General features: G+C 60.8%; 58 protein-coding genes, 1 tRNA gene and 1 pseudogene. 26 read left to right on the top strand and 34 right to left on the bottom strand.

The window, feature by feature from the left end:
* Positions 1-14 precede the first annotated feature (14 nt).
* On the bottom strand, positions 15-773 hold the full coding sequence (locus OP495_RS00300) for a Nif3-like dinuclear metal center hexameric protein (RefSeq protein ID WP_280566446.1): 759 nt from the start codon (positions 771-773) through the stop codon (positions 15-17).
* A gap of 102 nt (positions 774-875) precedes the next feature.
* Here OP495_RS00300 and OP495_RS00295 point away from each other — a divergent pair, with 102 nt between their 5' ends.
* Positions 876-2,093, top strand: a complete 1,218-nt coding sequence (locus OP495_RS00295; RefSeq protein WP_280562325.1) for a Do family serine endopeptidase — start codon at positions 876-878, stop codon at positions 2,091-2,093.
* 72 nt (positions 2,094-2,165) lie between these two features.
* Here the strand turns inward: OP495_RS00295 and hisD are convergent, their stop codons facing one another.
* From hisD to OP495_RS00250, 9 genes are all read right to left on the bottom strand, one after another.
* Positions 2,166-3,482 (bottom strand): histidinol dehydrogenase, encoded by a 1,317-nt coding sequence (gene hisD, locus OP495_RS00290; protein WP_280566443.1) that lies wholly within the window; start codon positions 3,480-3,482, stop codon positions 2,166-2,168.
* Between the two features lie 17 nt (positions 3,483-3,499).
* Positions 3,500-4,153 carry an ATP phosphoribosyltransferase gene (gene hisG, locus OP495_RS00285; RefSeq protein WP_280562327.1) on the bottom strand — a complete coding sequence of 218 codons (654 nt, stop codon included), beginning with the start codon at positions 4,151-4,153 and terminating at the stop codon, positions 3,500-3,502.
* A 67-nt stretch (positions 4,154-4,220) separates the two neighbouring features.
* Positions 4,221-5,483 (bottom strand): UDP-N-acetylglucosamine 1-carboxyvinyltransferase, encoded by a 1,263-nt coding sequence (gene murA / locus OP495_RS00280; protein ID WP_280566441.1) that lies wholly within the window; start codon positions 5,481-5,483, stop codon positions 4,221-4,223.
* Between the two features lie 12 nt (positions 5,484-5,495).
* Positions 5,496-5,750 carry a BolA family protein gene (locus OP495_RS00275; protein WP_280562329.1) on the bottom strand — a complete coding sequence of 85 codons (255 nt, stop codon included), beginning with the start codon at positions 5,748-5,750 and terminating at the stop codon, positions 5,496-5,498.
* Between the two features lie 152 nt (positions 5,751-5,902).
* A complete protein-coding gene (locus OP495_RS00270; protein WP_280562330.1) occupies positions 5,903-6,256 on the bottom strand; it encodes an STAS domain-containing protein in 354 nt (117 codons plus the stop codon).
* The gene (locus OP495_RS00265) at positions 6,253-6,918 is read right to left on the bottom strand and encodes an ABC transporter substrate-binding protein (protein WP_280562331.1); all 666 of its coding nucleotides are present in this window, start codon (positions 6,916-6,918) and stop codon (positions 6,253-6,255) included. The genes OP495_RS00270 and OP495_RS00265 overlap by 4 nt, the downstream gene beginning before the upstream one ends.
* Before the next feature lie 15 nt (positions 6,919-6,933).
* Complete coding sequence (gene mlaD, locus OP495_RS00260; protein ID WP_280562332.1) at positions 6,934-7,398, bottom strand: outer membrane lipid asymmetry maintenance protein MlaD; 465 nt, start codon at positions 7,396-7,398, stop codon at positions 6,934-6,936.
* Positions 7,395-8,177, bottom strand: a complete 783-nt coding sequence (mlaE, locus tag OP495_RS00255) for a lipid asymmetry maintenance ABC transporter permease subunit MlaE (protein WP_280562333.1) — start codon at positions 8,175-8,177, stop codon at positions 7,395-7,397. Before mlaE ends, mlaD begins: the two co-directional genes overlap by 4 nt.
* Entirely contained in the window at positions 8,174-8,989 is an 816-nt protein-coding gene (locus OP495_RS00250) for an ATP-binding cassette domain-containing protein (RefSeq protein ID WP_280562334.1), read from the bottom strand. The genes mlaE and OP495_RS00250 overlap by 4 nt, the downstream gene beginning before the upstream one ends.
* Positions 8,990-9,169: 180 nt before the next feature.
* Between OP495_RS00250 and OP495_RS00245 the strand changes: the two genes are divergently transcribed.
* The 11 genes from OP495_RS00245 (at position 9,170) to mgtE (ending at position 17,705) form a co-directional block, all read left to right on the top strand.
* Positions 9,170-10,150 (top strand): KpsF/GutQ family sugar-phosphate isomerase, encoded by a 981-nt coding sequence (locus OP495_RS00245; RefSeq protein ID WP_280566439.1) that lies wholly within the window; start codon positions 9,170-9,172, stop codon positions 10,148-10,150.
* Positions 10,151-10,158: 8 nt separating this feature from the next.
* Positions 10,159-10,701 (top strand): HAD hydrolase family protein, encoded by a 543-nt coding sequence (locus OP495_RS00240; RefSeq protein WP_280566437.1) that lies wholly within the window; start codon positions 10,159-10,161, stop codon positions 10,699-10,701.
* A gap of 8 nt (positions 10,702-10,709) precedes the next feature.
* Complete coding sequence (gene lptC, locus OP495_RS00235; protein ID WP_280562337.1) at positions 10,710-11,297, top strand: LPS export ABC transporter periplasmic protein LptC; 588 nt, start codon at positions 10,710-10,712, stop codon at positions 11,295-11,297.
* Complete coding sequence (gene lptA / locus OP495_RS00230) at positions 11,294-11,821, top strand: lipopolysaccharide transport periplasmic protein LptA (protein ID WP_280562338.1); 528 nt, start codon at positions 11,294-11,296, stop codon at positions 11,819-11,821. The genes lptC and lptA overlap by 4 nt, the downstream gene beginning before the upstream one ends.
* 46 nt (positions 11,822-11,867) lie before the next feature.
* Positions 11,868-12,593: an LPS export ABC transporter ATP-binding protein gene (gene lptB / locus OP495_RS00225; RefSeq protein WP_280562339.1), complete on the top strand. Its 726-nt coding sequence runs from the start codon at positions 11,868-11,870 to the stop codon at positions 12,591-12,593.
* Between the two features lie 124 nt (positions 12,594-12,717).
* Positions 12,718-14,148 (top strand): RNA polymerase factor sigma-54, encoded by a 1,431-nt coding sequence (locus tag OP495_RS00220; RefSeq protein ID WP_280562340.1) that lies wholly within the window; start codon positions 12,718-12,720, stop codon positions 14,146-14,148.
* Positions 14,149-14,284: 136 nt separating this feature from the next.
* Positions 14,285-14,593, top strand: a complete 309-nt coding sequence (gene raiA, locus OP495_RS00215) for a ribosome-associated translation inhibitor RaiA (RefSeq protein ID WP_280566434.1) — start codon at positions 14,285-14,287, stop codon at positions 14,591-14,593.
* Positions 14,594-14,599: 6 nt separating this feature from the next.
* The gene (ptsN, locus tag OP495_RS00210) at positions 14,600-15,076 is read left to right on the top strand and encodes a PTS IIA-like nitrogen regulatory protein PtsN (protein WP_280562341.1); all 477 of its coding nucleotides are present in this window, start codon (positions 14,600-14,602) and stop codon (positions 15,074-15,076) included.
* Positions 15,077-15,117: 41 nt separating this feature from the next.
* Complete coding sequence (rapZ, locus tag OP495_RS00205) at positions 15,118-16,014, top strand: RNase adapter RapZ (protein ID WP_280562342.1); 897 nt, start codon at positions 15,118-15,120, stop codon at positions 16,012-16,014.
* Complete coding sequence (locus OP495_RS00200) at positions 16,001-16,270, top strand: HPr family phosphocarrier protein (RefSeq protein WP_280562343.1); 270 nt, start codon at positions 16,001-16,003, stop codon at positions 16,268-16,270. The genes rapZ and OP495_RS00200 overlap by 14 nt, the downstream gene beginning before the upstream one ends.
* 82 nt (positions 16,271-16,352) lie before the next feature.
* Complete coding sequence (gene mgtE, locus OP495_RS00195; RefSeq protein ID WP_280562344.1) at positions 16,353-17,705, top strand: magnesium transporter; 1,353 nt, start codon at positions 16,353-16,355, stop codon at positions 17,703-17,705.
* A gap of 34 nt (positions 17,706-17,739) precedes the next feature.
* Here the strand turns inward: mgtE and pmbA are convergent, their stop codons facing one another.
* The gene (pmbA, locus tag OP495_RS00190) at positions 17,740-19,080 is read right to left on the bottom strand and encodes a metalloprotease PmbA (protein ID WP_280562345.1); all 1,341 of its coding nucleotides are present in this window, start codon (positions 19,078-19,080) and stop codon (positions 17,740-17,742) included.
* Positions 19,081-19,189: 109 nt separating this feature from the next.
* On the opposite strand from pmbA, the gene yjgA reads away from it, so the two are divergent.
* Entirely contained in the window at positions 19,190-19,708 is a 519-nt protein-coding gene (gene yjgA, locus OP495_RS00185; RefSeq protein ID WP_280566431.1) for a ribosome biogenesis factor YjgA, read from the top strand.
* Positions 19,709-19,838: 130 nt separating this feature from the next.
* Here yjgA and tldD read toward each other — a convergent pair whose 3' ends face one another.
* The 7 genes from tldD to OP495_RS00150 all read right to left on the bottom strand — a co-directional run bounded on the left by tldD (position 19,839) and on the right by OP495_RS00150 (position 29,900).
* Complete coding sequence (tldD, locus tag OP495_RS00180) at positions 19,839-21,293, bottom strand: metalloprotease TldD (protein WP_280562347.1); 1,455 nt, start codon at positions 21,291-21,293, stop codon at positions 19,839-19,841.
* The gene (locus OP495_RS00175) at positions 21,290-25,180 is read right to left on the bottom strand and encodes an AsmA-like C-terminal region-containing protein (RefSeq protein ID WP_280566429.1); all 3,891 of its coding nucleotides are present in this window, start codon (positions 25,178-25,180) and stop codon (positions 21,290-21,292) included. Before OP495_RS00175 ends, tldD begins: the two co-directional genes overlap by 4 nt.
* Positions 25,181-25,184: 4 nt before the next feature.
* Positions 25,185-26,648, bottom strand: a complete 1,464-nt coding sequence (rng, locus tag OP495_RS00170) for a ribonuclease G (RefSeq protein WP_280562349.1) — start codon at positions 26,646-26,648, stop codon at positions 25,185-25,187.
* Between the two features lie 31 nt (positions 26,649-26,679).
* The gene (locus tag OP495_RS00165) at positions 26,680-27,282 is read right to left on the bottom strand and encodes a Maf family protein (protein WP_280566427.1); all 603 of its coding nucleotides are present in this window, start codon (positions 27,280-27,282) and stop codon (positions 26,680-26,682) included.
* A 54-nt stretch (positions 27,283-27,336) separates the two neighbouring features.
* Complete coding sequence (gene mreD / locus OP495_RS00160; protein WP_280562351.1) at positions 27,337-27,819, bottom strand: rod shape-determining protein MreD; 483 nt, start codon at positions 27,817-27,819, stop codon at positions 27,337-27,339.
* Positions 27,816-28,739, bottom strand: coding sequence for a rod shape-determining protein MreC (mreC, locus tag OP495_RS00155; RefSeq protein WP_280562390.1), 924 nt, complete (start codon positions 28,737-28,739; stop codon positions 27,816-27,818). Before mreC ends, mreD begins: the two co-directional genes overlap by 4 nt.
* Positions 28,740-28,862: 123 nt before the next feature.
* Positions 28,863-29,900 carry a rod shape-determining protein gene (locus OP495_RS00150; protein WP_280562352.1) on the bottom strand — a complete coding sequence of 346 codons (1,038 nt, stop codon included), beginning with the start codon at positions 29,898-29,900 and terminating at the stop codon, positions 28,863-28,865.
* A 196-nt stretch (positions 29,901-30,096) separates the two neighbouring features.
* On the opposite strand from OP495_RS00150, the gene gatC reads away from it, so the two are divergent.
* From gatC to gatB, 3 genes are read left to right on the top strand one after another with little or no spacing between them, the layout of a single operon-like run.
* Positions 30,097-30,384, top strand: a complete 288-nt coding sequence (gene gatC / locus OP495_RS00145) for an Asp-tRNA(Asn)/Glu-tRNA(Gln) amidotransferase subunit GatC (protein WP_280562353.1) — start codon at positions 30,097-30,099, stop codon at positions 30,382-30,384.
* A gap of 41 nt (positions 30,385-30,425) precedes the next feature.
* Positions 30,426-31,886, top strand: coding sequence for an Asp-tRNA(Asn)/Glu-tRNA(Gln) amidotransferase subunit GatA (gene gatA / locus OP495_RS00140; protein ID WP_280566424.1), 1,461 nt, complete (start codon positions 30,426-30,428; stop codon positions 31,884-31,886).
* Positions 31,886-33,337, top strand: coding sequence for an Asp-tRNA(Asn)/Glu-tRNA(Gln) amidotransferase subunit GatB (gatB, locus tag OP495_RS00135; protein WP_280562391.1), 1,452 nt, complete (start codon positions 31,886-31,888; stop codon positions 33,335-33,337). Before gatA ends, gatB begins: the two co-directional genes overlap by 1 nt.
* A 25-nt stretch (positions 33,338-33,362) precedes the next feature.
* On the opposite strand, the gene OP495_RS00130 is transcribed toward gatB, so the two are convergent.
* Positions 33,363-35,084 (bottom strand): bifunctional protein-serine/threonine kinase/phosphatase, encoded by a 1,722-nt coding sequence (locus tag OP495_RS00130; RefSeq protein WP_280562355.1) that lies wholly within the window; start codon positions 35,082-35,084, stop codon positions 33,363-33,365.
* 187 nt (positions 35,085-35,271) lie between these two features.
* Between OP495_RS00130 and ppa the strand changes: the two genes are divergently transcribed.
* The gene (gene ppa, locus OP495_RS00125; protein WP_280562356.1) at positions 35,272-35,802 is read left to right on the top strand and encodes an inorganic diphosphatase; all 531 of its coding nucleotides are present in this window, start codon (positions 35,272-35,274) and stop codon (positions 35,800-35,802) included.
* Between the two features lie 63 nt (positions 35,803-35,865).
* On the opposite strand, the gene OP495_RS00120 is transcribed toward ppa, so the two are convergent.
* Positions 35,866-36,876: a DUF2333 family protein gene (locus tag OP495_RS00120; RefSeq protein WP_280562357.1), complete on the bottom strand. Its 1,011-nt coding sequence runs from the start codon at positions 36,874-36,876 to the stop codon at positions 35,866-35,868.
* A 215-nt stretch (positions 36,877-37,091) separates the two neighbouring features.
* Between OP495_RS00120 and aroQ the strand changes: the two genes are divergently transcribed.
* From aroQ to purH, 7 genes are all read left to right on the top strand, one after another.
* Entirely contained in the window at positions 37,092-37,529 is a 438-nt protein-coding gene (gene aroQ, locus OP495_RS00115; RefSeq protein WP_280562358.1) for a type II 3-dehydroquinate dehydratase, read from the top strand.
* A gap of 61 nt (positions 37,530-37,590) precedes the next feature.
* Entirely contained in the window at positions 37,591-38,055 is a 465-nt protein-coding gene (accB, locus tag OP495_RS00110) for an acetyl-CoA carboxylase biotin carboxyl carrier protein (RefSeq protein ID WP_280562359.1), read from the top strand.
* Positions 38,056-38,125: 70 nt separating this feature from the next.
* Entirely contained in the window at positions 38,126-39,472 is a 1,347-nt protein-coding gene (accC, locus tag OP495_RS00105; protein WP_280566423.1) for an acetyl-CoA carboxylase biotin carboxylase subunit, read from the top strand.
* 68 nt (positions 39,473-39,540) lie between these two features.
* A complete protein-coding gene (gene prmA, locus OP495_RS00100) occupies positions 39,541-40,440 on the top strand; it encodes a 50S ribosomal protein L11 methyltransferase (protein WP_280566420.1) in 900 nt (299 codons plus the stop codon).
* Positions 40,441-40,537: 97 nt separating this feature from the next.
* A complete protein-coding gene (gene dusB, locus OP495_RS00095; RefSeq protein ID WP_280562363.1) occupies positions 40,538-41,569 on the top strand; it encodes a tRNA dihydrouridine synthase DusB in 1,032 nt (343 codons plus the stop codon).
* Entirely contained in the window at positions 41,566-41,865 is a 300-nt protein-coding gene (fis, locus tag OP495_RS00090; RefSeq protein WP_040241893.1) for a DNA-binding transcriptional regulator Fis, read from the top strand. The genes dusB and fis overlap by 4 nt, the downstream gene beginning before the upstream one ends.
* Before the next feature lie 100 nt (positions 41,866-41,965).
* Complete coding sequence (gene purH / locus OP495_RS00085) at positions 41,966-43,555, top strand: bifunctional phosphoribosylaminoimidazolecarboxamide formyltransferase/IMP cyclohydrolase (protein ID WP_280562364.1); 1,590 nt, start codon at positions 41,966-41,968, stop codon at positions 43,553-43,555.
* A gap of 125 nt (positions 43,556-43,680) precedes the next feature.
* On the opposite strand, the gene OP495_RS00080 is transcribed toward purH, so the two are convergent.
* The 6 genes from OP495_RS00080 to OP495_RS00055 form a co-directional block, all read right to left on the bottom strand.
* Positions 43,681-45,138 (bottom strand): NAD-dependent succinate-semialdehyde dehydrogenase, encoded by a 1,458-nt coding sequence (locus tag OP495_RS00080; protein WP_280566417.1) that lies wholly within the window; start codon positions 45,136-45,138, stop codon positions 43,681-43,683.
* A gap of 105 nt (positions 45,139-45,243) precedes the next feature.
* Positions 45,244-45,696 carry a hypothetical protein gene (locus OP495_RS00075; protein WP_280562366.1) on the bottom strand — a complete coding sequence of 151 codons (453 nt, stop codon included), beginning with the start codon at positions 45,694-45,696 and terminating at the stop codon, positions 45,244-45,246.
* Between the two features lie 43 nt (positions 45,697-45,739).
* Positions 45,740-46,138 carry a dihydroneopterin triphosphate 2'-epimerase gene (gene folX, locus OP495_RS00070; RefSeq protein WP_280562367.1) on the bottom strand — a complete coding sequence of 133 codons (399 nt, stop codon included), beginning with the start codon at positions 46,136-46,138 and terminating at the stop codon, positions 45,740-45,742.
* Positions 46,139-46,195: 57 nt separating this feature from the next.
* Positions 46,196-46,750, bottom strand: a complete 555-nt coding sequence (gene folE / locus OP495_RS00065; protein ID WP_280562368.1) for a GTP cyclohydrolase I FolE — start codon at positions 46,748-46,750, stop codon at positions 46,196-46,198.
* Positions 46,751-46,921: 171 nt separating this feature from the next.
* Positions 46,922-47,905: a serine/threonine protein kinase gene (locus OP495_RS00060; RefSeq protein ID WP_280566415.1), complete on the bottom strand. Its 984-nt coding sequence runs from the start codon at positions 47,903-47,905 to the stop codon at positions 46,922-46,924.
* A gap of 33 nt (positions 47,906-47,938) precedes the next feature.
* Positions 47,939-48,637, bottom strand: a complete 699-nt coding sequence (locus tag OP495_RS00055) for a ComF family protein (protein ID WP_280566412.1) — start codon at positions 48,635-48,637, stop codon at positions 47,939-47,941.
* A gap of 245 nt (positions 48,638-48,882) precedes the next feature.
* On the opposite strand from OP495_RS00055, the gene OP495_RS00050 reads away from it, so the two are divergent.
* A tRNA-Leu gene (locus OP495_RS00050) sits at positions 48,883-48,967 on the top strand.
* A 684-nt stretch (positions 48,968-49,651) separates the two neighbouring features.
* Here the strand turns inward: OP495_RS00050 and OP495_RS00045 are convergent.
* The 3 genes from OP495_RS00045 to OP495_RS00035 form a co-directional block, all read right to left on the bottom strand.
* Positions 49,652-50,017, bottom strand: coding sequence for a Rap1a/Tai family immunity protein (locus OP495_RS00045; protein ID WP_280564027.1), 366 nt, complete (start codon positions 50,015-50,017; stop codon positions 49,652-49,654).
* A gap of 368 nt (positions 50,018-50,385) precedes the next feature.
* Positions 50,386-51,906, bottom strand: a complete 1,521-nt coding sequence (locus OP495_RS00040; protein ID WP_280566409.1) for a sodium:solute symporter family protein — start codon at positions 51,904-51,906, stop codon at positions 50,386-50,388.
* A complete protein-coding gene (locus tag OP495_RS00035; protein WP_280564025.1) occupies positions 51,896-52,126 on the bottom strand; it encodes a hypothetical protein in 231 nt (76 codons plus the stop codon). The genes OP495_RS00040 and OP495_RS00035 overlap by 11 nt, the downstream gene beginning before the upstream one ends.
* A 220-nt stretch (positions 52,127-52,346) precedes the next feature.
* Here OP495_RS00035 and OP495_RS00030 point away from each other — a divergent pair, with 220 nt between their 5' ends.
* Entirely contained in the window at positions 52,347-53,168 is an 822-nt protein-coding gene (locus OP495_RS00030; protein WP_280564023.1) for a DUF1206 domain-containing protein, read from the top strand.
* 13 nt (positions 53,169-53,181) lie between these two features.
* Here the strand turns inward: OP495_RS00030 and OP495_RS00025 are convergent, their stop codons facing one another.
* The 5 genes and pseudogenes from OP495_RS00025 to ureC form a co-directional block, all read right to left on the bottom strand.
* On the bottom strand, positions 53,182-53,787 hold the full coding sequence (locus OP495_RS00025) for a HupE/UreJ family protein (protein WP_280566407.1): 606 nt from the start codon (positions 53,785-53,787) through the stop codon (positions 53,182-53,184).
* Positions 53,788-53,843: 56 nt separating this feature from the next.
* Positions 53,844-54,503, bottom strand: a complete 660-nt coding sequence (ureG, locus tag OP495_RS00020; RefSeq protein WP_280566403.1) for an urease accessory protein UreG — start codon at positions 54,501-54,503, stop codon at positions 53,844-53,846.
* Positions 54,504-54,670: 167 nt separating this feature from the next.
* Positions 54,671-55,363, bottom strand: a complete 693-nt coding sequence (locus OP495_RS00015; RefSeq protein WP_280566401.1) for an urease accessory UreF family protein — start codon at positions 55,361-55,363, stop codon at positions 54,671-54,673.
* Positions 55,353-55,847 (bottom strand): urease accessory protein UreE, encoded by a 495-nt coding sequence (gene ureE / locus OP495_RS00010; RefSeq protein WP_280564018.1) that lies wholly within the window; start codon positions 55,845-55,847, stop codon positions 55,353-55,355. Before ureE ends, OP495_RS00015 begins: the two co-directional genes overlap by 11 nt.
* A 121-nt stretch (positions 55,848-55,968) precedes the next feature.
* Positions 55,969-56,363 (bottom strand): annotated as a pseudogene (ureC, locus tag OP495_RS00005) (urease subunit alpha); the annotation flags it as partial.

Below are 56,363 nucleotides of genomic sequence, written 5' to 3'. Positions count from 1 at the left end.
TGTTTCGGAATCACTCAGGCCGGATTGTCGATATCAACGAAACGATGCGCGATGCCGAAACGTGACGCCAGCCAATCCCCCAGCGCCCTGACGCCATCGCGCTCGGTGGCATGATGACCGGCCGCCACATAGGTCACGCCCATTTCACGTGCCATGTGCGTGGTGCGTTCGGAAATTTCTCCCGAGATAAAGGCATCGACACCCGCCTCAGCCGCCAGCGGCAGCATATCCTGGGCTCCGCCTGTGCACCACGCGACACGCTCGATCGGTCGAGCGTGTCCCGCTATGACTAAGGGCGCACGCCCCAGTTGCCGCTCGACATGCGCCGCGAATGCAGCATGATCCATCGCCGATGACATTTCCCCATGCCACAAGAGGCCACGCCCAAGCGCGCCGTCGAGACAGCCTGACGGCGTGAGGTCGAGCCGCTTGGCGAGCTGCATGTTATTGCCCAACGTCGCATGCGCATCCAACGGCAGGTGATACGCCAACAGATTGATATCATGCGTCATCAACGTGGCCAGGCGCCGACGCTTCATCCCCGTGACCGCCACCGGTTCATTCTTCCAGAAATAGCCGTGATGGACGAGCACCAGATCTGCCTTCCAGGCCACCGCTTCATCGAGCAGCGCCTGGTTAGCGGTGACGCCGCTCATCACGCGCGTCACCGTCTCGCGCCCTTCCACTTGCAGGCCATTGAGGGTGTAGTCCTTGAAGTCGCCGCACTGCAATTCGGACTCAATCGCGGCGATCAATTCTTGTCGAGCACTCATGGGCGGCTCCAGACAGTTTAAGGATGCAATGTTACACTCGGCGCCATTGTAACGGCTGCCTCACGGGGCAGCGACTGCCCGCTCGACGACAAGGAACCGTACATGCGTCGCTCACTGATGTCGCTCGTCTGGCCCATCATCAGTGGCATCCTGCTCGCCATCGTGCTGCTCAATGCTTTCCCCCAGTTGATGGGCGAGCGCAGTACCGGCGATGCCGCCACGCCAGTACCCGATACCAGCGCCGTGCGCGCCATCGCCGAACGTACCGACACCGCCGAGCGCGCACCGGAAGTCGTCGAGGCCGCCCCCCTGAACAGGTCTCAAGGCCCCGCGAGCTATGCCAGTGCCGTGAATAAGGCGGCCCCTGCCGTCGTCAATATCTATTCGTCACGTATGGTCGAGCGTAGCGAGCACCCGTTGATGTCCGATCCTTTTTTCCAGCAGTTCTTCGGCAAGGACATGCCGCAACGTCAGCGCATGCTCTCTAGCCTGGGCTCGGGCGTCATCGTCAGCGCCGAAGGGTACGTACTGACCAACAATCATGTCATACGCGATGCCGATGAGATTCAGGTCGCCCTCCGCGACGGCCGTGAGACACTTGCCAAGGTCGTGGGCACCGACCCCGAGAGCGACCTGGCGGTGCTCAAGATTCCCAGCGAAGATCTTCCCGTCATCCAGCTCAGTGACTCCGAGCAAGTCGCCATAGGCGATGTAAGCCTCGCCATCGGCAATCCCTTTGGCGTCGGCCAAACCGTCACCATGGGCATCATCAGTGCCACGGGGCGTAACCATCTCGGTTTGAACGCTTACGAAGACTTCATCCAGACCGATGCTGCCATCAACCCCGGCAACTCCGGCGGGGCACTGGTCAATGCGGAGGGCGCACTGGTAGGAATCAATACCGCGATCTTTTCACGCTCTGGAGGCTCACAAGGCATCGGCTTCGCCATACCCGCCAACCTGGCGCACCAGGTACTCGATCAGATCGTCGCTCATGGCCGCGTCATCCGTGGCTGGCTGGGTATCGATGTCCAGGCGATGACACCCGACCTGGCCTCGTCATTCGGCCTCAAGACCCTGACCGGCGTGGTCATCGCCAGCGTCGTACCCGACGGCCCAGGCGACAAGGCTGACCTGCAACCGGGTGACGTGCTCATGTCCATCGACGGCGAGCCTATCGTCGATGCCCGCGAGGCCATGGCCGATATCGCCGAGATTTCTCCCGGCACACAGCTCCCCATTACCATCGTGCGTGATGGTAAAAAACGTGAGATTACACTGACGGCCGGCGAACGCCCCGAAGCCTCAGAAGTGCAGTAATCAAAAGCAGCATGCCCCCACCGGCGCATCAGTAAGGGCATGAGAAGACTGATCGGAGGGCGCTAATCGTTGTCAGGTATCGCCGAGACGATTCTCCGCCGAACGCGCATGCGCCGTCAGCGACTCCCCTCGCGCCAGCACCGAGGCAGTACGCCCCAGAGTGGCCGCACCTTCCGGCGAGCAATGGATCAGCGACGAGCGTTTCTGGAAATCGTAAACGCCCAGGGGCGAGGAGAAGCGCGCAGTACCCGAGGTCGGCAACACGTGATTGGGGCCGGCACAGTAATCGCCCAGCGCTTCCGCCGTGTAACGTCCCATGAAGATAGCTCCGGCGTGACGTACGCCTTCCGCCATCGCTTCAGGGTCGCCAACCGACAGCTCAAGGTGCTCGGGCGCAATGCGGTTGATGATCGTCAGCGCCTCATCGCGATCACGGGACTGGATCAAGGCACCGCGTGACGCCAGCGACTCGCGGATGATCGCCTCGCGCTCCATGGTAGGCAACAAACGTTCGATGGCGGCGTGAACCGCATCGAGATGGGCCGCGTCCCAGCTCACTAGAATTGCCTGAGCATCTTCATCGTGCTCGGCCTGCGAGAACAGGTCCATCGCCAGCCATTCAGGATCGGTCTCACCATCGGTCACGATCAAAATCTCGGAAGGCCCCGCGATCATGTCGATCCCTACCTGTCCGAACACCGCGCGCTTGGCCGTGGCCACGTAGATATTGCCCGGCCCGACGACCTTGTCCACGCGTGGAATGCTCTGAGTACCATATGCTAGGGCCGCCACGGCCTGGGCGCCCCCCACGGTGAAGACATAATCGACACCCGCCAGATGCGCGGCCGCCAGCACGAGGTCATTGAGCACGCCATCAGGCGTAGGCACCACCATGACGATGTCGCGCACCCCGGCAACATGCGCGGGAATGACATTCATCAGTACCGAGGACGGGTACGCGGCCTTGCCGCCCGGCACATAGATGCCCGCGCGGTCCAGTGGCGTGACCTTCTGGCCCAGCACACTCCCATCGGCCTCGGTATACTGCCAGGATTCAGGCTTTTGATGCTGATGATACACACGAATGCGTTCGGCAGCGTGCGCCAGTGCCCCACGCTGTGTCTCCGGCAAGCTCTCATAAGCCTCGCGCAGCCGCTCCGCCCCCAGCGTGAGCTCACTCATACCACACACCTGCATGCGATCCAGGCGGTTGGTGTACTCGATCACTGCGGCGTCGCCGCGCGAACGTACGGCATCGATGATCTCCTCGACGCTTTCGGCCACCTGCTTGTCGGAGACACCTTCCCACGCCAGCAACGCTGTCAGACGTGTCTCGAAATCGTCTTGTGTGGTGCTCAGACGCGCCACATTCATGACATTGTCAGTCATCTCGCCCTCTCGTGTTCTTACGCCTGCGTCTCACCGCGCCGCGATTCGACCGCGCGCCCCAGACGCTCGATCAGCGGCTTGAGCCGATCATGTTTCATCGTCATCGAGGCCTTGTTGACCACCAGTCGCGAACTAACCTCGTCGATCAATTCACGCGGCTCCATACCATTGGCGCGCAAGGTGTTACCGGTATCGACGATGTCGACGATTTCATCGGCCAGATTCATCAAAGGCGCCAACTCCATGGCACCGTAGAGCTTGATCACCTCGGCCTGAACCCCCTGCCGGGCATAGTAACGACGCGCCACATTGACGAACTTGGTGGCCACCCGCCGCCGCGCATGAGTCGGCTCCGCTCCGACCACGCCGGCCGTCATCAACTTGCAGCGCGATATTTCCAGATCCAGAGGCTCATACAGCCCTTCGGCCCCGTGCTCGAGCAAGGTATCCTTGCCCGCCACACCGACATCGGCGGCACCGAGTTGCACGTACGTCGGCACATCGACGGCGCGAATCACGACCAATTTGACATCGGGAAGATTGGTATCGAACAGCAACTTGCGACTCTTGCCGAAATCTTCCGCCGGCTCTACGCCCGCATCAGCCAACAGCGGGAGCGTTTCTTCCAGTATGCGCCCTTTGGACAGGGCCAGAATCAGTTGCTTTGACATGATGTTGGCACATCTATTGAACTTGGCGTTCCGCCACCATGGCGGAACGCGAGAATGAAACCGCCGATCAACCGGGGACGCGGCGAATCTTGGCACCGAGCAATTGCAGCTTCTCCTCGATGCATTCGTAACCGCGGTCGATATGATAGATGCGATCCACCTGCGTTTCGCCTTCCGCCATCATGCCCGCAATGACCAGGCTCGCCGACGCCCGCAAGTCAGTGGCCATCACCGGCGCACCGGAGAGATTTTCGACGCCTGTGATCACCGCGGCATTACCTTCCAGTGCAATCCGCGCGCCCATGCGGTTGAGCTCCTGCACATGCATGAAGCGGTTTTCAAAGATCGTCTCGACGACGGTGCCCGACCCTTCGGCGACACAATTGAGCGCGACGAATTGGGCCTGCATGTCGGTGGGAAACGCGGGGTAAGGCGCAGTGCGCACATTGACCGCCTGTGGACGCCGCCCACGCATGTCGAGCTCCAGCCAGCCGTCACCCACCTCAACGTGGGCCCCGGCTTCATCGAGCTTGGCGAGCACGGCCTCAAGCGTATCGGCGCGAGTGTTACGCACCCGGACGCGACCACTGGTCACTGCGGCCGCCACCAGGAAGGTGCCCGTTTCGATGCGATCCGGCATGACATCGTAATGACAACCATGTAGATACGGCACGCCCTCGACCACAATCGTATCCGTGCCGTGGCCACGAATCCGAGCGCCCATGGCGATCAGGCACTCGGCGAGATCTACCACTTCCGGCTCGCGCGCAGCGTTCTCGAGTACCGTCGTCCCCTCGGCCAAGGTGGCGGCCATCAGCAAGTTTTCGGTGCCGGTCACGGTCACGGTGTCGAAGAAGATCGTGGCGCCCTTGAGGCGACCGGCGCATCGCGCCTGCACGTAGCCGCCATCGACATGGATCTCCGCACCCATGGCCTCGAGACCGCGCAGATGCAAATCGACGGGGCGCGACCCGATCGCGCAGCCGCCCGGCAAGGACACATCGGCCGTGCCGAAGTGCGCCAGCAAGGGGCCGAGCACGAGAATCGACGCACGCATTTTCTTGACCAGTTCATAGGGCGCATGGCACTGCGTTACCTGGGAACCATCAAGCTGAATACTCATCTTGTCGCCCATCACCGGCTCGACGCCCATGCGTCCCAGCAGCTCCAGCGTGGTGGTGATATCCTGCAGATGTGGCAGGTTGCCGATAGTCACCGGCTCATCAGCCAACAGGGTCGCTGCCAGGATCGGCAAGGCGGAATTCTTGGCTCCACTCGCCCATACTTCCCCGTCGAGCGGCCCGTTACCGGTAATGATCAATTTGTCCATGAAATTCCGTGCTTAGACGCCCGCGTTTTCAGGGGCTTGCTCCCACTGAGACGGGGTGTAGGTCTTGATACTGATGGCATGTAGGGCGCCACTGGCGATCTCATCTGACAACGCCGAATAAATCAGTTGCTGACGCTTGACCGGCAATAACCCCTCAAAAACGTCACCGACGGCGACCACCTGGAAATTGCAGCCTTCACCTTGAATATGAAACTGGCAATCGTCGATACGCGATTCGAGTAGGGCCTTGACGTCGCTGGGTTGCATAAGGAGTTGGCTCCTGTTCTACGGCACGGCGCGCGTGACACGCACGAGTGCGGTAATTGAGTCGGGATTTCAAACAGGCATGATAAAGAAAACGGGCGCCGTTGGCGACGCCCGCTTGCACGCAGAATACCGGGAGGCGACGCTCCGTGTTGTCATAACGTTTCCGAAGCCACCCGTGTCTCGTCACTGGGAAGCAAGGGATCCAATCCCGCCATGGCCGTCAACCGTGCCAAGGGCCGTGATAGGGCCACATGAACGATATGCACGCCATGCGCCTGCGCGCAACGCAGCCATTCGAGCAGGACACTGAGCACGGCACTGCTGGCACAGCTCACGCCGGTCAGATCGAACTCGACCTCGGCATCGCGCGGCAAGCTTTGCAACCACTCCTGCCCCTTGGCCGCCAGCGAGGCGGCGCTGTCGAAATCCGCCTCGCCGTCGACCCTCAGAATACGCTCGTCGCTTACTTCGAGCCGGGCATCGTCACGCTCGAGCAAGACATTCATTGGTTGTCGTCGCCGCCTTTTTCGAGCTCATCGGTAGCGACGTCCGGCGCCCAACCATCGATGACCGCATCGATATCGCGATTGTTGTCGCGCATGGCCTGATCGAACTGGTTGCGAAACGTCAGTCCAAGATTGATGCCGTTGACGATGACATTGATCACGCGCCACTCGCCGTCACGCTGGTGCAACGTATACACCACGGGATAGACATCACCATTGGTGGAGACTACTTCCATATCGACGCTAGCCTGATCCTCGTAGCGCCGCTCGCTATCATGATCGAGCACCCGAATGTCACGGTAATCGAATGTCACCAGCCCTTTGGCATACGTCTCGATCAGCGTCTTGCGAAACGTTTTAACAAAACGCGAGCGCTGCTCCGGCGAGGCATTACTGAAATATCGGCCCATGACGCTGGCACCGATATAGCGAAAATCGGCCACATCATCGAGGCTGTCATCGACCAGCGACTCGAGCTCGCCTTCATGCGAGGCGTAATAATCCTTGCGCCCATCCAGTTTTTGCATCAACGCGGCCACGTTGTCTTCGATCAACTGCTGGGGGGCTTGCTGGGCCTGCGCCGTCAATGCCACGCACCATAGGACCGACAGCAGTAGTGCGCAAAGACTGGAGCGCCGGGGAGTGAATTGCCTTGATGTCATGGGAACCTCCTTGGCTCATTCGCTTGTCATGTTCGACACGAACTGCTGAATCAATTGTTCCAGCACCAGCGCTTGCTGTGTATCGCGGATGGTGTCGCCTTCTTCGAGCATCTCAGGATCGCCCCCCACGCTCAGGCCGACATATTGCTCACCCAATAACCCCGAGGTGAGAATCGACGCCGTACTGTCGCGTGAGATCTTGCCCTCGAGATCCTCGTCCAGCTCCATGGTCACGCGGGCATCGAGCCATTCGGTATCGAGCTCGACGTCGCTGACGCGCCCGATGGTCACGCCTGCCATGGCAACCCTGGAGCCTGACTTGAGTCCGCCAATATTGGCGAAATTGGCCTGCAGCGTGAATGTATCCTGCGGTACGCCAAGGCTGATGCCACTGACTCGCAAGCCAAGAAACACCATGCCCAGAATCCCGGCCAGGACGAACAGCCCCACGCCGAACTCCATCATCTTGCTGCGCTTCATCCAAGTTCTCCAAACATCAGCGCGGTCAGCACGAAATCCAATCCGAGCACCGCCAGGGACGAATAGACTACCGTGCGGGTCGTCGCCCGCGAGATGCCTTCCGACGTCGGGATCAGGTCATATCCCTGAAACACCGCAATCCATGTAACGACGAGACCGAACACCACGCTCTTGAGCATGCCGTTGAGAATGTCGTCGACGAACGCGACACTGCTTTGCATATTGCTCCAGTAGGAGCCATCGAACACGCCCAGCCACTGCACGCCGACCAGATAGCCGCCCCAGATGCCAACCACGCTGAAGCCCACGGTCAGCAACGGCATCGAGATAAACCCTGCCCAGAGGCGTGGTGCCACGATTCGCCGCAGCGGGTCGACCCCGATCATTTCCATGCTGGTCAGCTGTTCGGTCGCTTTCATGAGCCCGATCTCGGCCGTCAGCGCCGACCCTGCGCGCCCCGCGAACAGTAACGCCGCCACCACCGGCGCGAGTTCACGCAGCAGCGACAGCGCCACCATCTGCCCCAACGCATCCTCGGCGCCAAAATCGACCAGGATGGTGTAGCCCTGCAGACCCAGCACCATGCCAATGAAGAGTCCCGATACCAGCACGATCGCCAACGACATGACACCGATGAAATGCATCTGACGCAGCCATAGGTGCCATCCTTCTCGAGAAGGAATGCCCAACACCGATTGCGCCAGGAACATCGCCGCCCGGCCCAAGGCACTCAGCGCATCGAGCGTCCCCCGACCCAGCGACGCGATAGGACGAATCATGGACGCTCCCCCTTGGTGGCCAGGATATCGCGATAAAAATCGGGCGCCGGGTAATGAAATGGTACTGGGCCATCGGGCTCGCCATGAACGAACTGCTTGACGCGCGCATCGCGATTGACATCCAGCGTTTGCGGCGTGCCATGGGCCATGACCTGGCCGTCGGCGATGATATACACGTAATCGGCGATGGAAAGCGTCTCCTTGATATCGTGCGAGACGATGACCGCAGTAAGCCCCAACGCCTGATTGACCGTCTTGATCAGTTGCACCAGAACGCCCATTGAAATCGGGTCCTGGCCGACGAAAGGCTCGTCGTAAAGCACCAGTTCGGGATCGAGCGCCACCGCGCGCGCTAGCGCCACGCGCCGGGCCATGCCGCCGGACAGCTCCGCCGGCGGCAAGTCGTGCGCACCGCGCAAGCCCACCGCCTGAAGCTTCATCAGCACGATATCGCGTACCATGGCTTCCGGCAGGTCGGTATGCACGCGCAGTGGGAAGGCCACGTTCTCGAAAACGCTCAGGTCCGAAAACAGCGCGCCGCTCTGGAACAGCATGCCCATGCGCCGCCGCATCCGAAACAACGCACGGCGAGACAAGCCATGCACATCCTCTCCATCGATGCACACACGTCCCGCATCCGGCACTAGCTGACCACCGATCAACTTGAGCAACGTCGTCTTGCCCGTACCGCTAGGGCCCATGACCGCAGTAATCTTGCCTTTGGGAATACGCAGATCGACGCCACGAAAGATGTCATTCTCGCCCCGCGAGAAATGCAACCCCTCGACGTCGACCAGGGTCGTGTCAGTCACGTAACGCTCATCCACGTCGCGATAATTATCGAACATTGTATCCTAACTCTAGCGATCACCTCCAGCCTCGCCTTGCAACAATCTCGGCGAGTGCGTTTAATGAGCGCCTCAATTCGCTCGTCGCTCCCCGGAAGTCGGCGAGGCTTGAGCCCAAGGCCGCGAAGGGCAACAATCACCACCATGAACACTGTTACCGAGCAAGATTACCGCGCTAGCGCGCGACGCACGCTGACACTCGAATCGCAGGCCATCGCCGCTTTGATCGAACGCCTTGACGAGGCCTTCGACCACGCCTGTCGCCTGCTTCTAGCCTGCGAAGGACGTGTCGTCGTCACCGGCATGGGCAAATCCGGGCACGTCGCCCGCAAGATCGCGGCGACACTGGCTAGCACCGGCACACCCGCCTTCTTCGTCCACCCCGGCGAGGCCAGCCACGGCGACATGGGCATGATCACACCCCGTGACGTCGTCCTGGCCCTCTCCAACTCGGGCGAGACGGCCGAGATCACGGCGCTATTGCCACTTCTCAAACGCATGGGCGCCCCACTGGTCAGCATGACCGGGCGTCCCGGCTCGACCCTATCGCGTCACGCCGAAGCACATCTGGATACCGCCGTTGCCCGTGAGGCTTGCCCGCTCGACCTCGCGCCGACCACCTCGACGACCGCTGCGCTGGCCATGGGCGACGCCCTCGCGGTGGCCCTGCTCGAGGCACGCGGATTCACCGCCGAAGACTTCGCCCTGTCACACCCCGGCGGTAGCCTAGGACGACGCCTGCTGCTCAAGGTCGAAGATCTCATGCATCATGGCGAGCGCCTGCCACGTGTCGCACTGGGTAGCCCGCTACGCGACGCTCTGCTGGAAATTACCCGCCAGGGCCTGGGCTTTACCTGCGTGGTCGATAACGCCGGTCATCTAGCCGGCATTTATACTGATGGCGACCTGCGGCGCACGCTCGACCAACACGACGACCTTCGCCGTCTGCGCGTCGATGACGTCATGACCCATGGCGGCAAGACAATCCGGCCGGATCTACTCGCCGCCGAGGCCGTCAAGGTCATGGAAGACAATCGTATCACGGCACTTGCCGTGGTCGACGGCGACGGACGACCGATCGGCGCGCTGCACATGCACGACTTATTGGTCAGCGGCGTCATTTGAGGAGCCCCATGACATATTCCGACGATTGGCGCGACAAGGCACGCCGCATCCGACTCCTGGCCCTGGATGTGGACGGCGTACTCACCGACGGCACGCTACACTTGCAAAGCGATGGCCAGGAAACCAAGAGCTTCAACATTCTCGACGGTCTCGGCATCAAGCTGCTGCAGCAAAGCGGCATCGCAGTGGCATTGATCACCGGGCGTGAGTCGCCCATGGTCAGCCGGCGTGCCGAGGCGCTTGGCATCGCACACGTCGTACAAGGTCGCGAGGATAAGCTAGCAGCGCTCGACACCCTGTGCGAACAGCTCGGCCTACCACTGGACGCGAGCGCCTATTGTGGCGACGACTTGCCCGACCTGGCCGCGATTCGCGCCGCAGGACTCGGTCTGAGCGTGAACAATGCGCCGGATTACGTCCGTGCGCACGCCGACTGGATTCCCACGCGCTCGGGCGGCCAAGGTGCGGTGCGTGAAATCTGCGATGCCTTGCTGAGCTGCCAGGGACGGTGGGACGTTTGCCTCGCACCCTATCTCGATGGCCAAGGATGAAGCGCGTCATGCCGACTTTTCTGTCTTCTCGCAAATGGGCACGGCTGGGGCTATTGCTGATACTAGTGGTCCTTGGTATCGGCCTGGCCATCGTCGAACAACGCGATGCTTCTTCTCCTGGCCCGGTCCCCAGCGATGACGCAGGCGAGCCCGATTACTACTTAGAAGGCGTCACCATGACGCGCTTCAACGCGCAAGGCACCCCCCACCAGACGCTTGAATCGCCGCGCCTCGTGCATACCCCTGTCGACGATGTCATTCGCGCCGACTCACCGAAGGCCAAGGTGCGTGACGAGGCGGGACGTAAGTGGGACATCTCCGGCGACAAGGGAAGCCTGGGGCCGCAACGCGATCTACTCACCCTGACCGGGAATGCCCGGCTCGTACAACCCGAGCAGGGCTGGCGTCTCGACACCGACGTGCTGTACTACAAGTCCAGCGAGGGCCACGCCTGGAGTGACACCGAGGCCGTGTTGCGGCAGCATGAACAGCGCGTGCGCGGCAATCGCTTCGACGCCTGGATCGACACCAATCAAGCGCGTCTGAGCGGTGATGTGCGAGGCCACCATCCACAGCTTGCCGAGGACGAATCATGATGACACGACCATTGACGATGGCACTGGCATGCGCCGCGCTGGGACTCGCCAGCCACACGGCGCTAGCGCTGGATAGCGATGCCAGCCAGCCTATCGAGATCGTCGCCGATCAGCTAGATCTCGACGACAACGCCGGCACCGCGGTCTATACCGGCGATGTCGATATGCAGCAAGGTAGTATGCAACTGACGGCCGCGCGCGTGAAGATCGAACGCAACGCGCAGGGCGAAGTCTCCACGGTCACCGCCCATGGCGGGGGTGGCGAACGCGCCTATCTCGAGCAAAAGCCAGCGCCGGACGAGCCGGTGGCCAAGGGCTGGGGCGATACGGTGATCTATCATGCCGCCCAGCGTCGCGTGGAACTCATCGACAATGCCGAGCTGCACCAGGCCCGGGATACCTTCAATGGCGCCTATGTCGAATACTTCCTCGACCGCCGCCAGGTACAGGCTCGCTCCGACGATGACGGCGATGGCGACCAGCGCGTTCGCATGACGCTGACGCCCCGCGATAGCGAGCAGTGACGTGTTTCGTGATTCACTCACCCCAGTTAGGTAGGACCCGACGCCCATGAAGACCCTGAGTGCCGCCAACCTCGCCAAGAGCTACAAGGGCCGCCGCGTGGTGCATGACATCAGCCTGACCATACGTCAGGGCAGCATTGTCGGACTTCTCGGCCCTAATGGCGCCGGCAAGACTACCTCGTTCTACATGATTGTCGGATTGGTGGGCGCCGATGCCGGCAGCGTGCACATCGACGAGCGCAACCTGTCACATGCGGCCATGCACGAACGCGCCCGCGCCGGTATCGGTTATCTTCCCCAGGAAGCGTCGATCTTTCGCAAACTCTCGGTCGCCGACAACATCATGGCAATTCTCGAGACGCGCCGCGATCTCGACAAGGCCGCGCGCAAGGCACAGCTCGAGCGCCTCCTGGAGGAGTTTCACGTCACCCACATTCGTGACAACCCTGGCATGAGCCTGTCCGGGGGCGAACGTCGTCGCGTCGAGATCGCCCGCGCCCTGGCCACCGAGCCCGCCTTCATCCTTCTCGACGAGCCCTTCGCCGGGGTCGACCCGATCTCCGTTGGCGAGATAAAGAGCATCATCCGCCAATTGCGTGATCGTGATATCGGTGTCTTGATCACCGACCACAACGTACGCGAAACCCTGGATATCTGTGACAACGCCTATATCGTCGGCGACGGTCAGATCATCGCCGAAGGACATGCAGAGGCCATTCTCGCCAACCAGAAAGTGCGTGACGTCTACCTCGGCCATGAGTTCAGATTGTAAACGCAAACTGCTGGAACCGCTGCACGCTTATATAAATGGCATGATTGTTGCTTTCATTCTTGCAAGTAGCGTCGTCGCGAGATAACGTACGAGAACCGTTTCAGGAAGCGACGATCGATTCTCCATGTCCATGAAACCTACCTTGCAGCTTCGCGTCGGCACGCAGCTGACGATGACGCCCCAGTTACAGCAGGCCATTCAGCTCTTGCAGCTTTCAACGCTGGATTTGCGACAGGAGATTCAGCAAGCGCTGGACTCCAATCCTATGCTGGAGCTCGAGGAGGACTTCGAAGAACGCGAGGTCAGCGAAACGCAGCAGGAAGATGATTGGGCAAGCGACATCCCCGAGAACCTGTCGCTGGATAGCGAATGGAGTGATACCTACCAGGATTCAGGCCCCTCACTGACGGGGGGTGGCGGTAGCGAGGAAGGCCCCGATATAGAGCGCAATACCGCGCATACCAGTCTTCACGACCATCTGGCCTGGCAACTCGCCATGGCCGACATGACGCCGCGCGAACATGATATTGCCGAAGGCCTGATCGATGCCATGGGGGCCGACGGTTATCTCACCCTGCCCCTGGACGAGCTTGTTGACGGTTTGCGCGGCCAAGGCCTTTCGGGGCTCAAGGTGGGCGATGTCGAACACGTCATGATGCGCGTACAACAGTTCGATCCCACTGGGGTAGGCGCCCGCGACCTACGCGAGTGTCTGTTGCTGCAACTCGGCGCCCTCCCTGAAGACATGCCGCTGATAACCCAGGCCAAGCGGCTGGTACGCCAGTTCCTCGCAGCTCTCGCAGGCAACGACCGCAAGTTGCTCAAGCGACGCTTGCGCCTCGACGATGAAGAGCTCGACCACGTCATCGCCCTCATTCGGTCCCTCGACCCGCGCCCCGGCCTCGCCTTCGAGGACAGCAGCAACGATTATGTCATTCCCGACCTCATCGCGCGGCGCATCCGACAGGATTGGCGCATCGAGCTCAATCCCGAGGCCCTGCCCCGCGTACGTATCCAACCGGATTACGCTGCACTCATCAAGCGCGCCGACAAGAGCGACGACAACACCTTCCTCAAGCAGCATCTACAAGAAGCCAAATGGCTGCTCAAGAGCCTTTCGAGCCGTAACGACACCTTGCTGCGCGTGGGCCAAGAGATCATGGCACGCCAATTCGACTTCCTCGAACGCGGCGAGGAAGCCATGAAACCGTTGATCCTGGCAGATATCGCCGACGCGGTAGACATGCACGAGTCGACCATCTCCCGCGTGACCACGCAGAAATTCATTCATACGCCTCGCGGCGTCTTTGAGCTCAAGTATTTCTTTTCCAGCCACGTCGGGGGGCAAGGCGAAACCGACGCCCATTCCAGCACGGCAATTCGTGCACGCTTGAAGAAATTGATTGGCGACGAGCCACCACGCAAGCCTCTATCCGACAGCAAGCTCGTCGACCTCCTGGCTCAGGACAGCATTCCGGTCGCACGACGCACCGTCGCCAAGTACCGTGAAGCGATGGGTATACCTTCCTCCAGCGAGCGCAAGCGACTCGCCTGAACGCGGGCAGTTTGCACGTATCGGCCACGCTGCGTAGACTCGCTGCGGTCTTCGTTAGCCAGCCTTGATCCAGGGCTATGCAGCGCTCTAAAAAGGGTTACAATCGAAGTGCCAACCGATGGAATAGGAGCGTGCCATGCAAGCCAATATCACCGGTCACCACATCGAATTGACCGATGCTCTACGCGACTACGTCAATGAAAAGCTCGCGCGTCTGGAACGCCACTACGACAACATCACTACCGTCCAGGTCACGTTATCCATCGAGAAGGAACGCCACCTGGCTGCATGCACGCTTCATGCCGCAGGCGCGGACCTGCACGCCGATACACAAAGCGACGACATGTACGCCGCTATCGACGCCCTAACCGACAAGCTCGACCGTCAGCTCGTCAAACACAAGGAAAAGTTGCAGGCACGCGCTCAGGGCGCCGGTGCCCGTTAATTCGCCATGATATTGGAAAGCATCCTACCCCCCGAACGCGCACTCTTCGGCGTTGCCGGGGGGAGCAAGAAGCGTGTGCTGGAATTTTTCAGCACCTTCATCGCGCAGAACACACCCAGCCTCGATAGCCAGGAAGTGTTCGGACGTCTCATCGGCCGCGAACGATTGGGCAGCACCGGTATCGGTAATGGTGTCGCTATCCCGCATTCGCGCAATCCGCATTGCAAGGAGCCGATTGCCGGTTTTCTACGCCTGCAGGAGCCCATCGACTTCGATGCCACCGATGGCGACCCCGTCGACCTGATCTTCGTTCTGCTGGTTCCAGAAGAAGCCGACGATGCCCATCTGTCGTTGCTTGCCCAGGTTGCCGCCATCATGAACGATAGCGCCATTCGCACCAAACTACGCCAGGCACAGACTCAACGACAGCTCTACGACACTCTGATCGAGGCCATCCGCCAGCACGACACCAGCGCAAACTGACATCCGCGCATACTGATACTCGCGCAACACAAGGGGCGCTCATGCAGCTCGTGATCATCAGCGGCCGTTCCGGCTCCGGCAAATCGATTGCCCTCCAAGCACTCGAGGATCTCGGCTACTACGCGATCGACAACCTGCCGGCCAGTCTCATGGCACCCCTGATCGATGAGCTACGTGAAGGCCCGCCGTCACGCACGCATATCGCGGTCAGTATCGACGCACGCAATCTTCCCGATGCCCTGAGACGCTTCCCGGTGCTGCTCGAAGAGATCCGCGCCCGAGGCATTCAGTGCCAGGTCGTTTATTTGACCGCCGACTCGCGCATACTACTGGAACGCTACTCGGCGACGCGCCGTCGTCATCCGCTGACGCGAACCAGTGAAATGACGCTCGCCGAGGCCATCGAACAGGAACAAGCCTACCTTTCGTCGATTCGCGATATCGCCGATCTGGTCATCGACACCTCCAACCTGTCGGTACACGAACTGCGTGGCCGCATCGCCGAGCAGGTGGCACGCCATAGCGGCCGACACCTGACCTTGACGTTCGAGTCATTCGGCTACAAACGCGGCGTCCCGCTGGATGCCGACATGGTGTTCGATGCGCGCTGCCTGCCCAACCCTTACTGGGACCCTCAGCTACGCGGTTTCGACGGTCGCGATTCTCAAATCGTCACGTTTCTCGAAGCCTACCCCGACGTTCACGCCATGGCCGACGATATACGTCAGTGGTTGGAACGCTGGCTCCCCGCCTATGTTGCCAGCAATCGTAGTTATTTGACCGTCGCGATCGGCTGCACCGGTGGCCAGCACCGCTCGGTATACCTGATCGAAGGGCTGGCTCGGTATTTTGCGACACAAATGAGTGGAGTGCGCCTACGCCATCGCGAATTGGGCGTGCAAGCCGCACTGCCGGAGGATGGCGATGCCGCGTCGTAGGCTGCAACTCACCAACAAGCGCGGCCTCCACGCACGTGCCGCGACCAAGCTCGTGCAATGCTGCCAACCTTATGCGGCGCGCGTCTGTGTGTTCCATGGTCAGCGTGAAGCGGATGCCACCAACATCATGTCACTGCTCATGCTGGCAGCCCCCTGCGGGACCGAACTCGACATTCAAGCCGAGGGCGACGACGCCGACGAGGTACTCAAGGCCCTCACCACCTTGTTCGAGTCACGCTTCGAGGAAGATGCTTGATTAGCGAACAGCGTTCGCGCCTGCCCGAAGCGATGTTAGAATTACGCTTCGCCCAAGAATCGACAAAGGATGCCGATTCCCCATGAGCCCCAATCACAAGCAATTACAGCCTCGGCTGGACCGCCTCAGCGAGGCCTTGGAAAGCGGTGCGCTGGACCAGGCGCGGCGCATGCTCAATCGTGGCCTGGCCCCGGTCGATGTCGCCCATCTGCTTGAATCAACGCCGCCGCGTGAGCGCAATGTGCTGTGGGAACTGGTCGACCCCGAATTGCAGGGCGATGTGCTGCAATACCTGGGTGACGACATCCAGAGCGAATTCCTGAGCCGCATGGACGCCGAACAGCTCGTCTCGGCGACCGAAGGACTCGACGTCGACGACCTCGCCGACTTGCTGCAACGCTTGCCCAACACGGTCATTCACGAAGTACTGCAAGCCATGGAGGCGCAAGAACGCCAGCGGATCGAGACCGTGCTGTCCTACCCCGAGGACACCGCAGGCGGCTTGATGAACACCGACACCATCACCATTCGCCCGGATATCACCCTGGACGTGGTGCTGCGTTATCTGCGCCGACACGAAAAGTTGCCCGACTCCACCGATACGCTGCTCGTCGTCACCCGCCGCGACGAACTGATCGGCACGCTACCGCTCAATTTGCTGTTGGTATCCGACCCTTCGATCCTGGTCCGCGAGGTCATGAACACCGATTTTGCTTCGGTGCAAGCCACGGCCGCGGACACCGAGGTCGCCAGCCTGTTCGAGAAATTCGATCTCATTTCGGCACCGGTGGTGAGCACCGACGGCGCCCTGCTGGGCCGAATCACCATCGACGACGTGGTCGACGTCATTCGCGAGGATGCCGAGCACCAGGTCATGAGCATGGCCGGCCTCGACGAGGACGAGGACACCTTCGCGCCAGCGTGGCGTACCGGGCGTCGACGCGCCGTATGGCTAGGCATCAACCTGATTGCGGCGACCATCGTATCGTTTGCCATCGGCATCTTCGAATCGACCATTCAGCAAATCACTGCGCTGGCCGTGTTGATGCCCATCGTCTCCAGCATGGGCGGTATCGCCGGGTCGCAGACGCTGACGGTGCTGATTCGCGGGATCGCCCTCGGACACGTCGGCGGCGCCAACGTGCAGTGGCTGCTGGTCCGCGAAATGCTCTCGGGGATGATGAACGGTGTGCTATGGGCCGTGATCGTGGCCCTGGTCGCCATCGTGCGCTTCGACGACTACAAACTCGGCGGCATCATCGCCTTGTCGATGGTCATCAACCTGACCGTCGCCGCACTGGCCGGCACCGTGATTCCCGTGCTGCTCAAGCGCCTGAAGATTGACCCAGCGCTCTCGGGAGGCGTGCTCTTGACGACGATTACTGATGTGGTCGGCTTCGTCGCGTTTCTGGGACTGGCCACAGCGTTTTATTGAGACGCGGCGCTGAGGCACCGCGTCACCGAGCTTTTTACTCGCCCGCCACCATCATGTCGCCGATCAACCAGCTCCCGGTATGCACACTGCCGCGCGTATCGGTATCGCTGCCTACGCCTTGGATATTGGCGAACATATCGCGCAAGTTGCCGGCAATGGTGAATTCCTCGACGGGATGCTGAATCTTGCCATCCTCGACCCAGAAGCCCGACGCACCGCGTGAATAATCGCCGGTCACGCCATTGACCCCTTGCCCCATCAATTCGGTAACGAGTACGCCACGCCCCATCCGCGCGAGCAATTCATCCCGCGAAACTAGAGGCGCCTCGATACGCAGATTGCGCGCGCCACCGGCATTGCCGGTCGTGGTCATTTCCAAGCGCCGCGCACTGTATGCCGAAAGCATGTAACTCGCCAAGCGTCCCTGGTCGATGAACACGTTGTCGCGCGTGGCGACGCCATCATTATCGAAGGCCGTACTCGCCATGGCGCCATATTCACGAGGCCGTTCACACAGCGTGAACCACTCGGGGAAGATAGTCTCACCCAACTGACCACACAGGAAGGATGCCTCGCGATACAAGGCGCCTCCGGCGATGGCGCCCATGAAACTACCCACCAAACCGCTGGCAAGCTCGGGCGCAAAGAGCACCGGCATTCGACCTGTCGCTGGTGAGGCTGCCCCCAAACGGGCCAACGTCTTCTCGGCAGCACGTCGACCCACCGCCTCGGGCGACTCCAAGTCCGCTGGATTGCGTACCGAGGTATAGTCGTAATCGCGCTGCATGTCCGCTCCCTGACCGGCGATGAGCATGCACGACAGCGAGTGGTGGCTTCCGCGCTGGCTCCCCAGAAATCCATGGCTATTGCCATAAACGCGCACGCCTTCACCACTGGATAGGCTCGCCCCCTCGGAGTTGGCGATACCCTCGACCCCGCGACCGGCGGACTCGCAAGCAAGTGCCAGTTCGATGGCATCGTCGGTGCTCAACGGCCAAGGATAATGGACGCCGAGATCCGGCAATTCCGTCGCCATCAGTGAAGCATCGGCCAAGCCCGAGGCCGGGTCTTCCGCTGTATAGCGCGCAATATCCAACGCTTTCTCGACCACCGCACGCAAGGATTCATCGCTCGCGTCGGATGTCGACACGCTGCCCTTGCGCTGCCCCACGTACACGGTCACCGCGATCCCTTGATCGCGGGATAGCTCGACGTTTTCCACGTCGCCCAGGCGTACACCGACCTCGATTCCCTGGTCCACGCTGGCGCCCACTTCACACGCATCGGCGCCCAATCGCTTGGCCCATTCCAAGGCCTGCGCGACGCGTGCCTCCAAGCGTGCTTGCTGCTCTACGGCATCGAAGGCCTGGCTCATGGTCTACTCCTGTACTCATAAGGCCCGAGACACTGCTCAAGGGCTCGGTAGGATTGTCGAGGAAGCCTGATATACTGCACGGTCATCCCCGAAGCATGATGGTAATGCAATGTCGATCGATCTCCCCGACCCGCACGATGAAGAGGCGGGACGCCCCAGCAAGACCCAGCGCAAGCACGAGATGAAAGCCCTGCAAGCGCTGGGTGAACGCATCATCGCCATGAGCGATGCCCAGCGCGCACGCCTGCCGCTTTCCGACGACATGCGTGTCGCGGTCGAGGACACCTCGCGCATCCGCTCCCACGAAGGCCGTCGTCGCCACATGCAGTATGTAGGCAAGGTCATGCGCCGCGAAGACCTTACGGCCATTCAGGCAACGTTCGACGCCATCGAACAGGAAAAGTTACAGCGCGATAACGCCTTCCATCGTCTCGAGCATTGGCGCAACCGGCTCATCGAGGACGACAGCGCCGACGCGCTGGCGGCCTTCATCGCCGAATACCCCGAGGTCGACCGACAGACGCTGCGGCAACTCACTCGCAATGCTAGAAGCGAGCGCCAGCGCGAAAAACCGCCGAAGAATACCCGCAAACTGTTCAAACTGATTCGCGAAACCGCCGAAATGTAAGATTGGCACTCCGTGCCTCAAAGAAGGAAGACCGGCGCTTCGCGCCTGGAAGATGAAAGGAAACCACATATCCTGGCTTGCTCCTCGTTCTTCCTTCTTCCCTCTTATTGCTTACTTCTTCTCCCTTACCTCAGGACTGCGTCCCGCCGACGGTGAGTTCGTCGATCTTGAGTGTCGGCTGGCCCACGCCGACCGGCACCCCCTGACCTTCCTTGCCGCAGACACCGATACCGGTATCCAGATCGAGATCGTGCCCGATCATCGACACCTGCTGCATGACCTCTGGCCCGTTGCCGATCAAGGTCGCACCCTTGACCGGTGCGGTGATCTTGCCGTCCTCGATCAAATAAGCCTCGGAGGCGGAGAACACGAAACGTCCCGAGGTGATATCGACCTGGCCGCCGCCGAAGCTCACCGCATAGATGCCCCGCTTGACGCTTTTGACGATGTCCTCGGGATCATCTTGGCCGGCCATCATGCAAGTATTGGTCATGCGCGGCATGGTGGCGTGTGCATAGGACTCGCGACGCGCATTACCAGTGGGCGCCATGCCCATCAAGCGTGCGTTGAGCTTGTCCTGCATATAGCCCTTGAGGATACCGTCCTCGATCAGCGTGTTGCGTTGCGTCGGCGTCCCTTCATCGTCGACGGAAAGCGATCCGCGCCGGTCGGATAGCGTCCCGTCGTCGACGACCGTGACACCGGGCGCGGCCACACGTTCACCAATACGCCCCGCGAAAGCCGAGCTGCCCTTGCGGTTGAAGTCTCCCTCGAGGCCATGCCCCACCGCCTCGTGCAGCAGAATGCCGGGCCAGCCGTTGCCCAACACCACCGGCATTTGGCCGGCCGGGGCATCGACCGCCTCCAGATTGACCTTCGCCTGACGCACCGCCTCCTTGGCAAAGCGTTCTGCGACGTTTTCGTCGCGCAAGCGCGCCATCGAGTAACGACCGCCACCGCCTGCGCTACCCCGCTCACGACGCCCGTCACGCACGGCGATGACGCTGACGTTGAAGCGTACCAAGGGGCGAATATCGGCTGCTAGCGTGCCATCGCTGGCGCGCACCATCACCACTTCATAGACGCCCGACAGAGAGGCACTGACTTGCGTGATACACGGATCGGCGGCACGGGCCACACGATCCGCCGTCTTGAGCATGGCGATTTTATCCTCGGCGGACAGCCCCGCCAGCGGATCGACATCGGCGTAGCGGCGCGTAGGCGTGGCAGCCTGAACCGCCTGAGGCGGCAAGCGTTGGCCGCTTCGCGCGATACCCGCTGCAATACGCCCGGTATCGGCCAGCGCATCGGGACTGATCTGATTGGAGTAGGCAAAACCGGTCTTTTCCCCGGTCAGGGTGCGTACGCCGACGCCACCGTCGATGCTGTAGCCGGCCTCCTTGACGTCGCCGTCCTCGAGGATCCAGCTTTCTTGCCAGGTACGCTGAAAATACAAGTCGGCATAATCGATACCCGGCCCCATGGCGTGGCCCAGGCCGGTATCTAGCGCCGCCAGGTCGAGCCCCCCCGGCGCGAGGAGCAATGAGGTCGCCTGATTCAAGGCGCTGTCGTTGAGTGCGTTCATCGGGCGCTTTCCAGTGTCAGTTGCGGCGACGACCATGGGCCGTGCACGCGGTAATGTATCTGCGTTGCCTTATCGAGCCAGCCGCCGAAAAGCTTGTGGGCGAGGTACAATCCCACGCCTACTTGCGGCGCGCCAACGAGCACGGCCGCCAGCGGCAAATTCTGGCTCACCGGCACGGTGATACCCAGTCGCTGATTCAGTGTACGCTGCACGAGATCGACTTCGCCTTGCAAGGTAAAGTGGGTGGCCGAACCGTCGATTTCAACCGGGCCTCGGGTTATGAGCTTGCCGTCGAATAGCGTCGCCTCGCCATTCACGCTATTGAAAGCCGTCCCCTCCTGGGTAATATCGGAGAAGTCCAACGTCAGCCGACGGAAGATGTTATCCAGATTGAGCAGTCCCACCAGCTTGGCCGGGCCCGATTCGACCTCCCGGAAACGGCCATTGGTCAATGCCAGTGATGCACTGCCCTGCGAGCGTTCAACGGCAAATTGCCATGGCGCCCCGGGCCATGCCAAGCGCGCATCCAGATCGACGCTTTCGCTATTGACCACTTCGGGTTGCCCTAGGCGAACCAGGGCGTCGCCGAGATTGCTCCCCTTCAGGGTCATCCGCGCGCGCGTCAGGCTATCTCTTCGCCCTGTGGCTTCCCAGGCCAGTTCGCCGCTCGCCGTCACGCCGTTGACCACCAACGACAACGGCTTGATATCCAGACGCTGTAACGAGGTCTGCCAGTCGGCATCGAGCGGACCGATGGTCTGCCCGTCATGACGCAGCTCGTCGACATGCAAACGCCCATCGGGCCAGCCTTCCACGCCATCCGGAAGCGCTACGGGATCTGGCGGCGTGGCGATTTCATCGCTGAGTTTCACCTTACCGTCGCCTTGGCTAGCACCCTCGGCAGGCCACAGGGTGTCAAGATCTAGACGCGTGAGGTTAATATCCAGCGAGCGCGGCGCCTCTGGCCGCCACTGCGCTTCTCCCGCCGCCACGGGACCGGCCAGCGCCAATTGCCATCCATCCTCGAGCGGGGTGATATCGGCTTGCAACGCGCCCCGGCATTGTCCATCGAGAACGACACAAGGCGACGAGACGGCGATACGCTGCAAACCACTCGAGAGGTCCTCGCCCGTGCCGCTCGAGGCGTCGTCCGGCACGCCCTTGGGTTGCGTGGTGACTTGTCGGTTGAGATCGCGTTCACGCAGCAGCGATATCCATTGTTGTGGGTCCAACCGAGGCGGCTGCCAGTTCACGCTCCAGCCATCCTGCTGTGGCCACTGGGGCGCTTCCGGCCAGTTTTCCAACCATGCCTGGCCCTGTAAACGTTCGTCTCGCACACGCCAGCGTAATCGCCCCCAATCCGATACGCTGACCCGGCCGCTACCCGAGGCCACATCCGCGTTGACTTTCAGCGGCGCCGTGTCGTCGACGGCCTTGCCAAAGGGGGCTGGTAGGTGCAGAGCCAGGCCTTCGAGGTCGCTGGTAACGCGCACGCTCGCGTTGTCCTCATCGTCGAAAGTGACCCGGGCGCGATACGGTAGCGTACCCTCGGCAAGCGCTGGCTGCGGCGCCAGGCGCGCCCAGCTCAATAATCCCTCGGCGCTGGCACGGCCCGTGAAGGTAAAGCCATCACCGCCCATGTCCAGCGTGCCATTCATATTTCCCCCCAGCGCCCGCGCACTCACGTCACCGGTCAGCAGGTCCTGATCCTTGAGGTGTCGATAACGCAGATCGCCCTGAACATCTTCGAGCGGAAGGCGCAACATGCCGAGATACAGTCGCGAGGCCTCGACACGCCCCTTGATATCGGCCTTCATCGCTTCAGGAATCGCCAGCGGAATCGTCATGTCGAGATCGGCCTCGACCTGGCCTTCACTCTGCCAATCGGCAAAGGTCTCGCTAAGATCTTCCAGCGGCGCTGCGGCGAGATAATCCAGCAAGGCTTGGCTGGATCCCGTGACAGGCCCACGCACACCCAACGTATTGCCGATCATCAAGACGCGGGCATCGCGCGTTTCCAGGCCCATGCTAAAGGCGTGGTCCACCTGCGCGACCAGGGTCTGATTGTCGATATCCAAATGGCCGGCAACGTTTTCCAGCGCTGGCCATTCGGGGTCATAGGGTAGCCGGCCCTGCTCGACATCCAGCGCCAGCTGCAGGCGATCATCGGGATTGACGAACAACTGGCCCTCGGGTGCCTCACGTTCGGTCAGCGTCTGCGACAATGACAGACTGCCTTGGGGAACGCGGCCGCTGACCTGCGATAGCCAATCGAGCAATTCGTCGTCCATGGCTTGGGTGGGCAGCCAGTCGAGCAGCGGCGTATCGATCGCATCAGCATCGGAAAACGCCAGATCGAGATCGAGATGCCCGGGCCTGTCCTCTGCCATCGGTATGTGCGTCGCGAACGTACCGTTGACATCGGCCCCACGCCAATTGGCTTGCAGTGCCTTGCCCTCGATGTCGAAAGCATTACCGTCACGTTGCCAGTCGACATGTCCGGTCGCGGCATCCACCGCAATCGGCTGGGCATAGACATCGGGGAACGCAAGCACCATGCCCGGCTCATCACGAAAATGCACGCTGCCCGAGGCGTTGTCGGTGGTCACCCAGGCGCTGAACGGCCCGCCGCCGGGGATGCCGTCCCAAGCCGACACGCGTGCGCCCGTCAATGCCGTGCGTGTGAACCAACGGTCGTCATGACGCCCGACTTCGAGGCCGGCGACTCGCCCCTGCGGCGCCATCTGCTCGAGCATTCGTGCGTGCTCATCGGATAACGGCAGCATGCGGCCCCAGGCGGCCATCGCATTCAGGGAAAAACCACTGCTGCGCAACCACCAGTCGGCGCCATCAATACGCGCCTGTAATCGCTCGGGCAAGGGAGAGCCTTTGCGGTCGTCGCCATCGCACTTGGCAACCAGGTCATTGGCCCAGATATCCCAGCCGCCATCGTCATCCCGCAACGCCTGGGCACGCACGCCGATATCCTCGAATGCCAGCGGCGAGCCACCTCGCCTGGTGATCTCCAGCCTGGGTAGCGACAAGCGCAGACGCACATCCTCGAGACGGGCATCCTGCCAGCGGGCCCATAGCCGGGCGTCGCCTTCTACCGTGTTCAGAGTGTAGCGTTGCTGAGCAGTCAACACCTGGCCCAGGGCACGCAGCCCCTGGGCGTTGACGTCGACTTGCAGGGCGGCATTGAAGGCACCCAGTCCATGACGCCCGGGTAGCACCTCGAGAACCGCACTCAAGGCGGCATCCGGTTGGCCGTCGACATGCATCTGGCCCTCGAGGTGGGCCTGTGAGTCGCCGCCCGCCATCAGCATGCGCGGTGCTACGAGCGTGACCTCGTCCTGCCGCCCATGCAGCACCACGCGCACGTCATGAATGGCGACACGCTGACGCACAAGAACACCGACCCAACGGTCGATATCGGCGAGGCGGAAGCGACCCGGTGCCTGAACCTCATCGGGCACTTCCGCCGAAGGCCAGCCCCATCCTCCTTCATCACGCTGATAAAGATGAAGCGTCGCCTGTTCGACCTCGGCCTTTTCGAAAACGGGATACCCCGCGCGCAGCGACGCCAGGGTATCGAGACGCGCATGCGCACTCTCGAGGCTCAGCAAAGGCGGCGCTTGAGGCGCTTTGGCACGCAAGGTCATTCCCGAAAGGGTCGCCGACGGATCCCATCCATGCCAATCGGCGCCGATATGCTCAAGCTCGGCATCGGCGCTGAAACGTTCGGAAAGTTGGGCTTCGATATCGTCGCGAAACGCATCAGCCTGTGTCGCCAGACCGCGAGCCGCCAGCAGCACCAGCACGATGACGCTCAGTACCACTGCCACGACCGTGAGCGCCCAACGCCACGCTCCTCGCAACGCATTCATGGGCTCACATCAGCACGATGTCGTACTGCTCCTGAGAATAGTGGGCTTCGACCTGGAAGCGAATCGTCTTGCCGATGAAGGCTTCCAGATCCGCCACCGCCGTGGACTCCTCGTCGAGCAGGCGATCGACCACTCCCTGAGAAGCCAGCACCATATAGGTTTCCGGGCTGTAGGCGCGCTCCTCGCGCAGGATTTCCCGAAATATCTCGTAGCACACGGTCTCCGGTGTCTTGAGCGTTCCGCGTCCCTGGCAGGTCAAGCAAGGTTCACATAGGGTCTGCTCGAGGCTTTCGCGGGTGCGCTTACGCGTCACCTGCACCAAGCCGAGTTCGGTCACGCCGGTCAACTTGTTCTTGGCATGGTCGCGTTCCAGCGCCTTTTCGAGAACACGCAGGACTTGGCGCTGGTGCTCGAGCTCTTCCATATCGATGAAATCGATGATGATGATGCCACCCAGATTGCGTAGCCGCAGCTGACGCGCAATCGCCGTGGCCGCCTCGAGGTTGGTCTTGAAGATGGTTTCCTCGAGATTGCGATGCCCCACGTAACCGCCGGTATTGACATCGATGGTGGTCATCGCCTCGGTCTGGTCGATCACCAAATACCCGCCTGACTTGAGCTGTACCTTGCGGCCCAGCGCCTTCTGGATTTCGTCCTCGACGCTATAGAAATCGAACAACGGGCGCTCGCCGGGATAGTACTCGATGCACGACTCGACATCGGGCATGAATTCCTTGGCGAACTCCTTGAGCTTGGCGTAGTTTTCGCGCGAGTCGATTCGTACGCGCTCGATATCGGCGCGCAACACGTCGCGCAACGTGCGGATGAATAACGGCAGATCGTCGTAAAGAAGGGCCGGTGGTGTGGCGCTGTGGCGACGTTCATCGACCTTGCGCCAGAGCCGCAACAAAAAGTGCATGTCGGTCGCCAGCTCTTCCTGTCCCACACCCTCGGCAGCAGTGCGGATGATCACGCCCCCCGGCGCCTCATCGTGTTTTGCCGCCTGAGAGGCTTCGATCAACGTCTTGAGCCGCTCGCGTTCGCCCTCATCCTCGATACGCTGGGAGACACCGGTATGCGGCGAGTCAGGCATATACACCAGATAGCGCGACGGCACCGACAGGTGTGTGGTTAAACGTGCCCCTTTCGATGCGATGGGGTCTTTGGTGACCTGCACGACTAACGGCTGCCCTTCCTGGAGCAAGTGCGAGATCGTGGTGTGTTCATCGGTGCTCGCGTTGGGCGCAACGACTTCATTGACATGAATGAAGGCCGCCCGATCGAGCCCAATATCCACGAAGGCAGCCTGCATGCCCGGCAGTACACGCACCACCTTGCCTTTGTAGATATTGCCCACGATGCCACGTCGACGGCTGCGTTCGATGAAGGCTTCTTGCAAGACACCGTTCTCGACCACGGCGACACGCGTCTCCATGGGCGTCAAATTGATCAGTACCTCGCCGCTCATGCGTTGCCCCTAACCAGATTATCTGTCGGCATTATGGCACAGCCACGCGCTCGCCCCACAGCGAGACACCTTGACGCGTCAATAACTTGGCGGTCTCGAAAAGAGGTAACCCGACTACCGCAGAGTGACTGCCTTCGATGCGCTCGACGAATATCGCTGCCAGCCCTTGAATGGCATAGGCACCCGCCTTGTCGACGGGCTCACCACTACGCCAATACGCATCGATCTCGTGCATTTCGAGCGGACGCAGTGTCACCCGGGTCGTCACGTAGGTCGACAAAACGCCACACGGCCCAGTCACCGCGACGCCCGTCATCACGTCATGCGTGGTGCCCGACAACGCCGTGAGCATGTCGACGGCATCTTCGCGATCACGCGGTTTGCCTAGGATGCTCTGCCCCAGCACCACGGCTGTGTCGGCCCCCAATATGGGTAACGACGTTCCCGCCGCACCGGCCTGCGCCTTGTCTCGCGCCAAGCGTTCCACATAAGCGGCAGGCAACTCCCCCGCCCGCGGTGTCTCATCGATATCGGCCGACGCTACTTCGAGCGTTACGCCAATCGACGCCAACAGCTCACGGCGACGCGGCGAAGCCGACGCCAGGCGCAGCGACGCCCCCTGGGATGTGGACATGTGCTTTTCCTCACGACTTGGGTGACAAAGGTTTCGCGGAATGAAGCAGCGAGGTCAAATGATTTTCAAGCGGCGCCGTAGTACTTGCATCATGGTGAACAACCACGGCCATAAGGCAGCGCCTATGAGCGCGGGCAGCAAGAATGCCAGATGAATAGAGACCGGGCCGAAAATCGTGCGCAGCCATTGCTCGACCAGTTGAATCAAGCCCAGCAATACAAAGAGCAAGACGGCCTGTTGCCAGATGGAGTAGGCACGCAGGCGTTGATAGAGCAAGAGACACAAATAGGTGAGCAGCGACAATGTCAAGGCGTTCTGGCCCAAGGGCGTGCCCTCAATCAGATCCAGCAGCAAGCCAAGTACGAAACCATGGAGGACACCGACGCGTTGGGGGGCGGCAATGCACCAATAAGCCAATGCCAGGCCGAGCCAATTGGGACGCCACATCAGCCATGCATCGGGCAGCGGCATGACCTGCAAGCACAAGCTCACCAGCAGGGTGAACCAGATCATGAGAAGTCCTGGCAAGCGCATCATGGACGCGCCTCCTCAAGCTCGTTGGGTATTTTTACCACCCCTCCATCCATCAAGTGCAATGCGGCCTCGATATTGACGTCGCTGGTAATGGCCGCCGCCGCAGGTGAGGGAAACAGTAGCAAGAAATGCCGTGAGCGCTCGGGTTGCGCAAGCGGTCGCGCTTCGACGCTCGCGAAAGAATGCTGGCCATCCCTATCTACCTGCGTGATCTCCGCAACAGGGTACCCCTCGGGAAAACGTCCGCCCAATCCCGAGGTCGTGAGCAGGTCACCTTCCTTGATATCGGCGGTCGCCGGCACATTAAGCACATTCAGAGTATCGAGGTCGCCGGAGCCCTGGACGATGAAACGCTGCCCGCTGCGATTGACCTGCACCGGTACGGCATTATTGGCATCGCTCACCATCAGCACACGGCTGGTATACGCGGAAACGGCAATGACCTGCCCGATCAAGCCAGAGGCATCCATGACAGGCTGCCCCACATAAACGCCATCACGGCGCCCCCGACCGATCACCATCTGCTGGGTGAAAGGGTCGGAATCCAATGACAACAATTCAGCGGTAATATAGGGGACTTCATCGCGCGGCGCAGCATTCAGCAACTCTCGCAGTCGCACGTTTTCCGCCGTCAAGTTCGCCATGCGCTGCACGCGATGCGATAGCGTCAGTAACTGCTGACGCAAGCGCTGGTTCTCATCCACCAGGGCACGCTGATCCGAAAAGACCAGCGCCGCCCAGGACAAACCCTCACTGGGCAGACTCACCGCCCATTGCACGGGCGCCACCACAGTGGTCAATTGCGAGCGCACATCGTCCATGAAAGGCAGGCGATGCTCCGCAAACATCAATGAGAAAGCAGCCACCGCACATAACAACATGCGATAACTGGGCACCGGACCGTGTGAAAACAGAGGTTTAATAAGCCTTCCTCCGCAAACAGGGCGCAAGACTCATAACGATCGGACACACGCTGGAAGCCACACACGACGCATGTGGCTTCCAGGCAGGCGTATCAGCGCTAACATGGCAAGCGCCCGAGTGCGTCAATCGCTGGACAGCAACTCGAAGGTCCGCTGATCGATCATTTCCAACGCCTTGCCGCCGCCACGGGCCACACACGTCAACGAATCCTCGGCAACGATCACCGGCAAGCCCGTTTCTTCGGCGATCAACTTGTCGATGTCACGCAACAACGCGCCACCGCCGGTCAATACCACGCCACGTTCGGCAATGTCTGACGCCAGCTCGGGCGGTGATTGTTCCAGGGCGCTCTTGACCGCCGCGACGATGGACGAGAGCGGATCCTGCAAGGCGTCGAGAATCTCGTGCGAATTGAGCGTGAAGCTGCGCGGGATGCCTTCCGCCAGATTGCGACCGCGCACATCGATTTCACGCAACTCACCGCCGGGATAGGCACAGCCGATTTCTTCCTTGATGCGCTCGGCGGTCGCCTCACCAATGAGGCTGCCATAATGACGGCGCACATAGGCCGAAATCGCCTCATCAAAGCGATCGCCCCCAACGCGAATCGACTCGGTGTACACCACGCCATTGAGCGAAATGATCGCAATCTCGGAAGTTCCGCCACCGATATCGACGACCATTGACCCCATGGCCTCCTCGACCGGCAGGCCGGCGCCGATGGCCGCCGCCATGGGCTCTTCGATGAGGAAGACCTCACGTGCACCAGCGCCTTCTGCGGATTCCTTGATAGCGCGCCGCTCGACCTGGGTCGACATGCACGGCACGCAGACCAAGACACGCGGGCTCGGCGTCAGAAACGTGCTTTGATGCACCTTGCGAATGAAGTTCTGGAGCATCTGCTCAGTGACGGTAAAATCAGCGATGACACCATCCTTCATGGGACGGATCGCGGTAATGTTGCCAGGGGTACGACCTAGCATGCGCTTGGCATCGATCCCCACGGACGCGACGGTGCGCATATTGCCAGACTGGCGGATCGCCACGACCGACGGCTCGTCGAGCACGATACCGCGACCGCGCACGTAAATCAGCGTGTTGGCGGTTCCCAAGTCGATCGACAGATCGCTCGAGAAAAGCCCCCGTAAACGTTTAAACATGGAAGTCTTTCACCTAGTCCAGACCGGAACCCTGTGCGGACGCAAACGGTACCATCACGGGGATGGCGCGGCAAGCAAAGGCCTGTCAGCGCTCGCCAGATATGGTAAATTCTGTGGTTACCCACGGCGACCTTCATTGGCGCTCATTGGCGCGGCGCTGACACACGCCGCGCAGTCTCCATAAAAGGCAAACGATATGGCGATCGAACATGCAGACGTGCTCCGTGCCGCCCACTTGGCCCGCGTCGGCTTGAGTGAAAACGAAGCAACCGGTTATGTCGACGACTTGAGTCGCATACTGAAGATGGTCGACCAACTTCAGGCCGTCGACACTCAAGACATCACCCCGCTGGCGCATCCACTGGATGCCACCCAGCGCCTACGTCCCGACGAAGTGACCGAACATAGCCAGCGAGAGCGCTTCCAGGCTTGTGCGCCAGCCGTTACCGACGGCCTTTATCTCGTCCCGCGCGTCGTCGAGTGAAGCATCCTCGTCAGGATTCGAATCAGGAGTCATATTCTTCCATGCATGACAAGACCCTCACGGAGCTTGCCGCCGGTCTTCAAGCAGGCGAGTTCTCCAGCCGTGAGCTATGCCAGGCGGCACTCGAACGCATCGAGCACCTCGATGGCGAGCTCAACAGCTTTATTACCGTGACCGCCGAGCAGGCACTGGCCAACGCCGATGCCGCCGACCGTGCACGCGAAGCCGGCGATGCCGGCCCTCTCGCCGGTTTGCCGCTGGCCCTCAAGGACATCTTCTGCACCCAGGGCGTGCGCACCAGCTGCGGCTCGAAGATGCTCGACGACTTCGTCTCGCCCTACGATGCCACGGTGGTCGAAAAGCTGCGCCAAGCCGGCGCCGTCAACCTCGGCAAGACCAACATGGACGAGTTCGCCATGGGCTCGTCCAATGAGAACAGCTTCTATGGTCCGGTCAAGAACCCATGGGACTTGAGCGCTGTGCCCGGCGGCTCCTCGGGCGGTAGCGCGGCCGCCGTCGCCGCGGGACTGGTGCCCGCCGCACTGGGGACCGATACCGGTGGCTCGATCCGCCAGCCGGCGGCCTTCTGCGGCATTACGGGCCTGAAGCCTACTTATGGCCGCGTCTCGCGCTATGGCATGGTGGCGTATGCCTCGAGCCTCGATCAGGGCGGCCCACTGGCACGCAACGCCGCCGATTGCGCCCTGCTGCTCGAAACGATCGCCGGTCAAGACGTTCGCGACTCCACCAGCGTGGCGCGCGTCGTACCCGACTACACCGCCGATCTCGATACTTCGCTTTCCGGCCTCAAGATCGGCTTGCCCAAGGAATATTTCGGCGACGGGCTCGACCCCGAGGTCGAAACCGCCGTGCGTGAAGCGATCAAGGTCTACGAGTCGCTCGGTGCCAAGGTCTGCGAGGTCAGCCTGCCGCATACACATCTGGCGATCCCCGCCTACTACGTCATTGCCCCGGCAGAAGCTTCTTCCAACCTGTCGCGTTATGACGGTGTGCGCTTCGGCCACCGCTGCGATGATCCGACAGACCTCGAGGACTTGTATAAGCGTACGCGGGCCGAAGGCTTCGGCGAAGAAGTCAAACGGCGTATCCTCATCGGCACGCATACCCTGTCCGAAGGTTTCTTCGATGCCTACTATCTCAAGGCACAGCAGGTGCGTCGCCTGATTCGTCAGGACTTCCTCGATGCTTTCGACGAAGTCGACGTACTGATGGGTCCGACCGCACCGACGCCCGCGTTCGATCTGGGCGCACAGAAGGACCCGGTGTCCATGTATTTGCAGGACATCTACACCATTGCCGTCAATCTGGCCGGTATTCCGGGCATCAGCGTTCCCGCCGGCTTTGCCGGCAATCGCCCCGTCGGCCTCCAAGTACTGGCACCGCACTTCGCCGAAGCCCAACTGCTCGGCGTGGCGCATCAATTCCAGCAAGCCACCGACTGGCACCTCAAGCGTCCGGCATTCGGCAAGGAGACGGCATGATGCAGTGGGAAACCGTGATCGGGCTCGAGGTTCACGTTCAGCTCGCCACTCAATCCAAGATCTTCTCCGGCGCGTCCACCGCCTTCGGCGCCGAGCCCAACACGCAGGCCTGCGCCGTCGACCTCGGCATGCCCGGCGTACTGCCGGTACTCAATGAAAACGCCGTCGCCATGGCGGTGAAGTTCGGCCTCGCCGTCGACGCCGATATCCCCGAAACGTCGCTTTTCGAGCGCAAGAACTACTTCTATCCGGACCTGCCAAAGGGGTATCAGACGAGCCAGATGGCGCAGCCCATCGTTGGCCCCGGCAAGGTCGAGATCACGCTCGACGACGGTTCGACACGCAGCGTCCGTATTCATCACGCCCACCTCGAGGAAGATGCCGGCAAGTCACTGCACGAGGATTATCACGGCATGACCGGTATCGATCTCAACCGTTCCGGCACGCCACTGCTGGAGATCGTTTCCGAGCCCGATATGCGCTCGGCCAAGGAAGCCGTGGCTTATATCAAGGCGCTGCATGCCATCGTCACCTATCTCGGCATCTCCGACGGCAACATGGCCGAGGGCTCGATGCGCTGTGACGTCAACGTCTCGGTACGCCCCAAGGGACAGGCCGCTTTCGGTACCCGGGCGGAAATCAAGAACGTCAACTCATTCCGCTTCGTCGAGAAAGCCATCGCTTTCGAAGTCGAACGCCAGGTCGAACTCATCGAGGACGGCGGCGAGGTCATTCAGGAAACCCGACTGTTCGACCCAGAACGCGACGAGACACGTGGCATGCGTACCAAGGAGGAAGCCAACGACTACCGTTACTTTCCCTGCCCCGACCTCCTGCCGGTCACTCTCGACAGCGCCTATGTTGATCACCAGCGCGCACGCATGCCCGAGTTGCCCAGCGAAAAGCGCCACCGCTTCGAAAACCAGTTGGGCCTTTCCGCCTACGATGCGGGTGTGTTGGCCTCGAGCCGCGCCATGGCCGAATACTTCGAAGCCGTCAAAGAAACATGTGACGATGCCAAGCAAGCCGCTAACTGGGTTCAGGGCGAGCTATCGGCCAACCTCAACCGCGAAAGCTTGGAAATCGGCAACAGCCCGGTCACGGCCGAGCAGCTCGGCGGCCTCATTCGACGCGTAATGGACGACACCATCAGCGGCAAGGCCGCCAAGCAGGTCTTCCAGGCGCTCTGGGACGGCGAGGCGGACACTGCCGATGCTATCATCGAGGCGCGCGGCCTCAAGCAGGTCACCGACACCGACGCCATCGAGGGCATGATCGACCAGGTCATCGCCGACAGTCCGGTTCAGGTCACCCAGTACCGTGAAGCCGACGAGACCAAGCGCGGCAAAATGATCGGCTACTTCGTGGGCCAGGTCATGAAAGCCTCGCGCGGCACCGCCAACCCGCAACAGGTCAACAGCCTCCTCAAGCAGAAGCTGGATGACGCCTAACGGCGCCTCGACATATCCGAAGGCTTTACCCCAGCCACCACGACAGCAGCAAAAGCAGGAGCAGCACGCCGGCCACTATTTTCCATAGCGTGGCCGGTTGCTGCCATGACTCGCGGGCTTCGAGGTCGTCACGGCGCTTGGGCGTGCGCAGATGAGAGGCAAACTCGCCCAGCCGCCGAAAACGCAAGGCACGTTGGGGGTCGAGGGCACGCTTCAAGGCGTCATCGAGTTCGCTGGTGATGGCGGGATTGTAGCGCCGTGCACTGGTGTAACTCATACGCTCGAGATCGGTATGGCTGCGTAACTCGTGGGGCGCCAGCGCATAGGGCTGATGCCCGGTCAGCAACCAATAGATGGTCGAGGCCAGCTCGTATTGATCGCTGCGCCGCCCTACTTCGGTATCCAGCGCATATTCCGGTGCGCTGTGCTCGTTCAATCCCACCTGACGCGCCAGTTCGCGCGCTGCTTGCTGACTATCGCTTTCACGCAGGTGGCAGGCGCCGAAATCCGTCAGTACCAGCTGCCCATGTGAATCGACCATCAGATTATCGGGGTGGATGTTCTGGTGCAGCACATCGCGGCGATGCAGGGCCTGCACCGCCTTGACCAACTGACGCGCTAAATCCAGACGTGCCTCAAGACTCGCCTGGGGATGGCGTAGCGCCCAGTCACTGAGCAATTCGCCCTTGATGTAATCGAGCAAGTAATACTGATAGCGGCGCGGGCGGGACGGGTCCACGACCTTGGCCACGAACGGCGAGTTGACACGCTGCACGATCCATTGCTGAAGCGCGAAATGTTCTTGATAGGCATTGCGCAGCGACAGCTCGGGGCTCGGGGCCTTCATTACTATCTCACGCTCGTTGCGCGCATCATGCACGCGATAGACACGCGACTTGGCTGTACGCGACAACACCTCTTGCACCTCCAGCCCATCGAGACGCTCTCCGGGCGATAATTCGGGAGGCACCGGCAAGTCACCATACAACGGCACAGGATGATCGGGCTCGACTTCCTCGGGCAGCCGGTCGATGCGCACCAACTGAAAGCAGAATTGGTCGCCGCCGTAACCGCGTTCCTGAGCCCGGGCCAGCGCCGCCTCGGCCAAGCGTTCGCAGGCCGCATCGAGGTCGCTGACATCGGCACGGATCAGTTGCACGAAATCCGAGGGCAACAGGGTGCCGCGTACGGCCTGGGTAGTGAACAGGAAAAGGTCGCCCTGCTTGAGAGAATCCGTCACGTAATCGATGTCGAGGCTACCGTCCATGCCAAGCGCCCGTGATGGATAGCGATAACCGCCCAGTTCGGTGACGTGATCACGCGACATTTGCTCGAATTCGGCGCCTCGCAGGCGGAATACCAAGGTGTCTCCCATATGAAAGAGATGCACCTCACGATGACGGAACACCATGGCCGATAGCGAGCAGATATAGCTGCCGCCTTCGATGTACGCGCTTTGGCTATAGCTCCAGCCATTCAAGGCACGCAGCACGCGATGTGCCGATGTCTTGACGTCCCAATGCTCCGGCGTCGAATAATAATCGGCGAGAAAGCCCCGTACGCTCAGATCTCCGGCCTGCTTGGCGATGGCGTTGCGCCAGGTGGAATCACTGATCAGGGCGCAGGCCCCCTTGGCGGACAATTGCGAACCGCCGGGTATCTGTACCGACATCGAACTGCGATGGCGACGCCGATCCGGTGCCACGAATGCCTGACCGAAGCTGATAGAAAGGCTGCTTGCCGTCAACGAGCGTCTCCTTGTCAATGATGATGAGACGGATAATTCCCGCGTTCGCTGAGCATGACGATGCATGACAACGATTGCATGATGCCATTTACGTCCCACGTCGGTTGGTAAACGCTGGACGCTACTCGTATAATTTCTCGGATTTTCTCCCGCTGGTGTTCAACCTGCAAACCGCAAGGACTCGACGATGAGTTTCAAAAACATTCCCGCTGGCAAGGATCTTCCCAACGACGTCTATGTGGCGATCGAGATCCCTGCCAATCACACGCCGGTCAAATATGAAATCGACAAAGACATGGACGCGCTGGTCGTCGACCGTTTCATGGCTACGCCGATGTTCTATCCGGCCAATTACGGTTTCATCAACAACACCCTGGCCGACGACGGCGATCCGCTCGACGCCCTGGTGGTCACCCCGTATCCCGTCCAGGCGGGCAGTGTGATTCGTGCGCGTCCGGTCGGCGTGCTCAACATGTCCGATGAAGCAGGCGAAGACGCCAAGCTGGTCTGCGTCCCGCATCCCAAGTTGAGCGCCTTGTATGACGACGTGCAGGAAGTCACTGACTTGCCCGAGCTGCTGCGCCAACAGATCGCGCATTTCTTCGAGAACTACAAGGATCTCGAAAAAGGCAAATGGGTGAAGATCGACTCCTGGGACGGCGCTGAAGCTGCCCGAAAGGCGATCGAAAAAGCAGCCGACGCTTATACCAAAGCCTGAAGCGCTCGCCGCCCGCCCAACACCCCGCGTCGGACATACCGCCGCGGGGTGTTTTATTGAGGGCTATTGTGCCCCGAGATCGCTGCGTATCTCTTGAATCAGTTGTGATGCCCGCAACGTGTAGTTGGCCATCATCAGCGAGTGATTGGCAAAAATGCCAAAGCCGCTGCCATTGAGCACCACCGGACTCCAGACGCGTGCCTGCGAAGCCTCGAGTTCGTCGATCAGCCGATCATATGACTTGCCGACCCCGGCCGCCTCGATGGCCGGCGCGAAGTCACGCTTGGCCGCCTTGAGCAGGTGCATCAAGGCCCAGGTGTTACCGCGCGCTTCGAAGAAGACGTTGTCAATACGCCACCACGGGGTACTCTCGCCATCCTCGCCGGTTTCGATATCGGCACTGTGGCGTTCGGCGCTTCCCACACTCGCTGCCAGACGTTGCGTCTGCTGATCGAGCCGAGTCTGCACACGATCCAGCCAGGCAGCTAATGCCGGGGCATCCGATGAGAAATCCGCCTGCTGCTCACCCAGACGTCCCAAGTAATCGCGTAGTGCTTCGCGCGCCTCTTGGTAACGCCCTTCGGCTGACGGAAAACGCCAGGCGTCACTGCGTGCTGCCAAGGCATCGACGGCTTGTTGTACGTCTTCGTCGCCACTGGCGATGGAATCATTGAGAGTCGCGCTCATGGCCCGCACTTGCCCAAGCACGCCATGTTCCCAGCTCGGCATGTTATCCAGCCACAATCCCGGCAGCGCGATATCGTTGCGCAAATAGCCACCGGGCTTGTCGAGCAAGCTGCCGAGAAGCGTCAAGGTAGTGGCGGTCACGGTCTCGCCTGGCCGAGGGGCATCCGACGCGGCCTCGGCACCGGATGGCTGCGCGGCGCCGCGCTGCACGCCCACCGCGTCATCGACGTTAAAATCATCGGGCCGCTGGCTCCACCAGACGCCCAGCGCCACGCAGACCACGAGGTAGATGATCAGCAAGGCGACCAGAGGCTTCCAGATCCAGCCATATTGGGGCGATTCCAGAATATTGCGCTGTTGACGCTCACGCTTACGAAAAAGAGCCATAAGACGTCCTTGTGATGAAGTTGAGAGCAATAACTTTCATCCTATCATGCAGTGGCGTTTTTGCTTGTGCCAACGCAAACTAGACAGCTCGTCCGTTTTTGGGCAAACTCCGCCCACACTAACGATATATGGCACCAGCAGCGGCATCTTGCGTGATCGTGCCGTGATCTAAGCCAATCCTGAACAGGTTAACAGCGTCGATCAGGACCCATGAAATGGCGAAGCTTCTCGTACTCAACGGCCCTAACCTCAACCTGCTCGGCACCCGCGAGCCAGGTGTTTACGGTACTACCACCCTCGAGGACCTTCGTCTGCGTCTGACCCAGCGCGCCTCTGATGCCGGCCACCAACTCGATTGGCTACAGTCCAATGCCGAGCACTCACTGATCGAGCGTGTTCATGCAGCGCATGACGACGGCACCGACTTCATCCTGTTCAACCCGGCCGCCTTTACGCATACCAGCGTTGCCCTGCGCGACGCGCTCACGGGTGTCGCCATCCCTTTCATCGAGCTGCATCTTTCCAACGTGCATGCGCGCGAGCCGTTTCGCGCGCATTCGTATTTTTCGGATGTCGCTCGCGGCGTCATCGCCGGATTCGGCGCCGATAGTTACGAGCTTGCCTTGGAGGCCGCGCTACGTCAGCTCGGCTGACAGCACCCACGCTCCGATGCAAACCACGCCACCTCACATTCACATTGATCGAGACAGGCTTATGGATATTCGCAAGGTCAAGAAACTCATCGAACTCCTGGAAGAGTCCAATATCAGCGAGATCGAAATCCAGGAAGGCGAGGAGTCTGTGCGTATCAGCCGCCACACCGGTGGTTTCAGCGCACCGCCCGCCGCCGAGGCCCCCGCGCCGGTCGCAGCGCCCGCACCCGCCCCTGCAGCGCCGAGCGAAGCAGCCGCGCCAGCGGCCGAGGCGGCCCCCACGCAGCCCAGCGGCCACCCAGTGACCTCCCCCATGGTAGGCACCTTCTATCGCTCGCCGGCGCCGGGCGCGAAAGCCTTCGTGGAAGTCGGCCAAAGCGTCAAGAAAGGCGAGACCGTGTGCATCGTCGAAGCCATGAAGATGATGAATCAAATCGAGGCCGATCAGGATGGCGTGATCGAAGCCATCATGGTCGAGGACGGCGAGCCGGTCGAATTCGACCAGCCGATGGTCATCATCTCTTGAAGCCGTTTGCGATCGCCCTTGGCGGTCAATCGCGCAACGCTTCCGAGCTTACATAGAGACGGACGACACTATGTTGGACAAGGTACTCATCGCCAACCGTGGCGAGATCGCTCTTCGCATACTGCGCGCCTGCAAGGAACTGGGCATCAAGACAGTAGCGGTCCATTCCAAAGCGGATCGTGAACTCATGCACGTGCGCCTGGCTGACGAAGCCGTGTGCATCGGACCGGCCTCCTCCGCGCAGTCATATCTGAATATCCCGGCACTGATCAGTGCCGCCGAGGTCACCGATTCCAGCGCCATCCATCCCGGCTATGGCTTTCTCTCCGAGAACGCCAACTTCGCCGAACAGGTTGAGCGTTCGGGCTTCGTATTCGTCGGCCCGCGTGCCGAAACCATCCGCATGATGGGCGACAAGGTCAGCGCTATCTCGGCGATGAAGGCAGCCGGCGTACCCACCGTGCCCGGCTCCGACGGCCCACTCCCCGAAGATAACGACGAAGCCGTACTGGCCACCGCGCAACGCATCGGCTATCCGGTCATCATCAAAGCAGCCGCCGGCGGTGGCGGACGCGGCATGCGTGTGGTGCACAGCGAGGATAGCCTGCTCTCCTCGGTCAGCGTGACACGCAATGAGGCCAATGCGTCGTTCGGCGACGGTACGCTTTACATGGAGAAGTTCCTCGAGAATCCGCGTCACGTCGAGGTACAGGTGCTGGCCGACGGCCAGGGCAATGCCATTCATCTCTACGATCGCGATTGCTCTCTGCAGCGCCGTCACCAGAAAGTGTTGGAAGAGGCGCCGGCACCTGATATCGATCCCGAGGCCCGCGAAAACGTTTTCAAAGCCTGCACCGATGCCTGCATCGAGATCAACTATCGCGGCGCCGGTACCTTCGAGTTCCTGTATGAAAACGGTCAGTTCTTCTTCATCGAGATGAACACCCGCGTACAGGTCGAGCACCCGGTCTCCGAGATGGTCACCGGCGTCGACATCGTCAAGGAACAGCTGCGCATCGCCTCCGGACTGCCGCTGTCCATCTCGCAGGACGATGTGCATCTCAGCGGACACGCCTTCGAGTGCCGGATCAATGCCGAGGACTCGCGCACTTTCATTCCCTCGCCCGGCAAGATCGATCTCTACCACGCGCCGGGGGGCTTGGGCGTTCGCATGGACGCGCATATCTATACCGGCTATAGCGTGCCGCCGCATTACGATTCGTTGCTCGGCAAGCTGATCACCTGGGGCGCCAGTCGTGAGACCGCGTTGACGCGCATGCGCAATGCGCTCGACGAGCTGCTGGTCGAAGGCATCAAGACCAATATCGATCTACAGAAGGATCTGGTCCGCGATAGTGCATTCCAACAAGGCGGGGTAAACATTCACTACCTCGAGAAGAAGCTTGACCTGACCTGATCAGCTCAAGCGACTCGACACGGGGCGGCCTTGGCCGTCCCGTTTGCGTTGATGCTCAAGGAGACTTCATGTCCTGGCTACAACTCAAGGCACACATCGCTCCGCAGCATGCCGAGACCCTGGAAGAGCTGCTGCTAGCCGAAGGTGCTCAGGCTATCACCCTGCAGGACGCTTACGATGATCCCGTCTTCGAGCCCGAAAGTGGTACCACGCCGCTGTGGGATGAAACCGTGCTGACCGGCCTCTACGACGATCTGGAAGATATCGAGCCAATGCTCGACCGAGTTCGCCAGCAGTGGGCCGCCGAGATGGCCGACGAGCCCTGCCCCGAGATCGACTACGAGTTGCTCGCCGATCGTGATTGGGAGCGCGAGTGGATGGACGATTTCACCCCACTCAAGATGGGCGAACGGCTTTGGGTGGTGCCCAGTTGGCATGCCGCCCCCGAGCCCGATGCCGTCAATCTGCTGCTCGACCCCGGCCTGGCCTTTGGCACCGGTACGCACCCCACCACCGCACTGTGCCTCGGCTGGCTCGATGGCCTCGATCTCGACGCCAGCAAGGTGCTGGATTTCGGCTGCGGCTCCGGCATTCTGGCTATCGCCGCGCTCAAGCTGGGAGCCGATCACGCTACAGGCACCGATATCGATTCACAGGCCTTGCAGGCGAGCCGTGAAAACGCCCAGCGCAATGCCATCGCCGATGAACATTTGTCGCTTTGCTATCCAGAGCGACTCGCGGCACAACGCTACGAGGTAGTGGTCGCTAACATCCTCGCCGGCCCTCTGGTCGAATTGGCGCCGACGCTTTGCGCCCATCTCGCCCCGCGTGGTCGTCTCGCACTATCGGGGATTCTCGCAGGGCAAGCCGAGGAGGTAATGGAGGCCTATCGTGCCCAGGGCATCGACCTCGACACGCCTTGCGAACGCGAAGGCTGGGTGCGCATCACCGGTGTCGCCGCCTCATGATGAAGGGCGGCCACACCAGTGGCGACGAAAAGCCCCTTCAAGAACATCGTTCTGGCGGCTATCATGACCCCCTTTCACCATCTAGACGCGTCTCGTGATGCCGACCCATGTCTCATCTCCGGTGTCGCCGTTGCCGCGCATCGGCCCTTACGCATTGCCCAACCGGGCGATTCTCGCTCCCATGGCGGGCGTGACCGACCGTCCGTTTCGGCAATTGTGTCGAGAACTCGGCGCGGGCCTGGTCGTCTCGGAAATGGTCACCGCCGACGCGCGCCTATGGCATACCCGCAAGTCGCGACAGCGTCTCGATCATGCCGGCGAGCCCGGCCCGCGCGATGTACAGATCGCCGGCGGCGACCCGGAAATGCTCGCTGAAGCCGCGCGCCTCAATGTTGCGCAAGGCGCCGAGATCGTCGATATCAACATGGGGTGCCCTGCCAAGAAGGTCTGCAACAAGGCCGCCGGCTCCGCGCTATTGCGTGATGAGCGTTTAGTTGCAGCAATTCTCGAAAGCGTCGTTGCGGCTGTGGATGTCCCGGTGACATTGAAGATCCGTACCGGCTGGTGCTCGGAGTCGCTCAACGGCAAACGCATCGCACAGTTGGCCGAGGCCGCCGGCATCCAAGCACTCGCAGTGCATGGCCGCACCCGCGCACAGCGCTATCGAGGCGACGCCGAATACGACACCATCGCCGCGATCAAGCAAGCGGTATCGTTGCCGGTGTTCGCCAATGGCGATATCGACAGCGCCGAGAAAGCCGCTCGCGTCCTCGACTACACTAAAGCCGATGCGGTCATGATCGGACGCGGCGCCCAAGGCAACCCGTGGATCTTTCGCGAGATCGAACACTACTTACGTACCGGTGATACTCTGGCGCCCCCGACGCCCGCAGAAATCGCCGCCGTGATGCACCGTCATCTCGAGGCACTGCATGCCTTTTACGGTGAACACATGGGGGTGCGCATCGCACGCAAGCATGTGGGCTGGTATCTCGCCACTCGCCCACAAGCGGCGGCATTGCGCGCACGCTTCAACGTTCTGGAACAGCCCTCGGCCCAACACCGCTTCGTGGATTCGCTCGCTCACGATGCGCTTGCGTTGGCCTCAAATGGAAGCAATGCAGCATGACCAGCAGGCAAGCATTTCCCATCGATCAGAATACGCTCGATGCCAGCGCCACAGCATCGCCAGCGCATCAGCAAACCTTGCGTGAGTCGGTCGAGCTCGCCATGCAGCGCTACTTCGGCCACCTGGATGGCGAAACGGTCAGTGACCTTTATGGCATGGTGCTGACCGAGGTCGAAGTGCCCTTGCTGGAGGCCGTGATGCGCTACGCCGACGGCAACCAGACACGTGCTGCCGACATGCTGGGCCTCAATCGCGGCACCCTGCGCAAGAAGCTCAAACAGTATGACCTGATCTGAGTCCGAACCGATCTGACAGGAGCGCTCTCGCCGGGCGCTCTTCACGTTTCACGCTAGTGTCTGGCGTCAATCGTCCCTCACCTTTCAAAAGTGGAGCCCCATGGCCGATCACACCGCATCCTCGTCTCCCCAGCCTGTGCGCCGCGCATTGATCAGCGTGTCCGACAAGACTGGCATCGTCGATTTCGCCCGCGAACTCAGCACAAACGGCGTCGCCCTGCTCTCCACCGGCGGCACCTTTCGCCTACTCAGCGAACACGGCATCCCGGTCACGGAGGTCTCGCAGCATACCGGCTTCCCGGAAATCATGGATGGTCGCGTCAAGACGCTGCACCCCAAGATTCATGGCGGCATTCTTGGGCGCCGTGGGCAAGACGACGAGGTAATGGCCGAGCATGACATCGACGCCATCGACATGGTCGTGGTCAACCTCTACCCCTTCGCCGACACCATTGCCCGTGACGATTGCACGCTGGAAGAGGCCATCGAGAACATCGACATCGGTGGCCCCACCATGGTCCGCGCCTGTGCCAAGAACCACGCTCACACCAGCGTCGTGGTCAATGCGTCCGACTATGGCCGCGTGCTCGACGACATGCGTACACATGGCGGCGTCGGCGCAACGCTGCGTTTCGACCTGGCGGTCAAGGCCTTCGAGCATACTGCCGGCTACGACAGCGCCATCGCCAATTATCTGGGTACCTTGGTGGAAGGCGGCGAGGCGAACTTCCCGCGGACCTATAACGTGCAGTTCCAGAAAAAACAGGCGATGCGCTACGGCGAAAACCCGCATCAGCAGGCAGCCTTCTATGCCGAGACAGATGCCACCGAAGCCAGCGTGACCACGGCAGAGCAGCGCCAGGGCAAGGCATTGTCGTTCAACAACGTCGCTGACACCGATGCCGCCTTCGAGTGCGTCAAGGTCTTCAGCGAGACGGCCTGCGTCATCGTCAAGCATGCCAATCCTTGCGGCGTCGCCATTGCCGACACGCCGCTCGCCGCCTATCAGAGCGCGTTCGCTACCGACCCCACCAGCGCCTTCGGCGGTATCATCGCCTTCAACCGCCCACTGGACGCCGATACGGCACGTGCCATCGTCGACCGCCAGTTCGTGGAAGTCATCATCGCGCCGGGCATCGACGATGCCGCCGCCGAGATCGTCGCCGGGAAGAAAAACGTGCGCCTGCTCGATGTCAGCGAGCACTGGCCCAGTCAGCCGCGTCCTGCCCATGATTTCAAGCGCGTCACCGGCGGGCTCCTGGTCCAGGACCGCGACCAGGGCATGGTCGAATCCGACCAACTACGCACCGTCACCGAGCGCGCGCCCAGCGCCCAAGAACTAAGCGATCTCAGCTTTGCCTGGAAAGTTGCCAAGTTCGTCAAATCCAACGCCATCGTCTATGCCAAGCACGGTCAGACCATCGGCGTGGGCGCCGGGCAGATGAGCCGCGTCTACTCGGCCAGGATCGCCGGTATCAAGGCCGCAGACGAAAGTCTGGAAGTGCCCGGCTCGGTAATGGCCTCTGACGCCTTCTTCCCCTTCCGCGATGGCATCGACGCTGCCGCCGCTGCCGGTATCACCGCCGTCATCCAACCTGGCGGCTCGATGCGAGACCAGGAAGTGATCGATGCCGCCAACGAAGCCGGTATCGCCATGGTCTTCACCGATATGCGCCACTTCAGGCACTGAAGACGGAAGACGGAAGACGGAAGACGGAAGGTCAGGATGACCTTTGCTACGAAAAGCTAAAGCCCCCGTAGATGGATACAGGGGCTTTTCTTCCCTCTTACTTCTTAACTCTTACCTCTGTGGGATCAGCCCAGATCCATGCACAGGTACTTGGTTTCCATGTATTCGTCGATACCGTACTTGGAGCCTTCACGCCCCAGCCCCGAGGCCTTGACGCCCCCGAACGGCGCGCTGGCGTTGGAGATCAATCCCGTATTGATGCCGACCATGCCGTACTCCAACGCTTCGGCCACGCGCCAAACACGACTCAGATCGTTGGCATAGAAGTACGATGCCAGCCCAAAGCGCGTGTCATTGGCCATCTTCACGGCAGCTTCCTCGTCATCGAACGGCAGTACCGCCGCCAACGGCCCGAAGGTTTCCTCGTGTGCCACCTTCATGTCGGTATTGGCATGACTCACCAGTGTCGGGGAGAAAAAGCGCCCACCCAACGGGTGCGTATGACCACCCAACAACAACTCGGCGCCCCTCTCGACGGCATCCTGAATATGCTCAGAGACCTTGGCAACGGCGTCATCGTCGATCAACGGCCCTATATTCACGCCTTTTTCGGTGCCCGGGCCGACGTGCAATTCGCTGTTCATGGCCGCCGCCAGCTTTTCGCTGAAAGCATTGATCACGCTGGACTGCACCAGAAAGCGGTTGGTGCACACGCAGGTCTGGCCGGCATTGCGGAACTTGCTGGCCATCGCGCCCTCGACGGCGGCATCGAGATCGGCGTCTTCGAACACCAGAAACGGCGCGTTGCCCCCCAACTCCAGCGAAATCTTCTGGATATGCTCGGCGGCGCCGGCCATCAACTGGCTGCCCACCTCGGTCGAGCCGGTGAAGGTGATCTTGCGCACCACGGGCGATTCAGTCATCGCCTTGCCGATCTCGCTGGCGCGCCCCGGCACCACATTGAACACGCCGCGCGGCACCCCGGCCTGCTCGGCCAGCGCCGCCAGCGCGGTAGCAGAAAACGGCGTCTGACTGGCCGGTTTGATGACGATCGGGCACCCCGCCGCCAATGCCGCCGCCGCCTTGCGAGTGATCATCGACGACGGGAAATTCCACGGCGTGATCGCCCCGACGACGCCGATCGGCTGCTTGAGCACCACGATGCGCTGGTTGGACTTGGCCGCAGGGATGGTGTCGCCATAGACGCGCCGCGCTTCCTCGGCGAACCAGCGCAGGAAACTCGCCGCATAGGCGATTTCACCGGCCGCCTCCTTGATAGGCTTGCCCTGCTCGGCGGTCATGATCGCCGCCAGCTGGTCCTGATGCTCGAGCATCAGGTCGTACCATTTCATCAGGGTATCCGCGCGCTCTTGCGCCGTCAGGGCACGCCAGGCCGGCCAGGCCGACTCGGCGGCTTCGATGGCACGCTCAGTCTCGGCACGCCCCAGCTTGGGCATGCGTCCCACGACCTCACCGGTGGCCGGGTCGTCGACCTCGATCTGTTCGCCGCTGTCCGCTGCCACCCAATTGCCATCGATATAGGCAAAGGGACGAAACAGCGAGTTCTCCTGAAGGGACTCCATGGCGTTCTCCTTCCTGACAATGAGGGCGACGCTGGCCGTCGCCGTGAATTCATCTTATGCCGAGTCTCTTGATGCCACCAAACGCAGCGCACCCTGACATGACGTTCACCCAACACCCCAGATAAAGAGACTCAGCACCGCGATGGCAATGGCGGCCCCACACAGTGCCTGCCCCCTGTAACGCGACGGCGAGCGCCGTATCTGCCGGATCCCAAGCACGGCCAGTAGGATCGCCAGCACATCGACGAGCAGCATATAAGACGCGAACAGCGGAGCCACGGCGACAAGCACCAGCGCCAGCACCGCCCAGGGCGACAATAAAGAAGATTTGATGTGCCCCTGATCGTCACGCGTCTGCCGCGCGGTGCGCTGAGGAACGGGGGCATCGAACACCTGCTCGGCACGACCAGCGTCGCCATCGAAACGTAGCCGACTGCCTTCCCTGGGAAGGCCCCGGCCACGCCACTCGGTCAATGTGAACGTATAACGATGTCCATCGTTGCCGACGATCACGCCGCGCTGGGCCGCGTCGTCGAAGTGTTCGAGCTTACCGTTCACGACGCGACTCCCAGCCGAATACCGATGACATGGTCATGTCGCCTCAATCGAGCCGCGAGTCCGATAGCGTCACCGAGACAGAGTCGGAAAAACGCAGCGCGAAAGGCTTGTCGATTTCCACTTGCGCCGTGAGGACCTGCTCGTAACTCATGATGATATCCAGAACCTCGCGGGTCATGCGTTCCAGCAAGAGGAAGCGGTTATCCTCGACATAGCCGATGATATGCTTGGTGATCGTACGATAATTGAGTGCCTGCTCGATATGATCGAACTTGACCGCGCGATCGGCCCGATAACGGATGATGGCATTGATCACCACATCCTGGCGGTTCTGGATTTCCTCGTCCTTGATACCGATATGGGTACGCAGGCGCAGATTCTTGATGTTAATCGTTGCCAGATCGTGATCGAGGTGCTGATCGTTCAGGGCATGTAAGGCCATGCAGCATTTCTCCTAAAGTGTGAAACGCGCGTCACGCGACGGTGATCGACGCCGCGCTCAGCCATGCACCAGCGTCAAGAACTCCTGACGCGTATTCAAGTTATTGCGGAAAGCGCCCAGCATCACGGAGGTCTTCATGCACGAATTCTGTTTCTCGACCCCACGCATCATCATGCACATGTGCTGCGCTTCGACGATCACACCCACACCGCGCGCCTCGGTCACCTCCTGCACGGCCTCGGCGATCTGGCGTGTCAGGTTTTCCTGAATCTGCATGCGTCGCGCATACATGTCGACGATACGCGCGAACTTGGAGAGCCCCAGTACCTTGCCCTTGGGCAAATAAGCGATATGGCACTTGCCGATGAATGGCAACAAATGATGTTCACACATCGAATAGAGTTCGATGTCCTTGATCAGCACCATCTCGTCAGTCTGCGATTCGAACACCGCGCCGTTGACCAATGACTCGAGCGTCTGCCCATAGCCCTGGTTGAGAAACTGCATGGCCTCGGCGGCTCGCATGGGCGTATCACGTAGCCCTTCCCGATCGGGATCCTCGCCCAAGCCGGCGATGATGTCGCGGTAATGCGTTGCGAGTTCTTCTGTCATTTAAGTGCCTTTGAGTGCCTTCGTCATGACGCCCGATCGGGCATACGTTACAAAATGAATACAACACCGGAAGTTTGCCACACCGGCAAAGCGCGACGCACGCGCGATTCGCACCGACGTCGGCGACACTACATTTCCCGACGCCGCCCCGGGGCCTTCGAGGCTGCAAAGTCACGCCAGCCAGCGCGGATTTTCCAACGCGAGGCGCTGTTGCTCGAGAATACGGATGTGCTGATCCCAATACCCCTCACTGGCTACCCAAGGAAAAGCCTTGGGAAACGCCGGATCTTCCCAGCGGTCGGCCAACCAGGCGCTATGGCGCATCAATCGCAACGTGCGCAACGGCTCGATCCAGCGCAGTTGGCGCCGATCGAACTCGACATGCTGCTCGTAACCCTCGATCACTTCGGATAACTGCATCTGCCATTCGTCGGCTTCAGACGCCGTCAATAACATCCACAAATCCTGGATCGCTGGCGCCATGCAGCAATCATCGAAGTCAACCAGTGCAAAATCCTCATCGCGCCCCAGGATGTTGCCCAGATGGCAGTCGCCATGTACGCGTTGCAGGGCCGTCTCCGGCCATCGCTGTTCGGCCAGTAGCGTCTGCAGGCGCTCGACGATGCGGGCGTATGCCTGACGTTGACGACGACTCAGCCAATCGCTCGCCAGCACGCGCTCACAACTGGCTTGGCTGATCGCCATAGGCTCCTGAACAGGACGCGCATGGAAGGAACCACGACGTGCCACGGCATGCACCTGGCCGATCAAGTCACCAAGAGCAAAGAGATGCGCGGGGTCCTCGAGCTCCGGCGCCTGTCCTGCGAGATGCGGAAACAACGCGAACGCAAATCCATAGGCATGATGGAGCGTCTCTCCAGCATCGTCGCGCCAAGGCGGCGCGCCGGGTACTCCCGCGGCATCGAGTTCATCGAGAAAGGCATGCTCCTCGCGAATCTGCGCTTCGCTCCAACGCTCGGGACGATAGAACTTGGCCACCCAGCGGCGGCGATCGTCGTCGCTCAACAGGAACACGCGATTCTCGTAGCTGTTGAGCGCAAACGGCTCGCCCGGCAACCAAAAACCCAGCGACTCGACGGCATCGACCACGTGTGCGGGCGACAAACTTTCGAACGGGTGCTTTGGGGCGGTCATGACGTGTCCTATTGGAGATGCATCCTCATGCTATCAGATTTCTCGCGGCGTTCGCGTCATCGCCCAGGCCTCGACATGCTGGGCGCCCGCCCCTCGGCAGGCATCGGCCAGTGCCGAGAGCGTACTGCCGGTGGTCATCACGTCGTCGACGAGCGCCACGTGAGCCGGCAAGCCTGGCGCAACACCAAAAGCCCCGCGCACGTTGCCGCGACGCGAACGGCGTGTCAGCCCACGCTGGGTCGGCGTGTCACGCTCACGCCAGGCACGCTGGCACGGTACGCCCAATTGATGCGAGAGTTCTCGCGTCAGCCAGACGCTATGATCGAAACCGCGTTCACGCCGCCGCTGCGGATGCGTCGGCACCGCAACGAGTGCCTCGGGTAACGCACCTTCCCTATCATGTGCAAAGAGCGTCGCCAGCAAGATGCCCGCACGCGGTTGCGCGCCGAACTTGAAGCGCTGAAGCAATGCCTGCGAAGCATCTTCGTAACGTAGCGGCGCCCGCGCCACATCGAAAGACGGCGCATGACGCAGACAGTGGCCGCACAGATCAGCAGGACGCGCCAACGGCTCGGCACAGCGCGTACAGGCCACGCGATTCCAGGGCAACGCCTCGAAACATGCCTCGCACCACGGTGACGCCGGCGGCGTCATGCCCATGCAAAAGGCACAAGGACCCGGCAACCCTGCATGCACCGACAAGTTGACCAGCATCTTTATCTTGGCAGACAAATACCAAACGTTTTTCACTGTTATCATGATTAACTGGTTCTTTTATAAGTTCTCAAGACTATTCAACAAAGTTCGACAGGAACAGACTAGCATGCCTGCCACCTCCCGCATGCTGCGCTCAATGCCGATATGCCGACCAGTATCACCGTGACCGACACCCTCCAAGACCTTCAATATCGCCTCAGTGCCCATGGCGATTGACTTCCCTCTCTGTATCCGTAGAATATCGCTCGACCTGCCCGACTGCGGATGTGGTGGAATTGGTAGACACGCTAGATTTAGGTTCTAGTGCCGAGAGGCGTGGGAGTTCGAGTCTCCCCATCCGCACCACAGGGATTCCCCAAGCATCACCTGATCTCCTCAAGATACTCTGAAAGCCGCTCAACCACGGGCTTTTCTTTGACCTGACTTAAACTCTCCGAACCCGATCCACAGTTCCTCACCGTGTACACCGACATGTACACTGAGAGTTCTGGTGTACACGGGATGCGTTGGGGAGCGCTAATCGAATATTCAGAAATCAAGCGGCAACCACTGGCGCAGCTCTCCGTTGGTTACTAAACCTGTGAGTGCATGATGAAAGCGATGGAGGAGCGCGTACGATCATTGGCCGCAATTACAAGCCGTTTGAGATCGTCAGCGTAAAATCTGACAGCACTTAATCACTCCGGTGAGCAGCCTTGGAGTCCTTTTTGCTGTCCCAGTAAATTGCCCAGTCTGCGAGCTGGGCAATTGCATAACTGAAATGAACCGGCCGCTGAGGCGTTTAAAGAGAAAGCCCCCGAGGACGATCGGAGGCTCTCAATCAGCATCAGCCCAAGTGCATGAATGAATTCAACACGTCCTTGGCAGCTGAGTATCCTTCCTGGATGCAGGTATTCTGACAAATTGCGAATGCAATAAACTTAACCTGCGTTAATAAAGGGTCCATGAACGGAACAGAATGCCCCTAGCGGCAGTCCAGCCCCGTTTTTTGGGTAGACAAGCCTGCTTCACCCTGCACATGGCATCATGTCATTGACAGACGTACGCCTTTTTCAAAGCATCGGTGACCACATCACTGGCCGGTTCGTCCCAGCTACTGGAAGCACTTTCCAGGTATTGCGACACTTCATCCAAGATATCGCGGCCGCGAACGTCACTGGGCGCACAAATTTTTTCGTGGGATTCCAAGCGGTCGAAAATACCTAACACGTACCCAGTATAGGTGAAAAACTTACTAGTATCGTAGGACTCATCAGCACGAAATTGCTGGTAATGGCGCTGAAAATCGAGAAGGTCGGCGCCATTGTAGAAATAGCCCCAGGCATTGCCGATTCCCGTACATCCCAACCCCGCCATCAATATCACGCTCAATGCTCGTTTGGCGGTTTGTCTCATGAAGATCCCCCTGGTTCTTTGCATTCTTCAAACGTCGAAACGAAGACAAAAAAACGCCGGTTGACAATCAACCGGCAAGTCGCCATGTATTGGATGGCGAGAAACTTACGCCGGCCTTTGTAGACCGGTTGGAGGCGGATGATTTTCCACCTCTGGAGACACACATGAGACTTGCGTCTTCCTTGGCGATTCGGATCACATGAGCCTGCGAGGCGTCATCCACCTCCTTCCTTGGCTGCCGGCCACCAACCAGCGCAATTGCGCAATTCCTTTAGTAGCGTCCCAGTGGCCGGTGATCGCTTGAATCACCTACATCTTAGACGTCAGACCCGGCTCGGAAAAGCGTTGTACAATACTCGGCTAATTACTTACTCAGCCCGTAACGCAGATTCTTTCGCGTCCGGCACGAAGCCGGCTTCAGTCGCCTGCCGTCTTGGTGCCGCAATGGCAAAGAAACGCTCGACTACCAGCGGAGAGGCCGGTCGCGTCAGACAGGACACTACCACGAATGTGGGTAAATTGATGACAAGCCCCCAGAACCCAGCGTGGATTCCCAGCGGATGGCGCCACACCAGCGTAAACAGCAGTGTGACGGCAAACCCCACTACGATGCCGCTCAACACGCCCAGCTTGGAGGCACGGGTCCAGAAGAACATGCCGATAAAGGCAGGCAGCACCTGGGTAGCAAATCCCAGCCCCACGAGCAGTATCATCACCAAGTTGCTGGGTTCGGCGATGGCCACCGGCGCGACGATTAGCGCCATGATCGGCAAGAGCAGGCCCCGCGCCAGCTTGCCGGCAGCGGCATCGGAAAGCTTGAAAGCCGGTTGCGCGATATCCTTGGCATAGGAAAGCGCCACCGAATGCAAGAAGGGTTCGCAGGACGACATAGAGGCCGCCAACGTGCCCGCGCCAAGCAGGCCCACCAGCCAGACCGGCATCTGTTGCATGGCAAGCTCGAGCGCCACGGTATCGGCACGTGCCAGTTCAGGCAGGCTATAAATGCCGATGAAGCCCACCACCACCATGGGCAAGATGACTACATAGTAACTAGGCAGCCAGGTTGCGCTGCGACGAATGGTGCGTGCCGATGACGCACTCATCCACTGCGTCCAGACCGGTGGCATGAACGACAACATCGAGACGATAATCGACGTCGTCCAGAAAGCGAAACTCATGTCTCCCTGCGCGCCCGGCAAGGTTAAAAAAGCCGGATCACGCTCATGCAGAGTGGTAAAGACATCGCCAAACCATAGACTACCGCCGAAACGCTGTGACGCCCAGAGCCCAATCACCCACGCCACCGCCAGCATCAGCACGCCCTGGAAGGCGTTGGTGATACCGATCGCGCGTTGGCCGCTGGCATAGAGATAGAGGGCGATACAGCTCAAGACCACCAGCACCCCCACCCAGATCGGTAATCGCCCAGCGCTCATAACGTTCAGAATATACGCAGCCCCGATGGTCTGCAGTACCGCATAAGCCAATGACGCAATCGACATTACGCCTGCGGCTAGGGCCCCCAACAGCGGGCTTTCATAGCGATCGGCTATGGCCGCCCCTTGCGTGACATGGCCGAAACGCCGGCCGAAGGCCCACACCTTGGGGCCGAAATACCAGGCCACCAGCGCCAGATAGGATAGGTAGATCACCACATAAAACACCGCCACGCCCTTGGTGTAAGCCCATCCTGGCGCGCCCATGAAGGTGTAGGCGCTCACGCTGCCTGCGGCGATCAGCAGATAGAGCGTGACCGGCCCCATGCTGCGACCGGCGACGCCCCACTCTTCCAACGAATTCATCGAGCGTCCTGTCCGGGCGCGCAAGCCCAGGAAGAGCGCCACGCCCAGATAGGCGAGCGTCATGACAATCGGCACACTACTCGTCATCGCCAGAACGCTCCACTAGCCGGTTGCCGATGGCCATGACGCCGCAACAAGCGAACACGACGACGTACGCCCATACCGCAATCAGCGGCAAACCGAGCACCACGCAGGCTCGATTGAACCAACCGATCACCGGCCAGATGCCCGCTGCGATGAGCGTGACAAATGCCAGAGTCAACCCCCAGCCACGCCACGTGGTCGGCCGCACGATATAATGCTTCATGAAAATTCCGCTCAGGAAAGATGGTCTACGTTGCCGCAGCGTATACCTTACAATGACGATACGCGCAAAAGCGCTCATGGTAGCGCATTCATTCGTTCAAGGGGATCGGCGCATACTCACATGTTCTTCACGCCCCGTAAGCATCGTCATTGTATTTGGCATGGCATGATGCCTACCGTTTCCCATGCGTGCATTTCTTCCCGGCGACAAGGATGTCTTGATGAAATTTTCCCTGGCCGGCTTGCGTAACGCGCTCAGCGGCACGGCGAGTGCCGGTTATGTCGCCAAGGGGGTGATCTATATCACCATTGGCTGGCTATCGTTGCTTACCACTCTCGGCATGGGCGGCCAAAATGCCGGCACGGACGAGGTCATTCGTACCATCGCGTTGTGGCCATTCGGTACGCTGTTGATCGCACTGTTGGGGCTTGGCCTGGTGGCCTATGTTCTCTGGCGTCTCGCCCAAGCCTGGTGGGATCTCGAACATAAGGGCCACCACTGGAAGGGCATCTTGCAACGTCTGGGATTCGTCATCAGCGGCACTCTGTATATCGCTCTCGCCTGGCAATGTGCCACCTTGCTCGTACGCTCGCTTGCCAGCGGCGGAGGAGGCAGCAGCACGTCACAACAAACCGCCGAGTTACTCGACTATCCCGGCGGCGTCTTTGTGCTGTTCGGGCTCGGGATCGCTTTTATCGGCGTGGGACTACATCAGCTTCGGCGTGCCTGGAAACGCCACTACCGTCGCAATTGGCACGTCGAAGACATGCCCAATGGGCCGCTGCCCATCCTCGAGGGCATCGCCCGTCTAGGGCTAGCGGCTCGCGGTATCGTGTTCGGAATCATCGGAACTTTCTTGTGCGTGGCCGCCATCGAAGTCGATCCCGACAATGCCGAGGGTCTGGGCGGCGTCCTCGACACGCTCGCCGAGCAACCCTATGGACGCTGGCTGCTCGGCGGTGTCGCCGTGGGGCTGATGGCCTACGGCCTTTACTGCTTCATCAACGCGGGATATCGGCGCACGCGCACCCCACGACTATGACCGGAGGTGGCGCTTAGCTCATCAACAGCGCGCCGCCGGCAGCCGCGATGGCAGCACCGATGCCGCGTAGCCAACGGTTGTCGCGGCGGGCCAGCCACTCGCCCAGCACACGTCCCGCCAGCGTGATGGCCACACTGGTCAATACGAAGCCCAGCGCGTAAAGCAGTGCGGAGGCGCCCGGCGCCAGTTCGCTGCCATGCGCGTGGCCATGCATCAGAATGAACGCGAACACCAGCACGCCCCCCAGCGCACTCGGCAAACGCACCAGAGTGGCCAGCAATACCCCGGCCAGCAGCACGCTCGAGGCGATGCCGAATTCGACGCCCATCAACGGCACGCCCATCCAGGCCAGACTGGCGCCCGCCAGCATACCCAGCGCAATCAACAGCGGCATGGCACGGCGTAACGCACCCGCCTGACGGAAGCTCCACAGCCCGATGGCCGCCATCGCCAGCAAGTGATCGAGCCCGGTCAGAGGATGTGTCAAGCCCGCCATGAAACTGCCGGCATGCGAATGCGGCATATGCCCTGGATGCGCCAACGCGGAACCGGCGAACAATAGGGCCAAGGGAGATAACGCCAGGATCAGATGGCGTATATGAAGACGAGACAAGGACATGAATATTCTCCTTTATAGTCAGTAATAACCAGATAGTCAGTGATAACCAGCGTATCTTAGAGACTCGGTGCTACATCGGCGGCTGCCTGATCCACAGGCTGCGGCCGACGCTCCGGCAGCATGCCGCGCTCGAGGATGAAGCGGATGACTTCCTCGACCCCCACCCCATCGTAGAGATTGGCGAACACGAAGGGACGTTCGCCACGCATCTTGCGAGCGTCGCGATCCATGATCTCCAGCGAGGCATGCACCTGCTCGGCGATATCGATCTTGTTGATGATCAACAAATCCGACTTGGTGATCCCCGGCCCGCCCTTGCGTGGGATCTTGTCCCCAGCGGAAACATCGATGACGTAGATCGTCAGATCGGAAAGCTCGGGGCTGAACGTCGCCGACAGGTTGTCGCCACCGGATTCGACCATCACCAGTTCGAGCCCCTGATGACGCGACTGCAGCTCGTCAATCGCCGCCAAGTTCATGGAGGCGTCCTCGCGGATCGCCGTATGCGGACAGCCCCCGGTTTCCACCCCCAGAATGCGGTTGAACTCCAAGGCGTCGTGCTTGAGCAGGAAGTCAGCATCCTCGCGGGTGTAGATGTCATTGGTGACCACGGCGATATCGTAATGACCGCGCAGTGCCAAACAGAGCTGCTTGAGCAAGGCCGTCTTGCCGGACCCCACCGGACCACCGATCCCGACGCGTAGACAATGTGTCATCGGTTTTCTCCTTGCATGAATTCGAATGTCAGGAAGAAGGATGAAGGAAGGAAGACGTCGCTTCGCGACTCGAAGAGGGAAGAAAAACCGCCCTCTGTCATCCCTCGTCTTTCTTCAGGCGCATGGCAACGTTCTTCCCTCTTCCCTCTTCCTTCTATCAACTTCTATCAACTTCTAAACAACCGTGAGTACTGGGTTTCGTGCAGCGCGCTGGCCAACGCCAGGCCAGGTAATGCCGGCCCCAGCTCGTCGTCGTCCAGCGCGATGGCCGTCGCCACCACGTCGGCCAGATGGGGGCGCAGTTTCTCGATAAGGCGCTGCGCGCTCGTCTGTCCCAAAGGCAACGCCTTGCAGGCCACCGTCAATTGGTTCTCCAGCCAGGCCCAGGCAAACCCCAGCATTGCGTCCTCACAACTCACGCCGCGAACCCGTGCCGCCAGAGCGAAGGCCACCACGTAACCTGGTGTGGCGGGCAAAACCGGCGTCTCAGGCACTTGTTCGAGGTTATGCAGCAACCGCAGCAGGGTGCCGCCCAGGCGCTGTTCTTCCTCGAGCAGTTCATGGGTTTCGCGATTGGCCTGGAGCCAGGTGTTCCAATAGGCCAGCGCCTCGCCATCGTCTTGCGCCCAGGCGTGATAAGCGCGTGCCAGAACCGGCAGTTCGCAGCGCGTCAGGCCGTCGTCCAGCACCCCGGCGATCCACTCGCCAAGGCCCGCTTCGCCCTCTACCCAGCCAAGTTCCAGCGCACTCTCGAGACCCTGTGACCAGGCAAAGGCGCCGATCGGCAACGCCGGGCTGACGAGTTGCAGCAATCCCGCCAACGCCAACGGGTCGTGGCCCGCATGCCGTTCAGTGGACATGGTCGTGGTCATGATCATGGCCATGCGTATGGTGATGGGCTTCCCCGGTGGCGTAGGCGCCAGGCTCGGGATCGAACGGTGCGGCGTAATGCTCCAACGTCGCGCCCAGCCGCTCGGCCAACGCCTCAAGCACATGATCCGGCGGAAAGCGCACCCAGCCACCGTCGTCATCGTCACCGATAGCCAATTGCACATGACGATTTCCCAGGTGATAGGCGAGGCGCGCCAAGGGTAGCCCTGAGACGGTACGCGCGGTCACCACGGGTTCCTCGGCAGCGTATACACGCACGATCTCGCCATTTTCCGCTCGCAAGCCGTCGCCATCGCGCAGCACCGGTCCCCGGTCGAGAAACAGCCCCAGCTCGCGGCCACCGTCACTTATCGCCTTGAGACGACCGCGCATGCGCTGCTCGAACGGCAGCGTCAGGGTATCGCCGGCCTGTTCCACCGTGACCGGCCCCAGGCGTTCATTTAGTTTCAGCATGACATGCTCCAGAACGTGGCTTCGCCTCTTTAAGAAGGAAGAAATCAGTTAGAAGCACAAACCGTCCCCAATGGCACCGCATGCTTCCCTCTTACTTCTTCCCTCTTACTTCTTACATCGTCTAAAACAAGTGATAGCGCTGTGCCAGCGGCAACTCCGTCGCCGGCTCGCAAGTCAACAGCTCACCGTCGGCATGAACTTCATACGTCTGAGGGTCGACCTCGAGCTTGGGGCAGGCATCGTTGAGCTTCATGTCCGACTTGCGCACCTGCCGCACGCCCTTGCACGCCGCCAATTCGCTATGCAGTCCCAGACGCGCCTTGATTCCTGCGTCGAGCGCGGCCTGGCTGACGAAGCTCAGACGTGTCTGACTCGCCGCCCTCCCCAAAGCGCCGAACATAGTGCGGTAATGCACCGGTTGCGGGGTAGGGATCGACGCATTGGGGTCGCCCATCGGCGCGGCGGCGATCATTCCACCCTTGAGGATCGTCGCCGGCTTGGCGCCGAAGAACGCCG

It is taken from the genome of Chromohalobacter sp. 296-RDG, assembly GCF_029889885.1.
Taxonomy (GTDB): domain Bacteria; phylum Pseudomonadota; class Gammaproteobacteria; order Pseudomonadales; family Halomonadaceae; genus Chromohalobacter.
This window is presented reverse-complemented; position numbering and strand designations above follow the sequence as displayed.

Coding starts and splice junctions, on each gene's coding strand:
- OP495_RS00300 (WP_280566446.1), bottom strand. CDS start 773: ATGAGTGCTCGACAAGAATTGATCGCCGCGATTGAGTCCGAATTGCAG.
- OP495_RS00295 (WP_280562325.1), top strand. CDS start 876: ATGCGTCGCTCACTGATGTCGCTCGTCTGGCCCATCATCAGTGGCATC.
- hisD (WP_280566443.1), bottom strand. CDS start 3,482: ATGACTGACAATGTCATGAATGTGGCGCGTCTGAGCACCACACAAGAC.
- hisG (WP_280562327.1), bottom strand. CDS start 4,153: ATGTCAAAGCAACTGATTCTGGCCCTGTCCAAAGGGCGCATACTGGAA.
- murA (WP_280566441.1), bottom strand. CDS start 5,483: ATGGACAAATTGATCATTACCGGTAACGGGCCGCTCGACGGGGAAGTA.
- OP495_RS00275 (WP_280562329.1), bottom strand. CDS start 5,750: ATGCAACCCAGCGACGTCAAGGCCCTACTCGAATCGCGTATCGACGAT.
- OP495_RS00270 (WP_280562330.1), bottom strand. CDS start 6,256: ATGAATGTCTTGCTCGAGCGTGACGATGCCCGGCTCGAAGTAAGCGAC.
- OP495_RS00265 (WP_280562331.1), bottom strand. CDS start 6,918: ATGACATCAAGGCAATTCACTCCCCGGCGCTCCAGTCTTTGCGCACTA.
- mlaD (WP_280562332.1), bottom strand. CDS start 7,398: ATGAAGCGCAGCAAGATGATGGAGTTCGGCGTGGGGCTGTTCGTCCTG.
- mlaE (WP_280562333.1), bottom strand. CDS start 8,177: ATGATTCGTCCTATCGCGTCGCTGGGTCGGGGGACGCTCGATGCGCTG.
- OP495_RS00245 (WP_280566439.1), top strand. CDS start 9,170: ATGAACACTGTTACCGAGCAAGATTACCGCGCTAGCGCGCGACGCACG.
- OP495_RS00240 (WP_280566437.1), top strand. CDS start 10,159: ATGACATATTCCGACGATTGGCGCGACAAGGCACGCCGCATCCGACTC.
- lptC (WP_280562337.1), top strand. CDS start 10,710: ATGCCGACTTTTCTGTCTTCTCGCAAATGGGCACGGCTGGGGCTATTG.
- lptA (WP_280562338.1), top strand. CDS start 11,294: ATGATGACACGACCATTGACGATGGCACTGGCATGCGCCGCGCTGGGA.
- lptB (WP_280562339.1), top strand. CDS start 11,868: ATGAAGACCCTGAGTGCCGCCAACCTCGCCAAGAGCTACAAGGGCCGC.
- OP495_RS00220 (WP_280562340.1), top strand. CDS start 12,718: ATGTCCATGAAACCTACCTTGCAGCTTCGCGTCGGCACGCAGCTGACG.
- raiA (WP_280566434.1), top strand. CDS start 14,285: ATGCAAGCCAATATCACCGGTCACCACATCGAATTGACCGATGCTCTA.
- ptsN (WP_280562341.1), top strand. CDS start 14,600: ATGATATTGGAAAGCATCCTACCCCCCGAACGCGCACTCTTCGGCGTT.
- rapZ (WP_280562342.1), top strand. CDS start 15,118: ATGCAGCTCGTGATCATCAGCGGCCGTTCCGGCTCCGGCAAATCGATT.
- OP495_RS00200 (WP_280562343.1), top strand. CDS start 16,001: ATGCCGCGTCGTAGGCTGCAACTCACCAACAAGCGCGGCCTCCACGCA.
- mgtE (WP_280562344.1), top strand. CDS start 16,353: ATGAGCCCCAATCACAAGCAATTACAGCCTCGGCTGGACCGCCTCAGC.
- pmbA (WP_280562345.1), bottom strand. CDS start 19,080: ATGAGCCAGGCCTTCGATGCCGTAGAGCAGCAAGCACGCTTGGAGGCA.
- yjgA (WP_280566431.1), top strand. CDS start 19,190: ATGTCGATCGATCTCCCCGACCCGCACGATGAAGAGGCGGGACGCCCC.
- tldD (WP_280562347.1), bottom strand. CDS start 21,293: ATGAACGCACTCAACGACAGCGCCTTGAATCAGGCGACCTCATTGCTC.
- OP495_RS00175 (WP_280566429.1), bottom strand. CDS start 25,180: ATGAATGCGTTGCGAGGAGCGTGGCGTTGGGCGCTCACGGTCGTGGCA.
- rng (WP_280562349.1), bottom strand. CDS start 26,648: ATGAGCGGCGAGGTACTGATCAATTTGACGCCCATGGAGACGCGTGTC.
- OP495_RS00165 (WP_280566427.1), bottom strand. CDS start 27,282: ATGTCCACATCCCAGGGGGCGTCGCTGCGCCTGGCGTCGGCTTCGCCG.
- mreD (WP_280562351.1), bottom strand. CDS start 27,819: ATGATGCGCTTGCCAGGACTTCTCATGATCTGGTTCACCCTGCTGGTG.
- OP495_RS00150 (WP_280562352.1), bottom strand. CDS start 29,900: ATGTTTAAACGTTTACGGGGGCTTTTCTCGAGCGATCTGTCGATCGAC.
- gatC (WP_280562353.1), top strand. CDS start 30,097: ATGGCGATCGAACATGCAGACGTGCTCCGTGCCGCCCACTTGGCCCGC.
- gatA (WP_280566424.1), top strand. CDS start 30,426: ATGCATGACAAGACCCTCACGGAGCTTGCCGCCGGTCTTCAAGCAGGC.
- gatB (WP_280562391.1), top strand. CDS start 31,886: ATGCAGTGGGAAACCGTGATCGGGCTCGAGGTTCACGTTCAGCTCGCC.
- ppa (WP_280562356.1), top strand. CDS start 35,272: ATGAGTTTCAAAAACATTCCCGCTGGCAAGGATCTTCCCAACGACGTC.
- OP495_RS00120 (WP_280562357.1), bottom strand. CDS start 36,876: ATGGCTCTTTTTCGTAAGCGTGAGCGTCAACAGCGCAATATTCTGGAA.
- aroQ (WP_280562358.1), top strand. CDS start 37,092: ATGGCGAAGCTTCTCGTACTCAACGGCCCTAACCTCAACCTGCTCGGC.
- accB (WP_280562359.1), top strand. CDS start 37,591: ATGGATATTCGCAAGGTCAAGAAACTCATCGAACTCCTGGAAGAGTCC.
- accC (WP_280566423.1), top strand. CDS start 38,126: ATGTTGGACAAGGTACTCATCGCCAACCGTGGCGAGATCGCTCTTCGC.
- prmA (WP_280566420.1), top strand. CDS start 39,541: ATGTCCTGGCTACAACTCAAGGCACACATCGCTCCGCAGCATGCCGAG.
- dusB (WP_280562363.1), top strand. CDS start 40,538: ATGCCGACCCATGTCTCATCTCCGGTGTCGCCGTTGCCGCGCATCGGC.
- fis (WP_040241893.1), top strand. CDS start 41,566: ATGACCAGCAGGCAAGCATTTCCCATCGATCAGAATACGCTCGATGCC.
- purH (WP_280562364.1), top strand. CDS start 41,966: ATGGCCGATCACACCGCATCCTCGTCTCCCCAGCCTGTGCGCCGCGCA.
- OP495_RS00080 (WP_280566417.1), bottom strand. CDS start 45,138: ATGGAGTCCCTTCAGGAGAACTCGCTGTTTCGTCCCTTTGCCTATATC.
- folX (WP_280562367.1), bottom strand. CDS start 46,138: ATGGCCTTACATGCCCTGAACGATCAGCACCTCGATCACGATCTGGCA.
- folE (WP_280562368.1), bottom strand. CDS start 46,750: ATGACAGAAGAACTCGCAACGCATTACCGCGACATCATCGCCGGCTTG.
- OP495_RS00060 (WP_280566415.1), bottom strand. CDS start 47,905: ATGACCGCCCCAAAGCACCCGTTCGAAAGTTTGTCGCCCGCACACGTG.
- OP495_RS00045 (WP_280564027.1), bottom strand. CDS start 50,017: ATGAGACAAACCGCCAAACGAGCATTGAGCGTGATATTGATGGCGGGG.
- OP495_RS00040 (WP_280566409.1), bottom strand. CDS start 51,906: ATGACGAGTAGTGTGCCGATTGTCATGACGCTCGCCTATCTGGGCGTG.
- OP495_RS00035 (WP_280564025.1), bottom strand. CDS start 52,126: ATGAAGCATTATATCGTGCGGCCGACCACGTGGCGTGGCTGGGGGTTG.
- OP495_RS00030 (WP_280564023.1), top strand. CDS start 52,347: ATGAAATTTTCCCTGGCCGGCTTGCGTAACGCGCTCAGCGGCACGGCG.
- OP495_RS00025 (WP_280566407.1), bottom strand. CDS start 53,787: ATGTCCTTGTCTCGTCTTCATATACGCCATCTGATCCTGGCGTTATCT.
- ureG (WP_280566403.1), bottom strand. CDS start 54,503: ATGACACATTGTCTACGCGTCGGGATCGGTGGTCCGGTGGGGTCCGGC.
- OP495_RS00015 (WP_280566401.1), bottom strand. CDS start 55,363: ATGTCCACTGAACGGCATGCGGGCCACGACCCGTTGGCGTTGGCGGGA.
- ureE (WP_280564018.1), bottom strand. CDS start 55,847: ATGCTGAAACTAAATGAACGCCTGGGGCCGGTCACGGTGGAACAGGCC.